Origin of the sequence: Streptomyces sp. NPDC051822 (assembly GCF_044452745.1) — a bacterium.
Classification (GTDB): Bacteria; Actinomycetota; Actinomycetes; order Streptomycetales; family Streptomycetaceae; genus Streptomyces.
Window position 1 is genome coordinate 565127 of the sequence record NZ_JBITBZ010000003.1, and the last position, 57242, is coordinate 622368.

At 72.5% G+C, this 57242-nt stretch carries 48 protein-coding genes and 2 pseudogenes (2 of these 50 running past the window's edge); 27 read left to right on the forward strand and 23 right to left on the reverse strand.

What is annotated here, in order from left to right; translation table 11 throughout:
- From ACIA8N_RS13045 to ACIA8N_RS13075, 7 genes and pseudogenes are all read left to right on the forward strand, one after another.
- On the forward strand, positions 1–23 hold the 3' portion of the coding sequence (locus ACIA8N_RS13045) for an IS5 family transposase (protein WP_365780298.1). It extends 367 nt beyond the left edge of the window; 23 of the gene's 390 nt are visible here — the last part of the coding sequence; its start codon lies beyond the left edge, outside the window; it ends in the stop codon at positions 21–23.
- Positions 20–370: pseudogene (locus ACIA8N_RS13050) on the forward strand (transposase); the annotation flags it as partial. The gene ACIA8N_RS13045 and the pseudogene ACIA8N_RS13050, both read left to right, overlap by 4 nt.
- 52 nt (positions 371–422) lie before the next feature.
- A complete protein-coding gene (locus tag ACIA8N_RS13055) occupies positions 423–545 on the forward strand; it encodes a hypothetical protein (RefSeq protein ID WP_365780375.1) in 123 nt (40 codons plus the stop codon).
- 106 nt (positions 546–651) lie between these two features.
- On the forward strand, positions 652–1083 hold the full coding sequence (locus ACIA8N_RS13060) for a hypothetical protein (RefSeq protein ID WP_365780373.1): 432 nt from the start codon (positions 652–654) through the stop codon (positions 1081–1083).
- A gap of 366 nt (positions 1084–1449) precedes the next feature.
- Entirely contained in the window at positions 1450–2529 is a 1080-nt protein-coding gene (locus ACIA8N_RS13065; protein ID WP_365780299.1) for a LacI family DNA-binding transcriptional regulator, read from the forward strand.
- Positions 2510–3151, forward strand: a complete 642-nt coding sequence (locus ACIA8N_RS13070) for a SigE family RNA polymerase sigma factor (RefSeq protein WP_365780300.1) — start codon at positions 2510–2512, stop codon at positions 3149–3151. Before ACIA8N_RS13065 ends, ACIA8N_RS13070 begins: the two co-directional genes overlap by 20 nt.
- Positions 3152–3206: 55 nt before the next feature.
- The gene (locus ACIA8N_RS13075) at positions 3207–3884 is read left to right on the forward strand and encodes a hypothetical protein (protein WP_365780301.1); all 678 of its coding nucleotides are present in this window, start codon (positions 3207–3209) and stop codon (positions 3882–3884) included.
- A gap of 28 nt (positions 3885–3912) precedes the next feature.
- Here the strand turns inward: ACIA8N_RS13075 and ACIA8N_RS13080 are convergent, their stop codons facing one another.
- Both ACIA8N_RS13080 and ACIA8N_RS13085 read right to left on the reverse strand, forming a co-directional pair.
- Entirely contained in the window at positions 3913–4998 is a 1086-nt protein-coding gene (locus ACIA8N_RS13080; RefSeq protein ID WP_365780302.1) for a right-handed parallel beta-helix repeat-containing protein, read from the reverse strand.
- 46 nt (positions 4999–5044) lie between these two features.
- A complete protein-coding gene (locus ACIA8N_RS13085) occupies positions 5045–6415 on the reverse strand; it encodes a polysaccharide lyase family 1 protein (RefSeq protein ID WP_365780303.1) in 1371 nt (456 codons plus the stop codon).
- 245 nt (positions 6416–6660) lie between these two features.
- On the opposite strand from ACIA8N_RS13085, the gene ACIA8N_RS13090 reads away from it, so the two are divergent.
- Positions 6661–8340 (forward strand): rhamnogalacturonan lyase B N-terminal domain-containing protein, encoded by a 1680-nt coding sequence (locus tag ACIA8N_RS13090; RefSeq protein ID WP_365780304.1) that lies wholly within the window; start codon positions 6661–6663, stop codon positions 8338–8340.
- Positions 8341–8432: 92 nt separating this feature from the next.
- Entirely contained in the window at positions 8433–9938 is a 1506-nt protein-coding gene (locus tag ACIA8N_RS13095) for a carboxylesterase family protein (RefSeq protein WP_365780305.1), read from the forward strand.
- 47 nt (positions 9939–9985) lie between these two features.
- Here ACIA8N_RS13095 and ACIA8N_RS13100 read toward each other — a convergent pair whose 3' ends face one another.
- The 12 genes from ACIA8N_RS13100 to ACIA8N_RS13155 all read right to left on the reverse strand — a co-directional run bounded on the left by ACIA8N_RS13100 (position 9986) and on the right by ACIA8N_RS13155 (position 23548).
- Positions 9986–11110 carry a pectinesterase family protein gene (locus ACIA8N_RS13100; RefSeq protein WP_365780306.1) on the reverse strand — a complete coding sequence of 375 codons (1125 nt, stop codon included), beginning with the start codon at positions 11108–11110 and terminating at the stop codon, positions 9986–9988.
- An 88-nt stretch (positions 11111–11198) separates the two neighbouring features.
- Positions 11199–12497, reverse strand: coding sequence for a polysaccharide lyase family 1 protein (locus tag ACIA8N_RS13105; RefSeq protein ID WP_365780307.1), 1299 nt, complete (start codon positions 12495–12497; stop codon positions 11199–11201).
- Positions 12494–13297 carry a rhamnogalacturonan acetylesterase gene (locus tag ACIA8N_RS13110; RefSeq protein WP_399416271.1) on the reverse strand — a complete coding sequence of 268 codons (804 nt, stop codon included), beginning with the start codon at positions 13295–13297 and terminating at the stop codon, positions 12494–12496. The genes ACIA8N_RS13105 and ACIA8N_RS13110 overlap by 4 nt, the downstream gene beginning before the upstream one ends.
- Positions 13294–14634, reverse strand: a complete 1341-nt coding sequence (locus tag ACIA8N_RS13115; protein ID WP_365780309.1) for a sugar ABC transporter substrate-binding protein — start codon at positions 14632–14634, stop codon at positions 13294–13296. Before ACIA8N_RS13115 ends, ACIA8N_RS13110 begins: the two co-directional genes overlap by 4 nt.
- A 60-nt stretch (positions 14635–14694) precedes the next feature.
- Entirely contained in the window at positions 14695–16257 is a 1563-nt protein-coding gene (locus tag ACIA8N_RS13120) for a family 43 glycosylhydrolase (protein WP_365780310.1), read from the reverse strand.
- Positions 16254–17099, reverse strand: a complete 846-nt coding sequence (locus tag ACIA8N_RS13125; RefSeq protein ID WP_365780311.1) for a PmoA family protein — start codon at positions 17097–17099, stop codon at positions 16254–16256. The genes ACIA8N_RS13120 and ACIA8N_RS13125 overlap by 4 nt, the downstream gene beginning before the upstream one ends.
- The gene (locus tag ACIA8N_RS13130) at positions 17096–18259 is read right to left on the reverse strand and encodes a Gfo/Idh/MocA family oxidoreductase (protein WP_365780312.1); all 1164 of its coding nucleotides are present in this window, start codon (positions 18257–18259) and stop codon (positions 17096–17098) included. The genes ACIA8N_RS13125 and ACIA8N_RS13130 overlap by 4 nt, the downstream gene beginning before the upstream one ends.
- A 26-nt stretch (positions 18260–18285) precedes the next feature.
- Entirely contained in the window at positions 18286–19203 is a 918-nt protein-coding gene (locus tag ACIA8N_RS13135) for a carbohydrate ABC transporter permease (RefSeq protein ID WP_365780313.1), read from the reverse strand.
- On the reverse strand, positions 19200–20138 hold the full coding sequence (locus tag ACIA8N_RS13140) for a sugar ABC transporter permease (protein WP_365780314.1): 939 nt from the start codon (positions 20136–20138) through the stop codon (positions 19200–19202). The genes ACIA8N_RS13135 and ACIA8N_RS13140 overlap by 4 nt, the downstream gene beginning before the upstream one ends.
- 121 nt (positions 20139–20259) lie before the next feature.
- Positions 20260–21996, reverse strand: a complete 1737-nt coding sequence (araD, locus tag ACIA8N_RS13145; protein ID WP_365780315.1) for an L-arabinonate dehydratase — start codon at positions 21994–21996, stop codon at positions 20260–20262.
- The gene (locus tag ACIA8N_RS13150) at positions 21993–22895 is read right to left on the reverse strand and encodes a dihydrodipicolinate synthase family protein (protein ID WP_365780316.1); all 903 of its coding nucleotides are present in this window, start codon (positions 22893–22895) and stop codon (positions 21993–21995) included. The genes araD and ACIA8N_RS13150 overlap by 4 nt, the downstream gene beginning before the upstream one ends.
- A gap of 2 nt (positions 22896–22897) precedes the next feature.
- Positions 22898–23548: a GntR family transcriptional regulator gene (locus tag ACIA8N_RS13155; RefSeq protein ID WP_365780317.1), complete on the reverse strand. Its 651-nt coding sequence runs from the start codon at positions 23546–23548 to the stop codon at positions 22898–22900.
- Between the two features lie 153 nt (positions 23549–23701).
- Here ACIA8N_RS13155 and ACIA8N_RS13160 point away from each other — a divergent pair, with 153 nt between their 5' ends.
- A complete protein-coding gene (locus ACIA8N_RS13160; protein WP_365780318.1) occupies positions 23702–24160 on the forward strand; it encodes a pyridoxamine 5'-phosphate oxidase family protein in 459 nt (152 codons plus the stop codon).
- An 88-nt stretch (positions 24161–24248) separates the two neighbouring features.
- Here the strand turns inward: ACIA8N_RS13160 and ACIA8N_RS13165 are convergent, their stop codons facing one another.
- Complete coding sequence (locus tag ACIA8N_RS13165; RefSeq protein ID WP_365780319.1) at positions 24249–27221, reverse strand: glycoside hydrolase family 3 C-terminal domain-containing protein; 2973 nt, start codon at positions 27219–27221, stop codon at positions 24249–24251.
- Between the two features lie 354 nt (positions 27222–27575).
- Between ACIA8N_RS13165 and ACIA8N_RS13170 the strand changes: the two genes are divergently transcribed.
- The 4 genes from ACIA8N_RS13170 to ACIA8N_RS13185 all read left to right on the forward strand — a co-directional run bounded on the left by ACIA8N_RS13170 (position 27576) and on the right by ACIA8N_RS13185 (position 33626).
- On the forward strand, positions 27576–29318 hold the full coding sequence (locus tag ACIA8N_RS13170) for an extracellular solute-binding protein (RefSeq protein ID WP_365780320.1): 1743 nt from the start codon (positions 27576–27578) through the stop codon (positions 29316–29318).
- Between the two features lie 2 nt (positions 29319–29320).
- Entirely contained in the window at positions 29321–30355 is a 1035-nt protein-coding gene (locus tag ACIA8N_RS13175) for an ABC transporter permease subunit (protein ID WP_365780321.1), read from the forward strand.
- Positions 30352–31287: a carbohydrate ABC transporter permease gene (locus ACIA8N_RS13180; protein WP_365780322.1), complete on the forward strand. Its 936-nt coding sequence runs from the start codon at positions 30352–30354 to the stop codon at positions 31285–31287. The genes ACIA8N_RS13175 and ACIA8N_RS13180 overlap by 4 nt, the downstream gene beginning before the upstream one ends.
- A gap of 137 nt (positions 31288–31424) precedes the next feature.
- Positions 31425–33626, forward strand: a complete 2202-nt coding sequence (locus ACIA8N_RS13185; protein WP_365780323.1) for a glycosyl hydrolase family 95 catalytic domain-containing protein — start codon at positions 31425–31427, stop codon at positions 33624–33626.
- A gap of 82 nt (positions 33627–33708) precedes the next feature.
- Here the strand turns inward: ACIA8N_RS13185 and ACIA8N_RS13190 are convergent, their stop codons facing one another.
- From ACIA8N_RS13190 to ACIA8N_RS13205, 4 genes and pseudogenes are all read right to left on the reverse strand, one after another.
- Positions 33709–34743 (reverse strand): LacI family DNA-binding transcriptional regulator, encoded by a 1035-nt coding sequence (locus tag ACIA8N_RS13190; RefSeq protein WP_365780324.1) that lies wholly within the window; start codon positions 34741–34743, stop codon positions 33709–33711.
- A gap of 147 nt (positions 34744–34890) precedes the next feature.
- Positions 34891–35567, reverse strand: a pseudogene (locus ACIA8N_RS13195) (hypothetical protein); the annotation flags it as partial.
- Positions 35568–35626: 59 nt separating this feature from the next.
- On the reverse strand, positions 35627–36658 hold the full coding sequence (locus ACIA8N_RS13200; protein WP_365780325.1) for an alcohol dehydrogenase catalytic domain-containing protein: 1032 nt from the start codon (positions 36656–36658) through the stop codon (positions 35627–35629).
- Entirely contained in the window at positions 36655–37809 is a 1155-nt protein-coding gene (locus ACIA8N_RS13205; RefSeq protein ID WP_365780326.1) for a mandelate racemase/muconate lactonizing enzyme family protein, read from the reverse strand. The genes ACIA8N_RS13200 and ACIA8N_RS13205 overlap by 4 nt, the downstream gene beginning before the upstream one ends.
- 247 nt (positions 37810–38056) lie before the next feature.
- Here ACIA8N_RS13205 and ACIA8N_RS13210 point away from each other — a divergent pair, with 247 nt between their 5' ends.
- Entirely contained in the window at positions 38057–38827 is a 771-nt protein-coding gene (locus ACIA8N_RS13210) for an IclR family transcriptional regulator (protein WP_365780327.1), read from the forward strand.
- A 36-nt stretch (positions 38828–38863) separates the two neighbouring features.
- On the opposite strand, the gene ACIA8N_RS13215 is transcribed toward ACIA8N_RS13210, so the two are convergent.
- Positions 38864–40141 carry an ROK family protein gene (locus ACIA8N_RS13215; RefSeq protein WP_365780328.1) on the reverse strand — a complete coding sequence of 426 codons (1278 nt, stop codon included), beginning with the start codon at positions 40139–40141 and terminating at the stop codon, positions 38864–38866.
- 148 nt (positions 40142–40289) lie between these two features.
- Between ACIA8N_RS13215 and ACIA8N_RS13220 the strand changes: the two genes are divergently transcribed.
- The 5 genes from ACIA8N_RS13220 to dgoD all read left to right on the forward strand — a co-directional run bounded on the left by ACIA8N_RS13220 (position 40290) and on the right by dgoD (position 44878).
- A complete protein-coding gene (locus ACIA8N_RS13220) occupies positions 40290–41195 on the forward strand; it encodes an SMP-30/gluconolactonase/LRE family protein (RefSeq protein ID WP_365780329.1) in 906 nt (301 codons plus the stop codon).
- A gap of 71 nt (positions 41196–41266) precedes the next feature.
- The gene (locus tag ACIA8N_RS13225; RefSeq protein WP_365780330.1) at positions 41267–41968 is read left to right on the forward strand and encodes a bifunctional 4-hydroxy-2-oxoglutarate aldolase/2-dehydro-3-deoxy-phosphogluconate aldolase; all 702 of its coding nucleotides are present in this window, start codon (positions 41267–41269) and stop codon (positions 41966–41968) included.
- Entirely contained in the window at positions 41965–42933 is a 969-nt protein-coding gene (locus tag ACIA8N_RS13230) for a sugar kinase (RefSeq protein ID WP_365780331.1), read from the forward strand. Before ACIA8N_RS13225 ends, ACIA8N_RS13230 begins: the two co-directional genes overlap by 4 nt.
- Before the next feature lie 50 nt (positions 42934–42983).
- Positions 42984–43736 carry an SDR family oxidoreductase gene (locus ACIA8N_RS13235; RefSeq protein ID WP_365780332.1) on the forward strand — a complete coding sequence of 251 codons (753 nt, stop codon included), beginning with the start codon at positions 42984–42986 and terminating at the stop codon, positions 43734–43736.
- Complete coding sequence (dgoD, locus tag ACIA8N_RS13240) at positions 43733–44878, forward strand: galactonate dehydratase (protein ID WP_365780333.1); 1146 nt, start codon at positions 43733–43735, stop codon at positions 44876–44878. Before ACIA8N_RS13235 ends, dgoD begins: the two co-directional genes overlap by 4 nt.
- Before the next feature lie 59 nt (positions 44879–44937).
- Here the strand turns inward: dgoD and ACIA8N_RS13245 are convergent, their stop codons facing one another.
- Together ACIA8N_RS13245 and ACIA8N_RS13250 are read right to left on the reverse strand one after the other, a co-directional pair.
- Positions 44938–46545, reverse strand: a complete 1608-nt coding sequence (locus ACIA8N_RS13245) for a glycosyl hydrolase 53 family protein (RefSeq protein WP_365780334.1) — start codon at positions 46543–46545, stop codon at positions 44938–44940.
- 122 nt (positions 46546–46667) lie between these two features.
- On the reverse strand, positions 46668–48689 hold the full coding sequence (locus ACIA8N_RS13250) for a beta-galactosidase (RefSeq protein ID WP_365780335.1): 2022 nt from the start codon (positions 48687–48689) through the stop codon (positions 46668–46670).
- A gap of 206 nt (positions 48690–48895) precedes the next feature.
- On the opposite strand from ACIA8N_RS13250, the gene ACIA8N_RS13255 reads away from it, so the two are divergent.
- From ACIA8N_RS13255 to ACIA8N_RS13280, 6 genes are all read left to right on the forward strand, one after another.
- Positions 48896–50209 carry an extracellular solute-binding protein gene (locus ACIA8N_RS13255; RefSeq protein WP_365780336.1) on the forward strand — a complete coding sequence of 438 codons (1314 nt, stop codon included), beginning with the start codon at positions 48896–48898 and terminating at the stop codon, positions 50207–50209.
- Positions 50206–51138: a sugar ABC transporter permease gene (locus tag ACIA8N_RS13260; protein ID WP_365780337.1), complete on the forward strand. Its 933-nt coding sequence runs from the start codon at positions 50206–50208 to the stop codon at positions 51136–51138. Before ACIA8N_RS13255 ends, ACIA8N_RS13260 begins: the two co-directional genes overlap by 4 nt.
- A complete protein-coding gene (locus ACIA8N_RS13265) occupies positions 51135–52049 on the forward strand; it encodes a carbohydrate ABC transporter permease (protein ID WP_365780338.1) in 915 nt (304 codons plus the stop codon). Before ACIA8N_RS13260 ends, ACIA8N_RS13265 begins: the two co-directional genes overlap by 4 nt.
- A gap of 29 nt (positions 52050–52078) precedes the next feature.
- Positions 52079–53104 carry a LacI family DNA-binding transcriptional regulator gene (locus ACIA8N_RS13270; protein ID WP_365780339.1) on the forward strand — a complete coding sequence of 342 codons (1026 nt, stop codon included), beginning with the start codon at positions 52079–52081 and terminating at the stop codon, positions 53102–53104.
- A 207-nt stretch (positions 53105–53311) separates the two neighbouring features.
- Positions 53312–53641 carry an L-rhamnose mutarotase gene (locus tag ACIA8N_RS13275; RefSeq protein ID WP_365780340.1) on the forward strand — a complete coding sequence of 110 codons (330 nt, stop codon included), beginning with the start codon at positions 53312–53314 and terminating at the stop codon, positions 53639–53641.
- A gap of 98 nt (positions 53642–53739) precedes the next feature.
- Positions 53740–54813: a LacI family DNA-binding transcriptional regulator gene (locus tag ACIA8N_RS13280; protein WP_365780341.1), complete on the forward strand. Its 1074-nt coding sequence runs from the start codon at positions 53740–53742 to the stop codon at positions 54811–54813.
- Between the two features lie 12 nt (positions 54814–54825).
- Here the strand turns inward: ACIA8N_RS13280 and xylA are convergent, their stop codons facing one another.
- Positions 54826–55995 (reverse strand): xylose isomerase, encoded by a 1170-nt coding sequence (xylA, locus tag ACIA8N_RS13285; RefSeq protein WP_365780342.1) that lies wholly within the window; start codon positions 55993–55995, stop codon positions 54826–54828.
- Between the two features lie 163 nt (positions 55996–56158).
- On the opposite strand from xylA, the gene xylB reads away from it, so the two are divergent.
- Positions 56159–57242, forward strand: the 5' portion of a protein-coding gene (gene xylB / locus ACIA8N_RS13290; RefSeq protein WP_365780343.1) for a xylulokinase. Its footprint extends 410 nt past the window's final position; only the first 1084 of its 1494 coding nucleotides appear in the window; its start codon is at positions 56159–56161; its stop codon lies beyond the right edge, outside the window.

The window sequence follows — 57242 nt, forward strand, 5'->3', positions numbered from 1 at the left end:
AACATCAGGACGAAACCGCGTGACAGAGCCTGCACGCCCGCCTCGTGGAGATGGTGAGGGAGGTGAGGGCCTGGGCCGCTCGCGCGGCGGGTTGACCACGAAGCTTCACCTGAGCGCGGACGGCCGTTGCCGCCCGCTCTCTTTGATCGTCACCCCAGGCCAGCGGGCGGACAGCACCCAGTTCAAGCCGGTGCTGGAGAAGATCCGCGTCCCGAAGTCCGGCCCGGGCAGGCCACGCAAGACGCCGGACAGTGTCGCGGCCGACAAGGCATACAGCAACGGGCCTTGCCGCGACTATCTGCGGTGCCGGGGCATCCGGCACACGATCCCGGAGAAGACCGACAGCCAGGCGCCTTCGCAAAGGCTCACGCGGCGGACGACCACCCGGCTTCGACGAGGACCGGTACAAGAAACGCAACACCGTGGAACGGGCCATTATCCTCCTCAAGCAGCATCGAGCCGTCGCCACCCGCTACGGCAAACGCCGCTACGTCTACCTCGGCACCGCAACCGCGGCAGCCCTCACCATCTGGCTCCGAACGTGACCGCCCGGCAGGCCTGGGCGGCGAACTCCGCGTACGGAGGGAGCCTCAACGGCTCCAGGTCCCGAACCGATTGCCCTCGGTACCCGGCATGATGTGACATGTGGCCATGAGCAGAATGGCGCAGGTCATCGTTTTGGCGCGGTACGAGGACGAGGTGATGGAGCCGCTGACGCGACCGGACGAGGCCCGCACCTGGCACGGCTGCTTCGTGCAGATCCCCTGGTTCGTAGGGGGCTGGCACATCGAGTTCGAGCGGTGGGACCGGCGCCGCGGCGTGCTCAATGACCTGGAGTCCCTGCCGTGGAACGAGCCGGCCTGCGTGCAGGTCATGCTGCACGACGAGGACGACGACCTGTTCGGTCTGTGGATGTTCCGCGGTGGAGTCCTCGTCGAGGTGGGCATCCCCGGGACCCAGCGGGTGCACATCGCTGCCCCGCCGGGGGAGGTGGACCCCGGCTTCCTGGTCCGCACCGGTCTGGGCAGGGGAGAGGACCGGCACTCGCCACAGCACGTACAAGACCCGCGGTCGTGCTGGTAACCAGCCCAACCGGGGTCGCACAGGTACTGAAGTCGCCGTTGCCGGTCCTGGCCGGAGCTGGACCGGTTTCATCTGTCTCCGAACATGATCGGCCGGACAAGTCCTAGCGGGACTCGATGCGGGCCCCGTTCTCCCGCGGTCGCGGGTACGGGGCCCCGCGTCGGCCGCCAAGGGCGGTGAAAGCGCTTGCCGGCCGAGGTCCGTCCCCTCACGCGCGGGCCCCGCGCAACCCCGCCCGACCACCGGACCCTTGGAGTCTTCGTGGCCCGCCTGGACAGCTCGCCGAGCGGCCGCCTACTGTCGGGGTCCGAATCATCGACGGGCGGCGTACGCCCGGAACACCGGGAACTGCCGAGGAGCGCACACGTGGTCACCCTCGCCGATGTCGCCCGTCACGCCGGGGTGTCGGCCAGCACCGTCAGCTACGTGCTCAGCGGCAAACGCTCCATATCCGCCCCCACCCGCGAGCGGATCCAGCACAGCATCGACGCCCTCGGCTACCGGCCGCACGCCGGCGCCCGCGCGCTCGCCAGCAGCCGCACCGACGTCCTCGCCCTGATGATGCCGCTCCGCACCGGCCTCTACGTGCCGGTCCTGATGGAGATCGCCATGGCCGTCACCACCACGGCCCGCTCCCACGGCTACGACGTCCTCCTGCTCACCGGCGAGGAGGGCCCCGAGGCCGTCCGCCGCGTCGAGGGCAGCGCCATCGCCGACGCCATGATCGTCATGGACGTCGGGCTCGACGACCCGCGGCTCCCGTACCTCCGCGCGGCCGAGCGGCCCGCCGTCCTCATCGGACTCCCCACCGAGAGCGCCGATGCCGCCGACACCGCGGGACTCGACTGCGTCGACCTCGACTTCGAGGCCGCGGGAGCCCGCTGCGTCGAACACCTCGCGGGCCTCGGCCACACCGGCATCGCCGTACTCGGCGAGCCCCCCGCCGTGTACGAACGCGGAACGGGATTCGCCGCCCGCACCCTCACCGGGTTCCGCGCCGCCGCGAGCGACCACGGCGTCGGCCTGCTCCACCGGCCCGTCGACGGCACCTACGCGGCCGTCGCCGCCGCCGTCACCCGCGTCTTCGAGGAACGCCCCGGCACCACCGGGATCGTCGTCCAGAACGAAGCCGCCGTGGAACCCCTCCTCGCGCTGCTGCGCCACCAGGGCCGCGCCGTCCCCGAGGACGTCTCCGTCGTCGCCATCTGCCCCGACCAGGTCGCGATGCACGCCTCCGTGCCGCTCACCGCCGTCTCCGTACCCGCCCAGGAGATGGGCCGGCTCGCCGTCGAGCGGATCGTCCGACGACTGGAGGGCGAGAGGCCCGGGGGCACGGAGCTGATCGCTCCCCGGCTGACCCCGCGCGCCAGCACCGGCCCCGCCCCCGCCCCTTTGCCGGCCCTCTCCGCACCCACCGAGGACCGTCGTGGTCACGGCGGACACTGAGTCCGGCGACAGCGCGACGGAGTTCCGGGCCTTCTTCGAGCGCCACTACGCCGAACTCGCCCGTCTCGCCCACCTGCTGACCGGCGAGACCGACGCCGCCGACGACCTCGCCGCCGACGCCATGCTCGCCCTCTGGCACCGCTGGGACCGGGTCCGCGCCGCCGACCACCCCGCCGCCTACGCCCGGGGCGTCGTCGCCAACCTCGTCCGCACCCGGATCCGGGGCACCGTCCGTGAACGGCGCCGCATCGCCGCCTTCTGGGACCGGCGCCCCGACCACACCGAGGACCCGGACGTCCCGGCGGTCGTCGACGTCCGCGCGGCCCTGCGCTCCCTGCCCTTCCGCAAGCGCGCCTGCGTCGTCCTGCGGCACGCCTTCGACCTCTCCGAACGCGACACCGCCCTCGCCCTCGGCATTTCGGTCGGTACCGTCAAGAGCCAGACCGCCAAGGGCATGGCGGAACTCCAGCGGTTGCTAGGGCCTGTCGTTTGGATCATGCCGGATGAGGGAGCGGGGCCTGGTGCCGTGGATCGCAAGGCGGAGGAGGGCGCCATGGCGGAGCCATGGCAACCGACGACAACGCGGCGAGGCGCGGTGCCAGGCCCCGGGAGCCCGGCATGATCCACACGACAGGCCCTAGACCTCGGGCCGCCACCGAACTCGCCGGGAGGCGCTGATGGACGAGGCACGGCTCCGCCGCGAGCTGCGGGACGCGGCGCTCGCGCACCGGCCCGACCACGCCCGCATCCTCGCCCGGGTGGAACGCGGCATCGCCACGCCCGCCCCGGCGGCCCGGCCGGTCAGGCCGCCGAGCCGGTGGGCGGGCCGCCGCTTCGCGGTCGTGGCCGTGGCCGCGGCCGTCGCCGGGGTGCTCGGCCTCGGCGGTCTCGCGGCGACGACGCTCGCCGACCGGCCCGCCGGGCCCGCGCTGCCCGCCACCACGCTGCCCGCGCCCGGCCCGACGGCGCGGGCGACCGGCACGATCGACCCCGGCAGCAACCGCTGGTGGGCCCAGAGCGACCTCGCCCTGACGACGGACACGCCCGTCACGGGCCTCACCGTCGAACTGAGGATCGCCCGCACCCCCGGCGTCGTCAGCACAGGCCACTGGCGCACCCGCCCCGACGAGGACTTCACCACGAAGGTGACCGAGGAGGCCGGGGCCCTGGTCTACCGCTGGACCCTGAAACCGGGCCGCACGGTCCCGCCTGGCCCCCACGTCTTCGCGGGCCAGTACAACCACGCCGAAGGGGTACGGGACGCCTCGGCCGACACGTACACCGTGGTCCTGACGGGCGGCGACGGCGGCCGCACCACCCTGCGGGGCGGCTTCGTGACGTCCGCCGAAAGCTGACCGGCCGGGCACGCAGGCGCCGTCCGGTTCAGCCGGCGGCCGGGGTGCCGGTCTCCGCGGGGGCGCCGATCTTCTTCTGCGGGCCGGAGAAGCGGCTCACCCGGGCGGGGACCGCGGCGGCCGGGTCGAGCCGGTAGGAGTAGAAGGCGCGCGGTTCGAAGGCGGCGCCCCACGTGTCGTGCCTGCCGCCGGTGTTCCTCAGGATCGAGCCCCGCTGGACCAGTTCGGCGGTGGCGTCGGCCTGGAACGGGTGCTGGACCCCGTCGTAGTAGCTGTTCTCGATGACCATCTTCGTCCGGCCGCGCGACCAGTTCCCGTACGTCCACACCGGGTCGGCCGGATCGTTCTGCGCCGTCAGGTGGTTGTTGAAGAGGTGCGCGTAGGCGGCGTTGTCCACCGAGGGGTTGCGCTGCTTGGTTCGGGCGAAGAGGTTGTGGTCGATCGTGATCTGGGTGCGGACGTTCGACGTCCAGCCGATCCCGAAGGTCTTGTTGTTGTCCTCGAACCGGTTGTACGAGACGGTGATGTACTCGCTGTCCTTGCGGATGTCGAGCTGGCCGTCGCAGATGCGCGAGAAGCGGTTGTGGTCGATCCAGACGTGGTGGACGGTGTCCATCTGGATCCCGTCGTGGTCGGTCGCCTTGCAGTCCCAGTCGCCGTCGACCGCCGTGTCGCGGATGGTGAGGTTGCGGATGACGACGTTGTGGGTTCCGGGGGCGAGGTGCAGCCCTCCGTGGACGAGTTCGGCCGAGTCGCCCAGGCCGATGACGGTCTTGTCCGAAGCGACGGTGATCTCGGTGCCGAAGGGGTCAAGCGTGAGCGATCCCGCCACCTGGATGACGTAGGGCTCCTCGGCCCCCGCGTACCGGGCGAGCGAGGCCGGGTCCGTGACGGTGACGACCCGGCCGCCCGCGCCCCCGGTGGTGCCACCGGCGAGGGAGGCGAAGCCGTGCGCGGTGTCGGACCACCGCTCGGCGCCGCTCGGTACGGGGTCGGCGGCGCTCGCCGGATGGAACGGCGCCAGGGCGAGCAGCAGCGCCCCGGCCATGAGGACGCGGACGCGTCCGCGCCGAGGAGTGGAAGGGCGCGGGAGTGACGAGGTCGGACGGGGCACGGGATCGCTCCTCGGCGACGCGGGAGTGGGCGGGTCGGGGCGGGGGTCAGCGGACGCGGCCGGCGCCCGCGTGGCGGGCGACCTCGCGGTCGGCCCGTGGCGCGTCGTCGACGGGCCCGTGCAGCGTGGGCGTCCAGCCGGTGTCGGCCGTCAGATCGCGCTCGCTGCCCGAGTTGTAGGAGTTGTGGATGGCGAGGAGGTCGACCGGGAAGCCGTTGAAGACGTTCCCGCGCTGGGTGAGGGCGCTGCCGTTCCAGCTCTTCACCAGGTCGGCGACCTCGACGTGGTTCGGCGTCGTGAAGGCGTTGTTCTCGGCGACGACGGCCGACTCGGTGGAGATCCCCAGCGAGTAGCGGTAGTCGTGGGCGTCCTCGGGGACCACGTACCGGTTGTTGTAGACGTGGACCTGTCCGAAGCGGACCCGCGGCGCCCGCTGCACGATGCCCCGGAACTCGTTGTGGTGCAGGGTGACCCGCAGCTTCCCCCGGTCGGTCAGCACGCCGTCGCCGTTGCCGATCAGCATCGCCTTGTCGTGGTCGGCGAAGCGGCTCCAGCTGACCGTGACGAGGTCGGAGCCGTTCGTGATGTCCAGGAGTCCGTCGTGGCGCAGGAGGTTGCGGCCGAAGTGGGTGGGTTCCGCCGCGTCCGGGCGGCCCTTGTCGCTCAGGGTGACGTGGTCGACCCAGACGTGGGTGGCGTCGCGCAGCCAGATGGCGTCGTAGTCGGACTTCCAGTCTCCGAGACCACCGGAGTTGGGCTGCCAGGTGGGGAAGCAGTCGTAGGTGTCGCGCACTTCGAGGTTGCGGATGATGACGTTGTCCGCGCTCCGGACCTGGAGGCTGGCGCCGCGCAGCAGTGCGTCGGAGCCCACGCCGACGATCGTGGTGTTGGGGCCGACGGGCAGGACGACGCGCTCGGCCTGCCGTGCGGCCGAGGCCTTACGGGCCTCCTCCTGCGGACCGGCGGGCTTCGCCGCGCCCCAGGTGCGGGGGTCGTAGGCGCGGACGTAGGCGTCGAGGTCGTATCCGCCGGTGGTGTAGTCCGCGCAGGAGAGCCTGCGGCCCTCGTCGTCGGTGTTGGCGTCGACGGTGCCGACGACCTTGATGACCTTCGGGGTGGCGCTGCCCACGTCGAGGGCGCGGACGAGTTCGGCGCGGCTGCGGACGGTGAGGACATGGGCGGGGTCGGCGGCGGCTCCGCCGGTGGTGCCGCCCGCGGCGGCGGCCCAGCCGTCCCCGGCGGCGAGCACCTCACGCCCGAGGTCGCGCCCGAGGTCCTGGCCGGCGGCCAGGCCGGCGTCGGGGCGGTCCTCGCGCGGGTGGGCCGAGGCGGGGACGGCGAGGCAGGTCACCAGGCAGGCGACGGAGGTGAGCTGGGCGACGCGCCGGACCCCGGGCGTGCGGAGGGGGACTCTCATGGGGCTCTCTCCTCTGTGATCCGTCCCGGCGAACCAGGGCGGGGCGCAAGGGCGGGGAACGCGGATGGTAAGCGCTTTCTGCTTGGAACGGGGACGACGCTAGGAGTCGACCGCCCTTTAGTCAACGACGTTCACAAATCCAGGACGTCGATCGTGTGAAACGTTTCGAAACGCTCCGGCAACCCTTCTCCAGGCGGCGGCGACCTACGGGCAGCCGCACCGCCCACCGAAGGAGCCGCACGCCGATGAGCTCGTACGACACCTCCGCGCAGTCCCTCCGCCGCCGTACCCTCCTCGGGGCCGCCGTCGCCGGCACGGCCGTCGCCGCCACCGGGGGGCCCGCCCCGGGCACCGCCGCGGCCGCCGGCTTCGGCTGGAGCGACGACGGCGGCCAGTACGTCGTCGACACCGGCGCCGGACTGGTCTTCAAGGTCTCCAAGTCGACCGGCGACCTCACCTCCCTCGTCTACAAGGGCAGGGAGTACGAGGGGTACGGCGGCAAGCACTCGCACGTCGAGTCGGGCCTCGGCGCCTCCACCGTCACCCTCGCGCAGGCCGGCTCCACCGTCCTCGTCACCGTCGTCCACGGCACGCTCCGCCACTACCTGGCGGCCCGTGCCGGCCTGAACAACGTCTACCTGTGGACCGACAAGGCCGACACGTCCTTCACGGCCACCCGCTTCATCGCCCGCCTCAGGCCCGGAATCTTCCCGAACGAGGGACCCGACTCGTGGGTCGAGGGCGCCGACACCGTCATCGAGGCCGGCGACGTCTGGCAGCGCGCCGACGGGCAGACCCGCTCCAAGCACTACTCCGGCGTCCGCGTCATGGACTACGACCACATCGGGTACACCACGGGATCGGCCGGCCTCTGGATGGTCCGCTCCAACCACGAGAAGGCCTCGGGCGGCCCCTTCTACCGGTCCCTGCTCCGCCACTCCAACGAACTCGGCGTCGGTCTGTACGAGATCCTCCACTACAACCAGTCGCAGACGGAGCCGATGCGCTTCGGCCTCCAGGGGCCGTACCTGCTCGCCTTCACCGACGGCGGCGCCCCCGACCCCGCCCTCTTCGCCGCGAACCACGACACGCGCTGGGTCGACGGCCTCGGCATACCCGGCTGGGTCGGCGCCGCGGGCCGTGGCCGGGTCGCGGGCGTCGGGCTCCAGGGCATGGCCGCGGGACACGAGTACACCGTGGGCTTCGCCAACGCCGACGCCCAGTACTGGACGCGAGCCACCGCGGGCACCGGCGCCTTCTCCTGCCGGGGCATGCTCCCCGGCACGTACACCCTCACCGTGTACAAGGGCGAACTCGCCGTCCACACGGGCACGGTGAGCGTGACGGCCGGCGCCGCGACCGCCCTCCACACGATCACCCTCACCAACGACCCGAGCACCGCCCCCGCGCTCTGGCGGATCGGCGACTGGAACGGCACCCCGGCCGGGTTCAAGAACGCCGCCCTCATGACGTACGCCCACCCGGCCGACGTCCGCGCCGCCTCCTGGACCGGGAACGTCGTCCTCGGCGGCGGCGACGTCACCGCCTCCTTCCCCTGCTACCTCTGGAAGGGCGTCAACGACGGCATCCTGGTGTACTTCCGGCTCACCGCCGCGCAGGCCGCCGCCGCCCACACCCTGCGGATCGGGGTCACCACCGCCTTCCTCAACGGCCGCCCGCAGGTCACCGTCAACGACTGGGTCTCCGCGATCCCCTCACCCCCGGCCCAGCCCTCGACCCGTTCCCTCACCAACGGCTCCTACCGGGGCAACAACCACACGTTCACGTACGTCGTCCCGGCGAGCGCCTGGAAGGCGGACCCGAGCCAGTACAACGTCCTCAGGCTGAACGTCGTCAGCGGCTCCACCGGCACCGGCTTCCTCAGCCCGGCAACCTCGATCGACTGCGTCGACCTGCTGCCCTGACACGTCTGCCCCGGCACTGACACCGGTGGTGCGTGAATCGTCATGATCTTGGTGTTGGTGCCGGTCAGGGGCGCGGTGGCAGGCTGAAACCCATGGACACCTTCAAGACGACACACGGTGCGGTACGGGGCTTCCGGGCGTCCGCCGACGTCGTCGCCGTGCTCGGAATCCCCTACGCCGCACCGCCGTTCGGCGCCCTCCGGTTCCGGGAGCCCGCCCCGGCGGCCGACTGGGCCGGAGTGCGCGACTGCACGGCCCACGGCCCGATCGCCCCGCAGTCGGCGGAGCTGCCCGGCGCGCCCACGTGGTCCCCGGGCGACGAGGACATCCTCACCGTCAACCTGTGGACCCCCGCCCCGGACGGCGGCGGCTCGCTGCCCGTCCTGGTCTGGCTCCACGGCGGTGCCTACACCTTCGGGTCCTCGGCCCAGCCCGACTTCGACGGCCTCGCCCTCGCCCGAGCCGGTCTGGTCGTCGTCACCCTCAACTACCGGCTCGGCTTCGAAGGCTTCGGCCACGTCCCCCCTGCGGAGGGAGTCGCCCACCCGGACAACCGCGGCCTCCTCGACCAGGTCGCGGCCCTCCGCTGGGTCCGGGACAACATCGCCGCGTTCGGCGGCGACGCCGGCAACGTCACGATCGCCGGCCAGTCCTCCGGAGCCGCTTCCGCCGCCTGCCTGATGGTGATGGAACGCGCCCGCGGTCTGTTCCACCGCGTCATCGCCCACAGCCCCGCCAGCCCCTGCTACCCGCTCGACGTCGCCGCCGCGACCACCCGCGAGGTCGCCGCCGCGGCGGGCTGCCCCGCCACCCCCGAAGGCCTGGCGTCCGCCGGCCCGCAGGACCTGCTCATCGCCTCCGACCGGGTCGTCGACGCCTACCGGAACGACCCCCACTCCGGGTCCCGCCACTACGACCCGTCGCTCTACGCCCCCGTACTCGACGGCGACGTGCTGCCCACCGACCCCCTCACGGGCATGGCCGCGGGGCTGACCAGGGAGGTGGACCTGCTCGTCTGCCACACCACGGAGGAGTACTGGCTGCTCGACGCCGTCGGCAGCTGCGCGAAGATCACCACCGACGAACGCCTTGACCGCTTCGCCGTCGACTTCGGGCTCCCCGACGGCCTGGTGGCGGGCTATCGCACCGCGATGCCCGCCGCCTCCGTGCCCGACACCTACCTCACCGTCTTCGGCGACCTGCTCTTCGTGGAGTACGCCCACCGGCTCGTCGAGCAGCACGCCCGCGCCGGCGGCCGGGCCTTCCTGTCACGGTTCGACCGCCGGCGCACCGGACCGCACGGGGACGTGCGGGCCTGGCACTGCGCCGACATCCCCTTCGCCTTCGGCAACGTCGGGGACGACGCCCTGTCCTTCCTCGTCGGAGGGGCCCCGAGCGCCGCCGACCACGGCCTCTCGCGCCGCATGGTGCGCGCGTGGGCCGACTTCGCCGCCACCGGGAACCCGGGCTGGCGGCAGGCCGACGACTCGGCCTCCCCGGCCCATACCTGGACCGCGGACGGCGATCCCGCCGGCGAGCCGGCCCCCGCCGTCCGCGCGCTCTGGGCGGCGGCGGAATTCCCCGTCCTCCGCCCGTGAAAGGCCTCGGCCCGTGAGAGGCCTCCGCCCGTGAACGGGCCGCCCCGTCAGACGAGAAGCCGCCGCGGGTCCCAGTCGCCGAGGTACGCCGACCGGGTCGCGGACGCGGCCTCGACGGCCCCGAGCTGGGGACGGTTCTCCGGGACGGTGATCTCCGCGCCCTGGCCGGCGTTGCGGTACTCGGCGAAGCGCTGGGCCTGCCAGGGGTGCGCCTCGCGCATGTTCGCGTACGGGGCGACGGCGTCGACGCCCGCGCCGAGGACGCTGTCCCGCACGACGAGGGACGGCCAGGCGGTGAGGTCGGAACTCGGCACCCACGGCCTGGCCAGCTTGTAGTAGCCGTCCGGGGCCTCGCTGGTGACCCGGCAGCGGGAGGCGAGGAACCCGTACGGGTTGGCGCCCGCCGTCGACGGGGCGAAGACGAAGCCGTACGGGGCGCCCGCCAGGTCCGTGCGGACCAGCGTACGGAAGTGGCAGTGCTCGAAGACGGCGGTGGCCCGGCCGAAGACGAAGTCGACGTCGCCCTCGACGTAGCAGTGCGAGAAGTACTGGCGGGCGAAGGCCGACAGGGCCATGGAGTCGGCGTACAGGGTGTCCTGGTGGCCGAGGAAGCGGCAGTGGAAGAACGCCGAACGGTCGCCCTGCACCTTGATCGCCACCGCCTGGGTGCCCGGGTTGCCGGGCAGGTCGGTGCGGAGGAAGTCGTTGGCGAAGGTGACCCCGTGGGCCGTGAAGCCGTCCGCCTGGACGGTGGTGGTCGCCGAACCCGAGGTGCCGTACGTGCCGCCTTCGGGGCGCGGCGTGCCGGCCGCGTTGTCGTACACGACGACGACGTCCTTCGGGTCGCCGGTCGCTCCGATCCACGTCATGCCCGTACGGGCCGTGCTCACCGCGACCGTCTCCCGGTACGTGCCGGCGGCGAGGACCAGGGTCCAGCCGGAACCGCTCGCGGCGGTGACGGCCGCCTGCACGGTGCTGTGGTCGCCGAGGCCGCCGGGGTGCACGTACAGGGTCCGGGCGTCCCGTCGGGCGGCCGGTGAACCGTACCGGCCGAAGGGGGAGTTCGCCGCGGACGCCGACGCGGTGGGCAGGGCGAGGGCGAGGGCCGCGCCGGTGCCGGCGGCGAGCAGGGCACGGCGGCCGAGGACGGCCCGGGGGTCGTGCGAGGGCATACGGGTGCTCCTTCGCTGGTTCGATGAAGGGGGAGAGGGGGAGTCCGGGAGCGGACCCGGACTCCCCACGGGGTACGGCAGGAACGGTTCAGCGCAGACGGCCGGCGCCCGCGCGGTGGCCGACGACCCCGGGCACGGCCCTCGGGTGGTCGACCCGGGTGCGCAGGACGGGGGTCCAGCCCGCGTCGGCCCGCAGCAGCTCCTCGGGGTACTGCTCGTTGTGGACGGCGAGCAGGTCCACCGGCGCGCCGTTCACGTAGTTGCCCGCGGTGGTGACGGGGGCGTCCTTCCACTTCTTCAGGATCTTCCCGGCCGGGACGCTCGCGGCGAGCGTGAACGCGTTCTTCTCCGCGACCAGCTGGGACTCCTGCCCGATGCCCAGGCTGTACGAGTAGGAGCCGTCCGGGATCACGAAGTGGTTGTTGTACGCGTCGACCTGACCGAAGCGGACCCTGGGCGCCCGCTCGATCACGTTCTTGAAGAGGTTGTGGTGCAGGGTGACCCGCAGCTTGCCCCGGTCCGTGGCGCCGGCGCTGTCGCTGTTGCCGATCATCAGGGTCTTGTCGTGGTCGGTGAACACGTTCCAGGAGACGGTCACCAGGTCCGCGCCCCGCACGACGTCCAGCTCGCCGTCGTGCTGCTGGTACACCTCGCCGTAGTAGGAGGGCAGCGAACTGTCCGGGTGGGCCCCGTCGGTGAAGGTGTTGTGGTCGATCCACACATGGGTGGAGCCGTACACGACGAGGCTGTCGTACTCCGAGTTCCACGCCCCGGTGGCGCCGTCCGTCGGGTCCCACTGCGGGAAGCAGTCGAGCGGGCTCTCCAGGGTGAGGTTGCGGACCACGACGTTGTCGACGCCCTGCACCTGGAGGCTGCCGCCGGTGATCCCGGCGTTCCCGCCGACCCCGACGATCGTGGTGTTCGCGGGCACCTTGACCTTGATCGCCAGGCCCTGGGCGGTCGCGGACGCCGCCCGCAGCTCCTCCTGGGGGCCGCTGACCTCGTTCTCGTACCCCCAGACGGCCGGGTCGTAGTCGGCGAGGTAGCGGGCGAAGTCGTAGCCGGGGGCCTCGAAGGCGGCGCAGCCGGCGGCGGTGGCGTCGAGCGTGCCCACCACCTTCACGATCCGCGGCTCGGTGCCCGGTACGGCGAGCGCGGCCCGGAACTCCTCCCAGTTGCTGACGGTGAAGACCCGGGAGGCGTCGGCGGCGGCCCCGCCGGTCGTGCCGGTCCCGGCGGAGGCCCAGCCGTCACCGGCGGGCAGGGTCGCGCGGGCCGGGTCTGCGCCGGGCCGGTGGCCGGTGTGCGCACCGGCCGCGGGGGCGGTGACGGTCAGGACCAGGGCGGTCGCGGCCACCAGGCCCAGCTGCTTGCTGCGTCTGTTCACGTACGGGTCTCCTCGGATGCGGGCCAGGTGATCCGGTCGGCGGGGACGTCGTCCTCCACGCGCCGGGTCTCGCGGGGGGTGAGGACGTGGGTGCGGAGCAGCTCCGCGGTGACGAGCCGGGCCACGGCGATCGCGCCGGGCGGGTTGAAGTGCGTGTTGTCCTGCTCGGTCGCGGTCCAGTTGAAGTACGTCTTGGTGGTCTCGGGGCCGAGCCCCTGCCACAGGGCGAGCGAAAGGGACTCGATGTCGAGGAGCGGTACGTCGGAGGCGCGCGCCACCTCGCGCATCGCCGCCGGGTAGGCGCCGTGGGTGCGCAGCGCGGTGCCGTCCGCGGCGAACTTCCGCCGCTCGACGGAGGTGGCGAGCACCGGGAGCGCGCCGCGGGAGCGCGCGCCCTCGACGAAGACCCGCAGGTTGTCCTGGTAGGTCGACCACGGCTCGGTGTAGCGGGTGGGGTCGGCGGTCTTCTGGTCGTTGTGGCCGAACTGGACCAGGAGCAGGTCGCCGGGGCGGATCGCCGCCAGGATCGCGTCGAGCCGTCCCTCGTCGAGGAAGCTCTTGGTGCTGCGCCCGTTGACCGCGTGGTTGGAGACCCGGACGTCCCGGTGCAGGAAGAACGGGAGGGCCATGCCCCAACCGGTCTCGGGCGCGGCGTCGGCGTACTTCTGGGCGGCCGTGGAGTCGCCCGCGATGAAGAGGGTGCGCATGGAGGGTCCTTGGGAACGGGCCGGGGATGCCCCGGCCAGGGCGAGCGCGAGGCCCGCCCCGGCCGTGACCACCGCGCGGCGGCCTACGCTCACGGGTTCTGCTGCTGCCACTCGGCCTGCGCCTTGTTCAGCTGCTCGGCCAGGCCGTCGAGGAACTCCTTGGCCGTGGACTTGCCGAGCAGGACCTTCTGGAAGCCGGGCTCGTTGTCGGCCTTGGAGATGGTGTTCCAGTCCGGCAGGTAGTACGGCAGCTCCACGATCTTGGCCTCGCCGCTGAACAGGACGTCGGCGCCCAGCTTCGTCGGCTCCGCCTCCTGGAGCCAGGGGTCCTTGGCGGCCTCGGTGTTGGCGGGGATGGCGCCGGCCGACTCGTTCCACTTGGAGTTGGAGGCGTGCGAGGCCGCGAACTCGATGAACTTCCAGGCGGCGGCCTTGTTCTTGCTCGTGGAGAACAGGCCGAGACCGTCGACCGGGTTGGAGACCTGCACCCGGGTGCCGTCGTCGAGCGTCGGGTTGGGGATCCCACGGAACTTCTCCGTGCCGAGGGCCTTCACGTGGTCCTGGTAGGAGCCCAGGTTGTGGTTCAGCATGCCGATCTCGCCGCTGTCCCACTGCGCGACCATCTTGGTGAAGTCGTTGTTGACGTCGGCGGCCGGGGTGGTCTTCTTGTACAGGGCCGCGTACTTCTCCAGGGCCGCCACGTTCTTCGGGTCGTTGACGGTGGTCTTGTCGCCGTCCCAGAAGCTGGTGATGCCGCTCTGGCCGTAGATGGCGTCCAGGGCCTGCGCGATCGAGCCGGCGCCGCCGCGGATCGTGTAGCCGAACTTGTTCTTGTCGACGTCGGTCAGCTTCTCGGCCGCCGCGTAGAACTTCGACCACGTGGTGGGCTCCGGCAGCCCGGCCGCCTTGAACAGGTCGGTGCGGTAGTAGAGCACGCCGTTGCTGGCGGAGGTGGGGACGGTGAACAGCTTGTCCTGGCCGCCCGCCGCCGTGACGCTCCTGAGCATGGCGTTGTTCAGCTTGCCCTTGAGCGAGCTGCCCTCGACGCGGGCGTCGAGCGGCTCCAGGGCGTTCTGCGCGGCGATCCCGGCGAGCATCGCGGCGCCGACGCCGCCCACGTCCGGCAGGCCGTCGCCCTGGATCGCGGTGTCGTACTTCGACTGGACCTCCTTGGAGGCGATCCCGACGTACTCGACGTCGATGTCGGGGTTCGCCTTCTCGAAGTCCGCGATGATCTCCTTCCAGACGTCGGTGCGGACACCGCCGTTGTTGTCCCAGAAGGTGATCTTTCCCTTGCCCGACCCTTCGTTGCCCTTCTCGCCGCCCGAGCCGCTGCCGTCGTCACCGCAGGCGGTGGCGGTCAGGGCGAGGACGCCGGACAGGGCGAGGGCGAGGGCGGCTCTGCGCCGTCCGCCGGGGAAGATGGTCATCGTCGGCTCTCTTCTCTCGGGGTGTTGCGGGGGACTTGCGGGATGGGGATGTGGGGGAGTTCAGGGGGTGACGCGGAAGGCGGAGAACACGGCCGTCCCGGCGTGTCCCGCGCTCTGCGGCGCGCCGGCGAACAGGCCGAGCAGCGCGCCGACCCAGCGCCAGGGGGTGGCGGCGAACTCCGGTCCGACACGGACCTGACCTTCGGGGGTGTCGTCGCCGTCGGAGGAGTCGGTGGTGTACGAGAAGCGGCAGCGCGCGTCCGCCGTGACCTCGATCCGCAGCAGGACCCGGTCGCCGGACACCGGCCGCGGGTGCGCCGCGTCCCGTTCGACGTCGGCGTTGGCCGGGGCGAAGCGGTGCACGAGCCGGGCCGTGCCGTCCGGGGCCCGTTCCAGGCCGATCCAGGCGTACGCGTCGCCGAGGACGACGAGCCCCGCGCGGGACCCGGGCGCCGTGGAGTCGAGCCGCAGTCCGACCTCGACCACGAGGTCCCCGGCGGGCAGCCGCTGGGTGAGGACGTGCGGCACGCTCCGCAGGTCGTCGAGGCGGTCCGTGGGCACACAGCCGAGCCTCAGGCCGTCACCGGTGTGCTGACTGGCCCAGCCCTCGGCCGGGTTGGCGGTCCACTGCCACTGGCGGCCGAACCGCCCGCCGGGAAACGTGTCGTCCACGGCGGGCCGCGCGGGCGGCTGCTCCGGCAGGTCGGGCTTGCGGTGGACGCGGACCGGTGCCCCGTCGTCGCCGAGCACGGGCCAGCCGTCACCGCCCCAGCGCATCGGCTGGAGATGGACGAGCCGGCCGTGCGCGCCCGACTGCTGGAAGTGCAGGAACCAGTCCTCGCCGTGCTGGGTGCGCACCCAGCCGCCCTGGTGCGGACCGTTGACGTCGGTGTCGCCCTGCGCCAGGACGATCCGCTCCTCGTACGGGCCGAGGAACGACCGCGACCGGAGCGCGCCCTGCCAGCCGGTGGCCACGCCCCCGGCCGGAGCCAGGATCCAGAACCAGCCGTCGTGCCGGTAGAGCTTGGGGCCTTCCAGGGTGAACCAGCCGGGTATCCGGTCGGCGTCGACGAGGACCCGGCCCTCGTCGAGGACCTTCGAGCCGTCCGGGCTCATCCGGTGCCCGATCAGCCGGTTGTTGATCCCCGCGCGGGACTTGGCCAGGGCGTGCACGAGGTACGCCTCGCCCGACTCCTCGTCCCACAGGGGGCAGGCGTCGATCAGACCGCGGCCCGCCTTCACCAGGTGCGGCGCCGTCCAGGGGCCGCGCACCGAAGCCGCGTTGACCTGGTAGATCCCGTGGTCGGGGTCGCCCCAGAAGATCCAGAACCGTCCGTCGTGGTGCCGGAACGAGGGTGCCCACACGCCCCGGTCGTGCCGGGGCTCCGTGAACGCGGCGGCCGGTTCCAGCCGCCTCAGGGCATGGCCGACGAGCGTCCAGTTGACCAGGTCCCGGGAGTGCAGCAGCGGGAGCCCGGGGGCGCGGCCGAAGCTGGACGCGGTCAGGTAGTAGTCCTCGCCCACCCGCAGGACGTCCGGGTCGGACCAGTCGGCCGCCAGGACCGGGTTGCGGTACGTGCCGTCGCCCAGGTCGCCGGTGACGGTCGAGGTCGCGGGGGTCACGATGCCACCGCCTTGCGGACCAGGGCCGCCGCGCCGTCCCGGTCGAGGCGGCCGTCGGCGACGACGGTCACCACCCGCCGTACGCACGTCTCCCCGTCCGCGACCGCGAGGCGTTCGCCGTACGCGAGGGAGGAACCGACGCCCGGGTACTCGGCGGCGCGCACGAACCACGGGTCCTCCCGGGTCCGCGCGGTCGCCCCGGCGAAGACCAGGGTCCAGCCCTCGCCCGCGAGCGCCACCCAGTCGGAGCGGACCCCGTGCACCGCCTCCTCGCCGTCGGCGTCCGCCCCGAACACGACCGGCGGCGTGGCCTCCAGCGGCGCGCGCCAGAAGAAGCCGCCGTACGCGGCGCCCGGCCGGCCGTTGGTCGCGGGGCTGCCGATCGACAGGTCCCGGCCCGCCACGTTGGTGAGGGAGAACGTCAGGTCGAGCGCCCAGGCGGAGTCGGTGAGCGCGACGGCCGCCACCGTCCGGTGTTCCCTCAGCAGCCGCGCGCCCCCGGCCGTCCAGGTCAGCTCCTCGACGAAGCCGTCCGGGTCGCAGAGCTTGAACCCGTCGTGCCGCTGCACGCCGTGGTTGTCGAGCTCGACCGAGCCGCGGCCGCGTACGAAGGTGCGCCCGCCCCAGAAGTTGCGTCCGTCGACATCGGGCACCGCGACGCCCGCGCCCAGGTGGTGCTTGTGGTCCTCGGGCACCGTCTCGGTCACCGGCAGGCCGCCGAGGGTGGTGACGGGGTGGAGGTACGGCCGGGGCGAGTGGTCGAGGGCGAGGTCGGGCCGGGTGGTGTAGTGGGCGACGGTGCGGCCCGCGCAGCGCAGGACCGTCGGGGTCTCGGGGTTCATCGGACCTCCGCCCGGACCGGCGGCGCCCAGGCGGCGCCGAGTTCGGAGAACAGCCTCAGTCCGTCGGCACTGGCGTCGACCAGGTCGTCGACGCCGTCGACGACCCGGCGCGGCGCGCTCTCGCCGGGCTCGGTGTGCCAGTGCGCGGCGGGGATCTCCAGCGGGTCGGCCGCCGTCCGTACGGCCTCGACAACCCGCATGAACGCGCCGGTCTCCGCCGGCGGCACCCACAGCGGCTCGCCGTCGGTGACATGGGCGACGAGGTTCTCCAGGAGGTCGGTGCGGCCGTACTCGGTCTCCACCGGGCCGTGTCCGGCCCGCTGCACGAGGACCCGGTCCTGCCGGTACCAGAAGGTGATCCGGCCCTGGCTGCCGTGGACGATGACGTACGGCTCCGAGGTCTTCTCGGCGCACAGCGTCGCCGCGACCGTGACCCGGGTGCCGGCGGAGGTCACGACCCGTACCGCCGAGGTGTCGTCGGACTCGATGGCGTGGGCGTGCAGCAGCTCGGTCTCGATGTGCTCGACGTCCTCGGCCCGGGTGGAGCCGGACAGCGCCAGCGCCGTGGCGACGGCGTGCGCCAGGGGGTTGGTGAGCGCCCCGTCGACGACGTCGACCCCGCCGAGCCGCCGGTGCCCGGCCCAGGGCGCGCGCCGGAAGTACGCCTCGTCGCGGACCCAGGCCCCGGCCCCGCCGACGCCGAGGAGTTCGCCGATGGCGCCCTCCTCGACCATCCTGCGGATCGCGGGCACCGCGTGCGAGCCGAGCGACTGGAAGCCGATCTGGCAGGCCACCCCGGCGGCCTCGACCCCGTCCGCCATCCGGCGGAACTCCGCGAGCGACGGGGCGGGCGGCTTCTCCAGGAGGATGTGCGCCCCGTGCCGGGCGGCGGCGAGCGTCATGTCGGTGTGGGTCTGGATGGGGGTGCTGAGCACCACGATCCGGGCGCCGGTCGAGGCGAGCAGCGCCTCGAAGTCGGCGGACTGTTCCGGGTCCCCGATGCCTTCGAGCTCGTCCGCGTCGAGCGGCCGCAGCTCGCAGACCCCGGCGAGCCGGACGAGCCCCTGCTCCTCGAGCCGGCGGATGTTGAGGAGGTGGCTGCGGCCGTGGCCGCGGGCGCCCGCGAGGACCACGGGCAGCGGGGTGCGTGCGGTGTTCATGGCTTCCTTGCTCGTACGGTCGTCGCTCATCCCTTCACCGCCCCCGCGCTGAAGCCGGTGACGAGCCACTTCTGGATGAAGCCGAAGACGATGACGACGGGGACGGCGGCGATGACGCCGCCCGCGGCGAGCGCTCCGAGGTCGACGCTGTCGGCGCCCATCAGGGTGTTGAGGCCGACCGGGATCGTCTGCTTGTCCTGGCTGCTGAGGAACATCAGGGCGAAGAGGAAGTGGTTCCAGGCGTGGACGAAGGCGAAGGAGCCGACGGCGACCAGACCGGGCCTGAGCAGCGGGAGGACGACGATCCGGAAGGCGCTGAAGCGGTTGCAGCCGTCGACCCAGGCGGCCTCCTCCAGGGAGTACGGCACGTTCCTGATGAAGCCGCTGATGAGGATCATCGACAGAGGGAGCTGGAAGACGGTCTCGGCGATGATGACGCTGCCGAGCGAGTTGATCATCTTCAGTTCGGCGAAGATCTGGAACAGCGGGACGAGGAGCAGGGCGCCCGGGACGAACTGGGAGCAGAGCAGGGCCAGCATGAAGCCCTTCTTGATCCGGAAGTCGAACCGGGCGAGGGCGTAGCCGCCGGCGAGGGCGACGACGGTGGTCATCACCAGGACCGCGACGCCGATGAGCAGGCTGTTCTGGAAGAAGACGCCGAAGGAGCGCTCGTTCCACACCTTCTCGAAGTGGGCGGTCGTCATCGGCCAGGGCAGCAGCGAGGTGGAGCCTGCGGGCCGTACGGCGAAGAGGATGATCCAGTAGAAGGGGACCAGGGTGAAGACCAGGTAGATCCCGAGGGGCAGGTAGATCTGCCAGCGGGGCACCTCGTCCCAGGCCCGGTGCTTGCCGCGGGGGACGGTGGGCGGGGTCCGGTCGGGCGGCGGTGCCGCCTGCGTGTCGGCGGCGGCCGGGACCGGGCTCAGGGTGGACTCGGCTGTCACTTGCCGTCGCCTCCGAACTTGCTCAGGCGCAGATAGACCATCGAGCAGAAGAGAAGAATCACGAACGCCACCGTGGTGAGGGCGGAGGCGTATCCGAAGTTGTGGGCGTCGACGCTGGTGTGGGCGATGTACAGCGGCAGCGTGGTCGTCTCGCCCGCGGGTCCGCCGCCGGTCAGCGTGTACAGCAGGTCGACGTTGTTGAACTCCCACACGGCGCGCAGCAGCGTGGAGAGGACGATCGCGTCCCGGATGTGGGGCAGCGTGATGTGGATGAACTGGCGGACCCGGCCCGCCCCGTCGACCTCGGCCGCCTCGTACAGGTCCTTCGGCACGGACTGCAGGTCGGCCAGGATGAGGATGGCGAAGAAGGGCACCCCGCGCCAGAGGTCGGCGATGATCGCCGCGGGGAACACGGTCGCGGTGTCGGAGAGCCACGACGTGCCGTACGTGCCCATCCCCATGTCCGCCAGGTACCGGCTGATGCCGGTCTGGGAGTTGTAGAGCAGCACCCAGATCGCGGAGGTGAGCACGCCGGAGACGGCCCAGGGGGAGAAGACCAGGGCGCGGCCCAGGGCGCGGCCCACGAAGGTCTGGTTCACGATGAGGGCGAGCGCGAGACCGAAGAGCAGCTGGAGCGTCACCTCGACGACGACCCACTTGAGGCTGAAGCTCAGCGTCCCCCAGAAGTGCGGGTCGTCCGTGAAGATCCGGGTGAAGTTCTCCAGGCCGGCGAAGCCGTTCCGCCAGGGCTTCGTGGGGTTGTAGTGCTGGAGGCTGTAGTAGAAGACGCTGAGCACCGGGTAGGCGATGAAGCCCAGCATCAGCAGTCCGGCGGGGGCGATCAGCAGGTACGGCAGTCGGCGGGGGGTCGCTCCCGTGCGGCGGCGCCCGCGTGCCGTGACGGCTTGGGGCGGTTTGGTCACAGCTGAGGCCATGACGGCGGCTCCGTTCTCGGTGAAGCGCTTCGCGAACGTCGTTCGATATTTCGGACAAGGTGGGGCGGGTGGTGCTGATGGGGCTTGCGGGCCGTCACTGCCCGGAGTTCGGCGGCGGGTCTCAGCCCGCGTACGGATCGGGGGTGGCGCCCGGCCGCGCCAGGAACTCGAAGTCGCAGCCGGTGTCGGCCTGGGAGATCTGCTCCATGTAGAGCGCGCCGTAGCCGCGTTCGTACCGGGCCGGCGGGGGTGTCCACGAGGCCCGCCGGATGTCCAGCTCCTCGTCCGTGACGTGCAGGTGGAGGGAGCGCGCGGCGACGTCGAGGGTGATCGTATCGCCCGTACGGACGAGGGCAAGGGGTCCGCCGACATGGGACTCGGGCGCCACGTGCAGCACGCACGCCCCGTAACTCGTCCCGCTCATCCGGGCGTCCGAGATCCGCACCATGTCCCGGACACCCTGTTCCAGCAGGTACCGGGGGATGGGCAGCATCCCGTACTCCGGCATCCCGGGACCACCCTTGGGGCCCGCACCGCGCAGCACGAGCACGTGCTCGGGCGTGATGCCGAGCGCCGGGTCGTCGATGGTCCGCTGCATCGACCGGTAGTCGTCGAAGACGATCGCGGGACCGGTGTGCTTGAGCAGCCCCGGCTCGGCCGCGATGTGCTTGATGACCGCCCCGTCGGGACAGAGGTTGCCGCGCAGCACCGCCACGCCGCCCTCGGCGGCAAGCGGTCGCGACCGCTCCCGGATGACGTCCTCGTCGTGCACGAGCGCCCCGTCGAGCTGCTCCCGCAGCGTGGCGTGCGAGACCGTGGGCCGGTCCAGGTGCAGCACGTCGGTGAGCCGCGACAGGAAGCCCGTCATCCCGCCCGCGAAGTGGAAGTCCTCCATCAGGTACTTCCCGCCCGGCCGCAGGTTCGCGAGGACCGGCACGGTCCGCGCGATCCGGTCGAAGTCGTCGAGCGTCAGCCGCACCCCCGAACGCCCCGCCATGGCGATGAGATGGATGACCGCGTTGGTCGAGCCGCCGAGCGCCAGCACCGCGGCGACCGCGTCCTCGTACGCCTCCCGGGTGAGCAGCCGCGAGAGCCGAAGGTCCTGCCGTACGAGCTCCACGATCCGCAGCCCCGAGGCGGCGGCCATCCGGTCGTGACCCGAGTCCACCGCCGGCACCGAGGAGGCGCCCGGCACGGTCACGCCCAGGGTCTCCGCGGCGGCGGTCAGCGTGGACGCCGTGCCCATCGTCATGCAGTGGCCGGGGGAGCGCGCGAGACCGCTCTCCAGCTCCGCCATCTCGCAGTCGCCGATCAGACCGGCCCGCTTCTCGTCCCAGTACTTCCACATGTCCGTACCGGAGCCCAGGGTCTCGCCCCGCCAGTGACCCGGCAGCATCGGACCGGCCGGGACGAAGACGGTCGGCAGGTCGACCGAGGCCGCGCCCATGAGGAGCGCCGGGGTCGTCTTGTCGCAGCCGCCCATGAGGACGGCCCCGTCCACGGGATACGAGCGCAGCAGCTCCTCCGTCTCCAGGGCGAGGAGGTTGCGGTAGAGCATCGGGGTCGGCTTCTGGAAGGTCTCCGACAGGGTGGAGACCGGGAATTCGAGCGGGAAACCACCGGCCTGCCACACCCCCCGCTTCACGGCCTGCGCGCGGTCGCGCAGATGGACGTGGCAGGGGTTGATGTCGGACCAGGTGTTGAGGATCGCGATGACCGGCTTGCCCATGTGCTCCTCGGGCAGGTAGCCGAGCTGCCGGGTACGGGCGCGGTGGCTGAACGAACGCAGCCCGTCCGTGCCGTACCACTGGTGGCTGCGGAGCTCCGCGGGGCCGCGCGGGGTGCCGGTGTCGCTCATGCCGGCCAGCCGGCGGCTATCGCGGCGACCTCGGCCCGGTCGCTGTCGGGGAGTTCACGGCTCGGCGGCCGGATGTCACGGCGGCACAGACCGAGCGAGGCGAGGGCCTCCTTGACCACCGTCACGTTGTCGGCGCTCGAGTTGGCCGCCCGCAGCTCCTCGAAGCGGCGGATCCGCTCCCACACCTTCATCGCGGCCCGGTAGTCGCCGGCCCGCAGCGCGCCCAGCATCTCCAGGGAGAGCGCGGGGGAGACGTTGACGAGTCCGGAGGTGAAGCCGGTGGCGCCGCTCGCGAAGTACGAGGGTGCGTACGGCTCGGCCAGGCCCGCCACCCACACGAACCGGTCGAGGCCCGCGTCCCGGGCGAAGCCGGCGAACCGCGCCGCGTCCGGCACCGCGTACTTCACGCCGATGACGTTGGGGCAGTCGTCGGCCAGCTCGGCGAGCCGGGCACCGCTCAGCAGCGGGTTGCGGATGTAGGGGACCACGCCGAGCTCCGGCACGGCCTCGGCGATGGCCCGGTGGTAGTCGACCCAGCCGCTCTCGGAGACGTACGGGTGGACGGGCTGGTGGACCATCAGCATCTGGGCGCCGATGGAACGGGCGTGCCGGGCGGCCTCGACCGCCGTCGGTACGTCGTGGCCGACGCCGACCAGGATCGCGGCGCGGTCGCCGGCCTCCTCGACGGTCACCTCGGTGACGAGGCGGCGCTCCTCGGGGGTGAGGGCGTAGAACTCTCCGGTGTTGCCGTTCGGGGTGAGGGTGCGGACCCCGCCGTCGAGCAGCCGGCGCAGCAGCGCGCGGTGCGTGGCGGTGTCCACGGAGCCGTCCTCGGCGAACGGGGTGACCGGGATGGCCACGACGTCGGCGAGGGCGGCCCTCAGGGTCTCGAATTCCATGCTCACTCGCTGTCCAGGGGGGAGTGGGGGAAGGCGCGCTCGACGAACGAGGCGATGTGGTCGTGCACGGCCCGGCCGGCTCCTTCGACGTCGCGCTCGGCGGCGAGCCGCAGGATCTCCTCGTGCTCCGCTGCCTCGCGCTCCCAGGAGGGAACGGCGGCCCAGGCGACCGTGGAGACCAGTGCGGCCTGGTCGCGGACCTCGTCGAGCATCCGGCCGAGCAGCGGGTTGCCGCAGGGCAGGTAGAGCGCGCGGTGGAAGTCACGGTTGGCCAGGGACCGTTCGGCCGGGTCCTCGGCGCCGGCCGCCCGGCGCAGCGCCTCGTGCGCCGCGTCGAGCGGGGCACCGGAGCCGACGGCGCGTCGCACCGCCTCGGGCTCCAGGAGCAGCCGCACGTCGTAGACGGCGCGGGCCATGTCCGCGTCGACCATCCGGACCGTGACGCCCTTGTACTGGCTCATCACCACGAGACCGCTGCCCGCGAGGGTCTTGAGCGCCTCGCGGACGGGGGTCTTCGACACCCCGAACCGCGCGGCGAGTTCGGTCTCCACGAGCGCCTGCCCGGGTCTGAGTCCCCCGGTGAGGATGTCGTGCTTGATCGCTTCCAGGACGTACTGGGTCCTGGAGGGGATGGGGCTGGGGGCGAAGGCCATGGCGCACTCTCAGATCTCATGTATCGCGTCTCATATATGACGTACGAAGTGCAACGGGCATGAAGCTATGGGGACGTTCGTGTTTCGTCAATGCTTCGAGCAAGCGTTTTCTACGGCGGTGGGAACGGGCTGTACGGCCGTAGGGTCTGAGCCATGACGCACACTCGAGCGATCCGCAGCCCGGAACAGCGCAAGAAGGACGTACTGGCACGTCTGGCCGAAGAAGTGGACATCTGGGTGGCCTCGGCGGGCGACGGCGGGACGCCGTACCTCGTACCGCTGGCCTTCTCCTGGGACGGCGCGGACATCTGGCTCTGCACCCGGCTGACGAACCCCACCGGGCGCAACCTCAGCACCGGAGGACGGGCGCGGCTCGCGTTCGGACACACCCGTGACGTGGTCCTGATCGACGGCGAGGTGACGACCCTCTCCCACGAGGACGTCCCGGCCCCGGCGGTCGAGGAGTTCGCCGGGAAGTCGAAGTGGGACCCCCGGAAGTCGGGCCCCTCGTACGTCTGGTTCCGGGTCCGCCCCACCTCGGTGGAGGCCTGGCACGAGGAGCCCGAGCTCGTCGGACGGCGTCTCATGCGCGACGGGGTGTGGGTGGTCTGAGGTCCGGGGCGGCACCCGCCCCGAGGCACGCCGGGAGCCCGGCCCCGAACGATCGGGGCCGGGCTCCCTGCGCTGTCGCGGCCGGCCCTCAGCCGGTGAAGCCGAGGCGCGCGAGGCGCAGGGGGCCGCGGAGGGCGACGTGGAGGTCCACGACGCCCTGGAGGAGAAGCGGGACCTCGAGGGTGGTGTAGTCGTACGGTCCGCCGGTCGGCGGGACCTCGACGCGGGCAAGCGGTGTACCGTCGGCGAGGGACAGGTCCACCGTGCCCTCGCCCGCGACCGTCACCGTCGCCCCCGATCCGCCGTCGGCGAGGTCGCAGGAACGGAAGACGAGCGTGCCGCCCTCCGCTGGGTCCGCCGGTGTCACCGCGTCGCCCGAGACCTTGGTGCGGTCCACGATCACGGTGCCGGACTGCTCGTCGTAGTCGGCCGCGGAAAGCCCCGCGACGAGGACCGGGCGCGGCCCCGGCGCCACCCCCGCCGTCTCGATGCGGACCGTACGCCGGATGTCGGCGCTGGACGCGCCCGCCTGGAACTCGTACGCGCCCGGCTCGACCGTCCACCGGCCGCCGGCGACGTCCCAGAACCCGAGTGCCGCCACCGCGACCTCGAACGAGAGCGTGGCCGACGCCCCCGGCGCGAGCCGTACCCGCTCGTGGGCGACCAGCTCGCGGTGCGGGCGCGGCACGGAGGGCGCCACGGCCCGCGCGTACACCTGGGCCACCTCGTCCGAGGCGACGGCGCCGGTGTTGGTCACGGTGCAGGACAGCCGTACGGTCTCCCCGTCGACCGCCGCCGTCAGCTCCTCGTAGTCGAACGTCGTGTACGACAGGCCGTGGCCGAAGGGGAAGAGCGGCGTCCCGTCGAAGTACAGATAGGTCTGGCGTCCGCCGATCACGTCGTAGTCGAGGAGGTCCGGCAGGTCCGCGTCCGCCGCGTACCAGGTCTGCGGGAGCCGCCCGGCGGGGGAGACGTCACCGGCCAGGACCCGGGCGAGCGCCGTGCCCGCCGCCTGCCCGCCGTGCGCGGTCCACAGCAGGGCGGGGAGCGCCGCGGCGGCCTCGGGGACCGCGTACGGATAGGACGAGACGAGGACGAGGACGGTACGGGGGTTCGCCGCGTGCGCGGCCCGCCACAGCCGGTCCTGGTGGCCGGGCAGCGCGAGCGTCGTACGGTCCTCGGTCTCCCGCCCGTTGATGTGCGGGTCGTTCCCGGCGACGACCACCACCACGTCCGCCGCCCCGGCTGTCCGGGCGACCGCCTCCTCGCCGCGCTCGACGATCTCGACCGAGAAGACCTCGGCGGATCCGCGATCGGCGGCAACCTTCACGCCGTCGGCGGCGACAGAGACGTAGCCACCCGACCCCAGGTGCAGAAGGAGGTGCCCGTCACCGTGAGACCCGCGAGACCTGTCAGACCCGGGAGACCCCTGAGCCCCGTGGGGCTTACGGCCGCCGCCGGGCCCGACGTTCCCGTCGGCTCCGAGGTCGCCGTCGCGCCCGTCGCTTCCCACGGCTTCGAGCCGGAAGGTCTCCTGGACCACCCAGCCGCCGGGCTCCTCCGCCGAGGCGCGGACGAACCCGTCCTCGGCGACCGACAGGTACCGGCCGTCGGGGGCACGCAGGGTCAGCACCCCGTCGCCCCAGTCGACCAGGGCGAGTTCCGAGCCCTCGGCGTCGGCCGTGAGCGGCGGCAGGTCGGTGCGCCCCGCGAGCAGCGCCGGGTCGAGCGCGGCCTCGGCCGCCCGCGCAGTGTCCGCCGGCCCGCCGTCCGGCACCCGCAGCAGGTCGCCGGAGGCGGTGCGCAACCGGATCCGGTCCACCCCCTCGGCGAAGGTCACCCGGTTTGCGCCGAACCGTTCCCGCAGTCCGTCGAGCGGCGAGGACCGGTGCAACAGCGCTCCGCTGTACCAGTCCAGCTTGCAGGCGTCGCCGAGCAGTCCGACCACCGCGATCCGCTCCGGCGCGCCGAGCGGCAGCAGCGGGCCCTCCCCGGCCGGCGGCTCGTTGGTCAGCAGGACGACCGCCGCCTCCGCCGCCTCACGGGCCAGCTCCCGGTGCTCGGCGGTGTCGAACCGGGTCTCGTCCGCGTGAGGACCGCCCTCCGGATCGAACTCGCCGAGCAGGCACCGCACGGTCAACTGCCGCCGCGCCGCCCGGTCCACGTCCTCGGGGCCGATCAGACCGCGGCTCAGCGCCCCGCGCAGCCGCCCCAGGACGACCGAGGCGTCCGTGCCGTGGTCCGTGAAGGAGTCGACACCGGCGCGCAGCGCCGCCGCCACGGCCTCCTCGTGGGTGTCGAAGTACCCCTGCGGCTCCACCAGGTTGGACGGCGCGCCCGCGTCCGAGCAGACGAGCAGCTCCTGGTCCGTCCAGGCCCGCAGCGTGCCCTCCAGATAGGGGGAGAGGTGGTTCGGGCGGCCGTTGACCAGGTTGTAGGCGGGCATCACCCCGGCCACCGCGCCCGCCTCGACGGGGCCGCGGAAGGCCCGCAGGTCGTACTCGTGCAGCACCCGGGGCCGTACGGACGCCGAGGAGGTGTCGCGCGCGGTCTCGTTGTTGTGCGCGAGCCAGTGCTTCAGCACGGGTGCGGTGCGCCAGTACACGGGATGGTCGCCGCGCAGCCCCCGCGTGAACGCGGTGGCGATGGCGGCGGTCAGCGCGGGGTCCTCCGCGTACCCCTCCTCGCCGCGCCCCCACAGCGGGTTGCGCAGCAGGTTGACCGTCGGCGCCCATACGTTGAGGCCGGCCCGGTCGTCCTTGGCGCGCAGGGCCCGGACCTCCCGGGACACCGCCTCGCCCACCCGGCGCACCAGTTCCGGGTGCCAGGTCGCGCCAAGCCCCACGGACTGCGGGAACACGGTCGCGGGACCCATCCAGGCGACGCCGTGCAGGGCCTCCTGGCCGGTGCGGAAGGCGGCCAGGCCGAGCCGGTCGACTGCGGGCGTGAACTGGTGCAGCAGGGCCAGGCGTTCGTCGGCGGTGAGCCGGTCGAGCAGATCGTCGACACGCCGGGCGACGGGGAGGGCCGGGTCACGGAAGGGCGGCGGTTGCGGGGTCACGTGCGGGTCCCTTGGCAGTGGGGAACGGAGATCTTCACGGCATACGTCTCGAAGCGCTTCGATGCTCAGGTCGCAAGCAGCGGGTGTCAAGGCGTGAGTGCCGATCGACCCCCTCGCTGTCGGCCCATTCCAAGACTCTTCGCGGAGAGATCTCCATCGGGTAACCGTCGAGTTTCTCGTGAACGACCCTTGCCGCGCCTGTGACGTTCACTTAACCTCACAGCAATGTCGAAGCGCTTCGACTTCCGTCGACGGCGCCCGGGGCACCGCCCCGCCCGCACCACCTCCACCACCGCAGCCGGCCGGCCCCACGGTCGCCGTATGTCCTGGCGTGTGCCATGAAGGGTTGACGCAATGACGCCGAACGCCGTCTCCACGGACTCCCGGAGAACCGCCCCCATCGGGAGCGGTTCCGGCCCCGGCGGGAGCGACTCCGGGCAGAGCCGCAGGGGCTTCCTCGCCTCCACCACCGCCGTCGCCCTCGCGGTCGCCGGCGGCGCGCCGCTCCTCGCGGCCTGCGGCGGCGGAGCGGACTCCGGGAAGAAGGACGGCACCACCACCGGCAAGGACGCGGCGAAGCTGCTCCCCGCCTTCGTCGCGAGCACCGTCGTCACCCCCGACATCGCACCGAGGAACGGCTCGGCTGCCGGCTTCACCCGCGCCATCCCGAGCGCCGAACTCAAGGCCTCCGTCGCCGAGAAGCGCGGCAAGGGCGGCGCGCTCACCATCATGGCCCCCTTCTGGGGACCCCCGCCCGCCCCCGACAACCCCTACTACAAGGCCATGAACGAGGCCATCGGCGTCCGCGCCACCTGGCAGAACCAGGACGGCAACGTCTACGACCAGAAGCTCGGCGCCGTCCTCGCCTCCAGCGAGATACCGGACGTGGTGGTCGTCCCCGGCTGGAACCTCGGCGGCAAGATCCCGAGCGCCGTCAACGCCAAGTTCGAGGACCTCGGCCCGTACCTCTCCGGCGACAAGGTCAAGGCCTACCCCAACCTCGCGGCGATCCCCACCGACGCCTGGCAGCGCTCGATATTCGGCGGCAAGCTGCGCGGCCTGCCCATGCCCGCCTCGTACGTCACGAACATCGCGCCCTTCTACCGCAAGGACCTCTTCGACGCGAAGGGCTGGCAACTCCCCAAGAGCGCCGAGGAGTTCCTCGCCCTCGCGAAGGAGATCACCAGCGCCAGGACGAAGGTCTGGGCCTGCGGCGACATGACGTGGACCGCCTACAACATGTTCGGCGTCTACCCCGGCAGCGACAAGGCGCTCGGCTGGCACCTGGTCGACGGCAAGCTGGTCAACCGCATCGAGACCCCCGAGTACCTCGAAGCCCTGGAGTGGACCCGCAAGCTCTACGACGCCGGAGTCGTCCACCCCGACGAGAAGACCCAGAACCAGGGCGACACCAGCCTCCGCTTCACCGCGGGGCAGTGCCTCATCTACAACAACGACCTCTCCCACTGGTACGCCAAGACGTCCGAACAGGCCGCGCAGAACCCGAAGTTCGCCATGGCCGCGATGGACATCCCCGGCCACGCCGGAGGCGCGCCGAAGCTGTGGGCCACCAACCCCGCGAACATCTGGGCCTTCGTGAAGAAGGGCAGCTCCAAGGCCGTCATCGAGGACGCCCTCGCCGTCGCGGACTTCACCGCCGCCCCCTACGGCACCAAGGAGCGGATGCTCACCGACTACGGCGTCGAAGGCGTCCACCACACCGTCAAGGACGGCCTGCCCGTCAAGACCGACCAGGGCAACCAGGAGGTCAGCAGCTCCTGGCTGTTCGTCGCCAGCCCCGCCCCCTACGTGGCCCACCCCGACACCCCCGAGGTCACCCGGGCCATGGTCGAGTGGCAGCAGCGCATGGGCGCCCTCACCTCCAAGACCTCCTTCTACGGGATGACCATCACCGAGCCCTCCCGGTGGACCGGCCTCATGAACGACTTCGAGCAGCTGGAGAAGGACATCGTCCGCGGCCGCAAGAAGGTCTCCGACATGCAGCAGGCCGTCTCCGAGTGGAAGACCAAGGGCGGGGACCAGCTGCGCGACTGGTACAGGAAGCTCCTCGACACCACCGGCTCCGCGGCGGGCTGACCGTGAGCACGCTCGACACGGAGAAGGCGGACCCGGCCGCGCGGGCAGACGCCGGCCGGCCCCCGCGCGGCGACCGCCGCCGGGACCGGCACCGGAGCCGTACGGACGGGCGCGTCCCGCTCGGCCGGCGGCTCCGGCGCGACCGGATGCTCCTCCTCATGACCGCCCCGGTACTCGCCCTGGTCGTCGTCTTCAACTACGTCCCCATCCTCGGGAACGTGGTCGCCTTCCAGGACTACGACCCGTACGTCTCGACCAACGGCATCACCGCCATCTTCCAGAGCCCCTGGGTCGGACTCGCCCAGTTCGAACGGGTCTTCTCCGACCCGGGGTTCTGGCACGCCGTCGAGAACACCCTCGTCCTCTTCCTCCTCCAGCTCGTCCTCTTCTTCCCGGTGCCCATCGCGCTCGCCCTGCTCGTCAACAGCGTGCTGCGGCCCCGGGTCAGGGCGTTCGTCCAGGCCGTCCTCTACCTGCCGCACTTCTTCTCCTGGGTGCTCGTCATCACCGTCTTCCAGCAGATCCTCGGCGGCGCCGGCATCATCGCGCAGACCCTCCGGCAGCACGGCCACGAGGGCTTCGACCTCATGACCGACCCGGAGATCTTCAAGTTCCTCGTCACCGCCGAGGGCATCTGGAAGGACGCCGGCTGGGGCGTCATCGTCTTCCTCGCCGCGCTCGCCGCCGTCAACCAGGACCTGTACGAGGCCGCCGCCATGGACGGGGCGAACCGCTGGCGCCGCATGTGGCACGTCACCCTGCCCGCGCTGCGGCCCGTCATCGCGCTGCTGCTCGTCCTCCGGGTCGGCGACGCCCTCACCGTCGGCTTCGAACAACTGCTGCTCCAGCGCGACGCCGTCGGACCCGGCGCGGCCGAGGTCCTCGACACCTTCGTGTGGTGGACCGGCCTGCGCAGCCAGGACTTCAGCTACGCGGCCGCGGCCGGACTGGTCAAGGGAGTCGTCGGCCTGGTGCTCGTCCTCTCCGCGAACAAGATCGCCCATCTCATGGGCGAGCAGGGGGTGTACCGGAAGTGACCCGCGCGACGGAAACGACCCCGCGCCCCACCTCGTGGTGGGCGGCGCCCGCCCGGCCCGTGTGGGAGGAACCGCCCGGCAGGACCGGCCTCGCCGCCAAGGGCCTCGTCCTCGTCCTCGCCTGCCTCGCGGTCCTCGTCCCCCTGTGGATCGTGGTGGTCACCAGCCTCTCGTCCAAGAAGACGATCACGGAGACCGGTGGTCTCGTCGTCGTCCCGAGGGACATCACCTTCATCGCCTACCAGGAGCTCCTCAGCGGCGGCCAGGTCACCCGCGCGGCCGTCGTCAGCGTCCTCGTCACCGTGACCGGCACGCTCTTCTCCATGGCCGTGTCGATCCTCGGCGCGTACGGTCTCTCCCGGCCCGGCTCGGTCGGCCACCGGTTCATCCTGCTCACCCTGATGGCCACCATGTTCTTCGGCGCCGGCCTGATCCCCACGTACCTCCTGGTGCAGACCCTCGGCCTCACCGACAGCTATCTCGCGCTGATCCTCCCGAGCGCCGTCAGCGTCTTCAACATCCTCGTCCTGCGCGGCTTCTTCATGAACGTCTCGCAGGAACTCGTCGACAGCGCGCGCATCGACGGCGCCGGGGACCTGCGGATCCTCTGGCAGATCGTGATGCCGCTCTCCCGCGCGGTGATCGCCGTCATCACCCTCTTCTACGCGGTCGGCTACTGGAGCGCCTGGTTCAACGCCTCCATCTACCTCAGCGACCAGAACATGATGCCGCTGCAGAACGTCCTCATCCAGCTCGCCCAGAAACAGGAGATCCCCGTCGGCCTCGGCCAGGCCGTCCGGGCGGGGAACCTCTCCGGGCTCGCCGTCCAGATGGCCGTCATGGTCCTCGCCCTGCTGCCCGTCGCCGTCCTCTCGCCCTTCGTCCAGAAACACTTCAAGAAGGGCATGCTCACCGGCGCCGTCAAGGGCTGAACCCGCCCCGTGTCACCGAACCCCCTACCGGAGAGTCCGATGCCGAGCCTCGACGACCTGACCCGGCCGCCCGGCCGCCCGGCCGACACCACGAACCGATCGCAGGGACGCGCCGCCCTGACGCCGGAGGAGCGCGCGTGATCCACGGCACGTGGGAACCCGCGCCCGCCGCCCGCTGGGAGGACGCCTTCCTCGCCGGGAACGGCCGGCACGGCGCCCTGGTCCCCGGCGACCCCGGGGACGACCGGGTCATCGTCACCCACCACACCCTCGTACGGCCGAACAACCCGCCCGCCGACACCGCTCCGCCCCGCCTCGCCGCCGCGCTCCCCGCCCTCCAGGACGCCCTGCTGGCCGGAGACACGACGGCGGCGGAGCGGTTCACGGACGGCCGGCCGCTGCGCTGGGTCCAGCCCTTCCACCCCGGGTTCGCGACCCGGATCAGGCGCGAACCCGGCGCCCCGGACCACCCCGTGCGCCGGTCCGTGGACTTCACCACCGGGGTGGTCACCGGGCAGTGCGGGGAGCGGCGCAGCGAGGTCTTCGTCTCCCGCGCCGACGACGTCGTCGTCCAGTACGTCACCCGACCGGGACCCGTCGTCGAGATCGACCTCGACCACCGGCTGCCCGGCGTCCCCACCGGACTCGGCGCCGGGCACGGCGTCGCCACCGTCCGGCGGGAGACCGTCCTCACCCTGCGGGCCCGCTACCCGGACAGCCCGCTCGGCTACACCGGCCTCACCCTCCTGCTCACCGACGCGGGACACATCACGGTCACCGCCTCCGGCATCCGCGTCGAGGGCGCGGGCCGACTGCTGCTCCTCACCCGGGTGCGCCGCCACGAGGGAGGCATCGACACGAACGGAGAGGCGCAGGCCCTGCGGACGTTGACCGAGGACGCGCCTCCCGGGGATCTCGACGCCCTCCACGCCCGGCTGCTCTCCCGCCACACGGCCCTGCACGCCGCCGCCTACCGGCGCGTCACCCTCGACCTCGGCGCGGACGACGCCGAACGGGCGCTCCCCGGCTCGACGCTCCTGCGCCGCCCCGGAAGCCCCGCGCTCCTGGAACGCCTCTTCGCCGCGGGCCGCTACCACCTGCTCTCCTCCTCCGGCGCCCTGCCGCCCCGGCTCACCGGGCTCTGGACGGGGGACTGGGACACGGCCTGGTCGGGGGCGTTCACCACCAACGCCAACCTCAACCTCCAGACCGCGTCCGCCGTCGCCGCCGACCTGCCCGAGGTGACGGAAGCTCATGCGGCCCTGGTGCAAGGTCAGTTGGACGACTGGCAGGACAACGCCCGGGTGATCTTCGGCGCCCGCGGCATCGTCGCCCCCTCCCACACGGACGGCGCCACGGGGCACACGTACCACTTCAGCCGCGAGTACCCCCTCCACCTGTGGACGGCGGGCGCCGACTGGCTCCTCAAACCCCTCCTCGACGACGAGGAGGCGAACGGACGGCGGGACCCGAGGACCACGGCGGCCCTCGCCGAACTCGCCCTCTTCTACGAGGACTTCCTCAGCCGCACCGGTCCCGACGGGCGGATCGCCGTCGTCCCCTCCTACTCGCCGGAGAACCGGCCGCGCGGCGGGAGCTGGGGCGCGGTGAACGCCACGATGGACATCGCCGCCGCCCGGCACGCCCTGCGCGCCGCCGCGGACCGGGCGCCGGCGCAGGACGCCGACCGGCTGAGGGCGCTCGCCGACCGGCTCCCCGAGTACCGGATCAACGACGAGGGCGCCGTGGCCGAATGGGCCTGGCCCGGCCTCGGCGACCGGTACGACCACCGGCACCTCAGCCACCTCTACCCCGTCTGGCCGCTGGACGAGATCAACCCGTACGACACCCCCGCCCTCGCCGACGCCGCCCGGCGCGCCCTCGAACTCCGGGGCAGCGAGAACGACTCGGCCCACGGCCACCTCCACCACGGGATGATCGCCGCCCGTCTGCGGGACGCCCCGCGCACCGAGGACGCGCTCGCCCGCGTCCTCACAGGCGACTACTTCCACGACTCCCTCATGAGCGCGCACTACCCGGGACGGGACGTCTACAACGCCGACGCCGCCCACGCCCTGCCCGCGCTCCTCATCGAGGCCCTCGTGCAGTCCACGCCCGGACGCCTGGTCCTGCTGCCCGCACCGCCCGCCCGGTGCCCGCGCGGCCGCCTCACGGGCGTACGGACCCGGTTCGGCGCCCGGGTGGACCTGACCTGGTCACCGGGGGAGTACCACGCGGTCCTCCACCCCGACCGGGACGCGGAGATCGACCTCAGGACCCCCGCGGGGGCGGCCCGGCTGGTCCTGCGCGCGGGCGAGAAGCGGACCGTCGGCTCCTGAACCCGCGGCCCGCCGGGATTCCGCGCACCTGCGGACCGGGCGGCCCCTGGGCCCGGTCATGCGGACCTGGCGACCCGGACCGTCAGTCGCCGGGCCCGCGCCGTGTCGGCGGCGGGCCCGAGCTGTCCCGTACGGTCAGCTCGGGTACGAGGAGTTCGACCCCCACGGCGTCCGTCCCGTCCGGCCGGGCCAGGCGCGCGACCAGCCGCTCCACCGCCCTGCGGCCCAGTTCCTGCGCCGGGATCGCCACCGAGCTGACCGCCACCGAGGCCTGGGTCGCGATCTGGTCGGGACACACCGCGATCACCGACACGTCCTCCGGCACGGCCCTGCCGGTCCGCCGCAGCAGTGCCAGCAGCGGCTCGACCGCCGTCTCGTTCTGCACGACGAACGCGCTCACGTCCGGCCGCTCGTCGAAGATCCGGGCGAGCACGCCCGCCACGGCGTCGTGGCCGCCCTCGCACGGCCGGTGCAGCAGGCGGACGCCGAGTTCGGCGGCCCGGTCGCGGAGCCCGCGCAGGGTCCGCTCGGCGAAGCCGGTGTGCCGCGCGTAGACACCGGGCGCCTCGCCGATCACCGCGATCTCCCGGTGCCCGAGGCCCCCCAGGTGCTCCACGCACAGCGCCCCGGCCGCCGTGAAGTCCAGGTCGACGCAGTTCAGCCCCGTGGGATCGGAGGGCGTGCCGACCAGGACGGCGGGCGGGCCCGCCGCACGCAGCACGGGCAGCCGGTCGTCGTCCAGGTGGACGTCCATCAGGATCACCGCCTCGGCCAGCCCGCTGCCGGTGACCCGGCGCAGCGCCGAGGGGCCCTCCTCGCCGGTGAGGAGCAGGACGTCGTAGCCGTGGGCGCGGGCGGTGGTGGCGACGGCGACCGCGATCTCCAGCATCACCGGCACGTACATGTCGGTGCGCAGCGGCACCATGAGCGCGATGATCCGCGAACGGCTGCTGGCGAGCGCCCGGGCGCCGGCGTGCGGCTGGTAGCCGAGCTGCTCGATGCTGGCCCGCACCCGCTCCCGGGTGGCGTCGGAGATGGGCCGTCTGCCGCTGAGGACGTAGCTCACCGTGCTGGCCGACACTCCGGCGTGCCGGGCGACCTCGGCAAGCGTGACCATCCGCTCTCCCCGCGGCCGTGACTGAGACGCATCGCTGCGCCGACAGCTGTCGAACGCTGTCGAAACCCGTCGAAAGCCGTCGCGCGATCTCCTCGACGGTTCAGCGAGACCGTAACGCGGCCGTGTGGGCCTGTCCAGAGAGATGACTCAGGAAGATCGAAGCGCTTCGACGTCGGAGGCGAAGGCTTCGGAGGCGAAAGGGTGGAGTCCGCCCGGGTTCCTGGAGCCGATCGGCGACATCCCCCCGTCCGCCCCGTGCCGGGCGAGCAGGTCGAGGACCAGCCGGCCGCGCCGGACCCGTTCCCGGGCGGTGGCGAGGGCGTGCTCCCGCAGGTGCGCCCCGTAGGGGTAGATCCCGGCCGACCGGCTCAGGCCGAACTTGAGGTACAGCGGCGCGCCCCGCCGGATCAGCTGGGCCGTCTCGTACATCCGGACATAGCCGCCGAGGTCGTCGGGGGCCTCGACGTACAGGTCCATCGGGGCCCGGCTGACCCGACGTATCTCGGTGAGATGGGCGAGGGTCAGATCGGACGGCACGTTGAGGGAGTCCGCCCCCAGCCGCTCGTGGACGGCGTACGCGGCCGGGTTGACCGGCCCGATCAGGGCGGACACCTTGAACGTCGTGTCGGCGGGCAGGGTCCCGGCCTCGCGCAGCCGGTGCAGGGTCCAGAGCACGCCCTCGTCGGCGACGAGCAGACACCGGACACCGAGGGCGACCGCCCGCAGGGCGTCCTCGACGCAGCCGGCGAGCCCGTCCTGGCCCCGGGCCCGCAGGCCCGCGCCACCGGAGTCGGTACGGGGGTCGCGGCCCCGGTGTCCCAGGTGAGGGCTGAGGGCGGGGGGCTGGGGGCTGAGGTCCGGGGGCTCGGGGAGCGGGAGCGGCTCAGGGGCGGAGGAGGACCTTGCCGGTGCCCGGGTCGCCGCCGCCCACCAGGGCGAGCGCCTCCCCGAACCGTTCGAGGGGGAACTCGTGGGTGACGAGCGGAGCCGGGTCGAGCAGGCCGAGCGAGAAGGCGCGGACGGCGTCGGCCCAGGCGGCGGAGGAGGCCCCGAAGACGCTGCGGACCTCCAGCTGACTGACGGACAGGTGGACGGGGTCGATGCCGGTGGCCCCCTCCGTGAACATGCCGGTGAGGACGACCCGGCCGCCCCGGCGGGCGAGCAGGCAGGAGGAGGCGGCCGTGGGGGGCGCCCCCGCCGTCTCCACGACGAGGTCGAAGCGCCCGGCCTCGCCGTCCGCCTCGCGCGGGGTGAGGGCCCGGCTCGCCCCGAACCCCAGGGCCTTGTCCGCTTGCTGGGCGCGCGGGTCCACGACGGCGAGTTCGCCGGGGGAGGAGGCGGCGAGCCACTGGACGGCGAGCAGACCGAGCGTCCCGGCGCCCACCACGGCTATCCGCTCGCCGGGGCGCGGCCGTCCCGCCCGTACCGCCGCCGCGACGACCGCGGCCGGTTCGAGCAGGGCGGCGGCCCGGAGGTCGACCCCGTCCGGCAGCGGGTGCAGCAGCCCGGCCGGTACGAGCAGGTGGTCGGCGAACGCGCCGGGTTCGGTGAAGCCGGTCTCGGCGTACCCGGCCGTGCACAGACTGGTCTCGCCGTACCGGCAGCGCTCGCACCGGCCGCACGACCGGAAGCCCTCTGCGACGCACGGCCGGCCGAGGAGCGCGGGATCCACGCCGGCGCCGACCGCGTCCACGGTGCCGGACCACTCGTGGCCGGGAACCACCGGGTAGCGGACGTACCCGGGGGCGCGGTGCCCCTCGTACAGCTCGCGGTCGCTCATGCAGATCCCGGCCGCGGCGACCCGGACCCGGACCTCGCCCGGGCCCGGCACGGGGACCTCGCGCCCGATCAGCCGGTGGACACCCGGCCGTTCGACGAGGACGGCGCGGCTCACGGCCGTGGCGCCGGCGCTCACTTCGGCTGCCTCTTCTCCCAGCCCTCGGCCCACAGGTCGAACCGGGCCCGCTGCTGGGGGAACTCGGCCGCCGCGTCCACGTCCAGCTCGACGCCGAGGCCGGGGGCCTCGGACACGGTGAAGCAGCCGGTCTCCGGGTCGACCTCGGGAGCCCCGTGCACGACCTTCTTGATCTCCGCGTCCGCGAAGTCGTTGAAGTGCTCCAGGATCTTGAAGTTGGGCGTGCAGGCCGCGAGCTGGAGGGAGGCGGCGGTGAGCACCGAGCCGCCCACGTTGTGCGGGGCGACCATGACGTAGTGGGTCTCGGCGGTGGCGGCCAGCTTCCTGGTCTCCAGGATGCCGCCGATGTGCCCGACGTCGGGCTGGATGACGTCGGCCGCCTGCGACTCGAACAGCTCCCGGAACTCGATCCGGTCGTGGATCCGTTCACCGGTCGCGATCGGCATGTCCACCTTCCCTGCGACCTTCTCCAGGGCCTTGAGGTTCTCCGGCGGCACCGGCTCCTCCAGCCAGGCGGGCCGGAACGGGGCGAGTTCACGGGCCAGCCGGACCGCCGTCGAGGGGGAGAAGCGGCCGTGCATCTCCACCATCAGTTCCGTGTCGGGGCCGATGGCGTCGCGTACGGCCTCGATCAGGGAGACCGCGTACCGCGAGCCCTCGGCGTCCAGCTCGAAGTGGCCGGTGCCGAACGGGTCGATCTTCAGCGCACGGTAGCCGCGCGCCACGACCGCGCGGGCCGCCTCGTGGTACGCCTCGGGGGTGCGCTCGGTGGTGTACCAGCCGTTGGCGTACGCCTTGACCCGGTCGGTCACCTTCCCGCCGAGCAGCTGCCAGACGGGCACGCCGAGCGCCTTGCCCTTGATGTCCCAGCAGGCCATCTCGACGACGGCGATGCCGGACATGACGATCTCGCCGGCCCGCCCGTAGTCGCCGTACTTCATGCGCCGTACGAGGTCCTCGACCGCGAACGGGTCGGAACCGGCGATGTGGTTGGCCTCCGCCTCGCGGAGATAGCCCACGAGCGCGTCGGTGTGCCCGAGCATCCGGGTCTCGCCGACACCGGTCAGGCCCTCGTCGGTGTGGACCAGGACATAGGTGAGGTTGCGCCAGGGCGTGCCGACGACGTGAGTGGTGATTCCCGTGATGCGCACGGTGGTTGCTCCCGGGGACTCGGATGGGGTGTTCGATATGCCGAATGGCGTTCGGTGGATCGGCGAGACCGTAGGCAGTGGTCCGCCGGGGTGTCAATGGGAGCGCATCCACCCGGCCCGGCCCCGTCGCGGCCGTCGCTTCGCTCCTGTCGAAGCCGTTGCCCGCCCGGGGGTGCGCCGCTAGTCTCTGTTCGCGATTTCGATCGCGGTACGGGATTTCGAACAGGCGGAAGCGAGGTGGGGGCCGATGGGACGACTCGTTCCGGCGGTGACCAGGGCATTCGACATACTGGAGCTCTTCCTTGAGGGCGACGGGACGCTTTCCTCGCCGGAGATCACCCGCAGGCTCCGGCTGCCCCGGACGACCACGCACGAGCTGGTCAGCACACTGACCGCCCGCAACTACCTCGTACCGGCCCCGGACCAGCCCGGCCGCTACCGGCTCGGCGTCCGCGCCTACCAGCTCGGCAGCCGGTACGCCGAACAGCTCGACCTCGCGGCCGAGGGCCACCAGGTCGCCCGCGAACTGGTCGACACCTGCGGCGAGACGGTCCACGTGGCCGTCCTCGAGGGCGCGGACGTCATCTACATCGCCAAGGTCGACTCCACCCACGCCGTCCGGATGGTCTCCGCGACCGGGCGCCGGCTGCCCGCCCACTGCACCGCCGTCGGCAAGATGCTGCTCGCCACCCTCCCGGAGTACGAACTCGACGAACGGCTCGAAGGCCGCGAGCTCACCGCCATGACGCCCGGCAGCCTCTCCGACCCGGACGCCCTGCGCGCCGCGCTCACGGAGATCCGGATCCTCGGAGTCGCAGTGGAACAGCAGGAGTCCAACCCCGACGTCAGCTGTGTCGCCGCGCCCGTCCGCGACCGCTCCGGCCGGGTCGTCGCCGCCCTCTCCGTCTCGGTGCCGGCGCACCGCTGGACGGAGGACCGGGAGAACGAACTCACCGCCCTCGCCGTGAAGGGCGCGAACCAGCTGTCGGTACGTCTCGGCCACCGGTTCGTACGCTGAGCCGGGGCCGCCGGCGTGGGGCCCGGCCGCCAACGGTCAGGACCCCGCGTCGGCGGACCCGGCCCGTCCGCCGTCCCTCCGCTCGCGCGGCCTGCGCATCCGGCTGACCGGGCCGAAGACCTCCCGGTCGTCGAGGAAGCCCTCCAGGGCGAAGGCGGCCGCGCCCCGTGTGACCGCGTTGTGCGGCACGGCGCTGCGCCGCAGGCTCGCGGCCCGGTGTGGCAGCGGCAGCGCGTGCCGGGTCACCGCCTCGTACGTGGCGGTCAGGAGGCGCTCGCCGAGCAGGTCCACGACCTGGTTGCCGAGCACGAGGACCCGGGGGTTGAGCAGATTGACCAGGTTCGCCACCGCCGCGCCCAGATAGCGCCCGGTCCGGTCGACGACCTCGGCGGCCACCGGATCCCCGGCCGCCTCGGCGCGGGCGAGCGCGGCGACCGTGACCGCGTCGTCGGGGTCCGTCGCCCGCTCGTCGCCGGGCGCCAGTTCGCGCCAGGTCCTCGCGATGCCCCGGGTGCTGACGTACGCCTCCACACAGCCCCGGTTGCCGCACGTGCAGAGCCGTCCGTCGATCGCCAGACAGGTGTGGCCCCATTCGCCCGCGCTGTTGGTGAACCCCCGGTAGAGCTGCCCGTCGACGGCGATCCCGGCGCCGACGCCGGCCCGCAGGGTGAGGACCACCAGGTCGTCCACCTCCCGCCCGGCGCCGAACCACAGCTCGGCGACGGTGCTGGCCCGCAGCGGGTTGTCGAGCCAGAGGGGCAGCCCGAGGCGCTCGGCCAGCAGGGCGCGCAGCGGCACCTCGTGCCAGGACCAGTACGGGGAGAAGGAGGAGACCCCGCCCTCGCGCTCCACCATGCCCGGCACGCTGACGCCCGCCCCGAGCACGCGCGCGCGGGGCACGCCCGAGCCGCGCAGCAGTTCCTCGACGCAGCCGGCGAGCCGTTCGACCACGTCGGCGGGCCGGACGTCGCCCGGGGGCAGTGGCCGCTCGACGGAGTACCGGACGTCGAGGGCCAGGTCGAAGAGCTCGGCGTGGACCGAGGTCTCGGCGATGTCGACGCCGATCAGCGCGCCGCGGTCGGCGTTGACCGCCAGCCGCGCGCGGGGCCGGCCGCCGCTGGAGTCCTCGTGGCCCGCCTCGACGAGGACACCCGCCTCCAGCAGTTCCGCGGTCAGATTGGCGACGGTGGCGAAGGAGAGTCCGGTCGCCGCCGCGAGGTCCTGACGGCTCATCGCGCCGGATCCCGCGTAGAAACGGCGCAGGACCTCGAAGCGGTTGAGGCGGCGAATGTCCTGCGACGTCCGCTTGTTCATGACTGCTGTCCTCCGCGCTCGTACGGCCCCGTTCCCGGGATCTTATTCAAAGGGTTGGAAGAAGCGGGCGGCGGCATATTTACAACCGTTAGACGAACCCGTAGTTTTTCGTCAGCCACTCCACTCGCACGACAGAAGAGGCCGAGAGATGCAGCACCTCAGGGCCGAACCCTGCTCCCCCCTGCCCGGACGCCTGACCGAAGGACCCGTCTGGGACACCCGGCGCCAGGAGCTGCTCTGGGTGGACATCCCCGACGGTCTCGTCCACCGCGCCACGCTCGCCCACGAGCAGGCCCGCCCCGACCTGACGCTCCTCGCCACCCTCCGGTTCGACCGCCCCGTCGGCGCCGTACTGCCCTGCGCCTCCGGAGCCCTGCTCGCCGCGGCGGGCACCTCCTTCCTCCACCTGGAAGAGGGGCGCCCGGTCACGGAAGCCGTCGAGGTCGCCGCGCCCGCACTCCCCGACGACGCCCTGCCGCGCCGCATGAACGACGCCGCCGTCGACCCCGCGGGCCGGCTGCTCGCCGGGACCATGGCGTACGACGAGAGCCCCGGCGCGGGCGCGCTCTACCGCCTCGACGGCGCGGGCCTCGTCACGCTCCTCGACTCCGTCACCATCTCCAACGGCCTCGGCTGGAGCCCCGACGGCACCCGCCTCTACTACGCCGACAGCGCCACCGGCCGCGTCGACGTCTTCGCCTACGACCCGCCGACGGGCGCCCTGAGCGACCGCCGGCCCTTCGCCGTCCTCGACCGGGGCGTCCCCGACGGCCTCACCGTCGACAGCGCGGGGCGCGTCTGGGTCGCCGCGTGGGGAGGCGGCGAAGTCCTCGCCTTCACCGAGGAAGGCACCCTCCACGCGCGCGTGGAGGTGCCCGCCTCGCACGTGACGAGCTGCGCCTTCGCCGGACCGGACCTCGACGTCCTCGTCATCACCACGGCGACCGAGGGCCTCGACGAGGAGCGCCGCGCGGCCGAACCCGACGCGGGACGGCTCTTCGTCTGCCGCCCCGGTGCCACCGGCCTGCCCCAGCCCCCGTACGCCGACCACTGAGCCGTACCGCCGCACCCCTCCCGTACCAAGGCCGCACCCTCTCCGTACCAAGGAAGAAGCAGCAACACGCCATGACCGCCCCGCACCCGACAGCCGCCGCGTCCGACGGCCTCCGTGCCGCGCTCGCCGCCGCCCCCGTCATCGCGATCCTCCGTGCCACCTCCGCCACCCGGCTCGCCGAGGTCACCGACACCCTCCTCGCGTCCGGCGTCCGCGCCGCCGAGTTCACCCTCACCACCCCCGGGGTGCTCGACGCGCTCCGCGAGTACGCCGCCGACGCCCCGCCGGGACTCGCGCTCGGCGCGGGCACCGTGACCACGCCCGCCGAGGCGCAGGCGGCCGTCGAGGCGGGCGCCACGTACCTCATCACCCCGACCACCTCCGTCGAGGTCATCGCGGAGGCCGTCCGCCTGGGCGTCCCGGTGCTCCCCGGCGCGTACACCCCCACCGAGATCCTCACCGCCTGGCGGGCGGGCGCCACCATGGTGAAGCTGTTCCCCGCCGCCACCGGCGGACCGGAGTACCTCCGCGCCGTCCGCGCCCCGCTGCCCGACGTGCCGCTCGTGCCGACGGGCGGCATCGGCTCCGCGGACGCCCCCGCCTACCTCGCCGCCGGAGCCGCCGCGCTCGGCATCGGCAGCCCCCTCGTCGGCGACGCCTGTGAGGGCGGCTCCCTCGCGGCCCTCGCCGAGCGCGCGGCCGCCTTCCTCGACGGGATACGCCGATACGGAACACGCCAGGACGGCATACGCCGAGACGGAACGGGCCGATGAAGGGCGCCGGTCCGGCGGCCCTCGTCACCCTCGGCGAGGCCATGGCGGTGGCCGCCGCGACAGAGCCCGGTCCGCTCGCCACCGGCACCCCCCTCCGCCTCGGCTGGGCCGGTGCCGAGGCGACCGTCGCCATCGGCGTCAGCCGTCTCGGCCACACGGCCGCCTGGACCGGCCGCGTCGGCGACGACGCCGCGGGCGCCATGATCCTCGCGGGGCTCCGCGCCGAAGGCGTCGACGTGTCCGCCGCCCGTACCGACCCGGCCGCGCCCACCGGCCTGATGCTCCGTGAGCGCCGCACCGCCGACCGGCTCCGCGTCAGCTACTACCGCGCCGGGCTCGCGGGCTCCCGGCTCGCCCCCGAGGACCTCGACGAGGAGCGGATCACCGGCGCGCGTGTCCTCCACGTCACCGGCATCACACCGGCGTTGAGCGTCACCGCGCGCGCCGCCGTCGAACACGCCGTCGCGCTCGCCCGCGCCGCCGGAGTCACCGTCTCCTTCGACGTCAACCACCGCGAACGCCTCTGGAGCCGCGCCGAGGCCGCCGAGGTGCTCGCCCGCCTACTCCCGTACGCCGACATCGTCTTCGCGGGACCCGAGGAGGCCGCCCTCTTCGTGCCCGACGTGCCAGAGGACGAACCCGCCCGGACGGCCCGCGCCCTCACCCGGCTCGGCCCGGGGCAGGCCGTGCTGAAACTCGGCGCGCAGGGGGCTCTCGTAGCCACCGCCGACGGTGAACTCCACGTCCGGCCCGCCGTCCCCGTCACCGCCGTCGACCCCGTCGGCGCGGGCGACGCCTTCGTCTCCGGCTACCTCGCCGCCCTCCTCGACGGCTCGCCCGTGGAGGAGCGACTGCGCCTCGCCGCGCTCAGCGGGGCCTTCGCGGTCTCGGTCCCCGGCGACTGGGAAGGCCTCCCGCGCCGCGCCGAACTCGGCCTGCTCACGGCCCAGGACATCACCCGCTGACGCGCCGCCCCCTTTCGTACCCGCACCCGGAAACACCAGGAACCCCCACCATGAACCGTTTCTCCGGACAGACCGCCGTCGTCACCGGCGCGGCCTCCGGCATCGGCGCCGCAAGCGCCGCCCGGCTCGCCGCCGAGGGCGCCTCGGTCCTCGTCTCCGACATCGCGGACGAGGCCGGCGAGGCCGTCGCCGCCGCGATCCGCGCCGACGGCGGCCAAGCCGCCTACGTACGCTGCGACGTCTCCTCCGAGGACGACTGGACCGCCTTGCGCGCCGAGGCCCACGCCCGCTTCGGCCCCGTGAGCATCCTCCACAGCAACGCCTTCACGCACACCTCCGCCGCCGCCCACGAACTCCCCGTCGCCCTCTGGGACCGGGAGATGGCCGTCAACCTGCGCGCCCTCTACCTGGCCACGCGCACCTTCCTCGACGATCTGCGCGCCGGGCGCGGCAGCCTCGTCGCCACCTCCAGCGTGCACGCCGACTTCGGCCTGCCCGGCTACCCCGCCTACGCCGCCGCGAAGGGCGGCATGTGCGCCCTGATCCGCCAGTTCGCCGTCGAGTACGGGCCCGAGGTGCGCTTCAACTCCGTCCTGCCGGGGCCGATCCTCACCGACGTCTGGAACGACGTCGACGAGGAGGGACGCCGGCTCTCCGCCGACGCCACCGCGCTCGCCCGGCTCGGCCGCCCCGAGGAGGTCGCCTCCGCCGTCGCCTTCCTCGCCTCCGCCGACGCCGCCTACATCACCGGAACCAACCTGGTCGTCGACGGCGGCTGGACCGTGAAGAAGGACTCCAAGTGAAGATCACCTCCCTGCGTACCTACCTCGTCGCCCCGCGCTGGTGCTTCCTGCGCATCGACACCGACGAGGGCGTCACCGGCTGGGGCGAGCCCGTCGTCGAGGGCCGCGCACACACCGTCGCCGCCGCCGTCGAGGAACTCTCCGACTACCTGATCGGCCAGGACCCGATGAAGATCGAGGACCACTGGCAGGTTCTCACCAAGGGCGGCTTCTACCGGGGCGGCCCGGTCCTCTCCAGCGCCGTCGCCGGCATCGACCAGGCGCTGTGGGACATCACGGGCAAGGCCCTCGGCGTCCCCGTGTGGCAGCTCCTCGGCGGCAACGTCCGCGACCGCGCCCGCGTCTACAGCTGGATCGGCGGCGACCGCCCCGACGAGGTGGCCTCCGAGGCCCTGGCCCGCAAGAACGAGGGCTTCACCGCGGTCAAGATGAACGCCTCGGCGCAGCTGCGGCTCATCGACACCCCCGCCGCCACCCAGGCCATCGTGGACAGGGTCGCCTCGATCCGGGAGGCCGTCGGCGACGAGTTCGACATCGCCATCGACTTCCACGGTCGGCTCACCGCCCCGATGGCCCGCCGGGTCCTGCCGCTCCTGGAGCCGTACCTGCCCTTCTTCGTGGAGGAGCCGGTCGTCCCGGAGATGAGCGACCACATCGGCGACATCGTCCGCTCCACCTCGATCCCGATCGCGACCGGCGAACGCCTCTACTCCCGCTGGGACTTCAAGAAGGTGCTCGCCCAGGGCATCGCCGTCGCGCAGCCGGACCTCTCGCACGCCGGCGGAATCTCGGAGGTGCGCAGGATCGCCGCGATGGCGGAGGCGTACGACGTGTCCCTCGCCCCGCACTGCCCCCTTGGCCCGATCGCGCTCGCCTCCTGTCTCCAGGTCGGCTTCGCGGCACCGAACCTGCTGATCCAGGAGCAGAGCCTGGGCATCCACTACAACACCGGCTCCGACCTGCTCGACTATCTGGTCGACCCGTCGGTCTTCCGGTACGAGGACGGGCACGTGGGCCTGCCGACCGGACCCGGCCTCGGCATCGAGGTCGACGCGAAGGCCGTCGAGCGGGCGGCCGAGGTGGGGCACCGCTGGCGCAATCCGGCCTGGCGGAGGGACGACGGCTCGCTCGCGGAGTGGTAGCCGCGGCATGAGGAAGGGCGGGCCCGCGAACGGGTCCGCCCCTTCCTCGTGTGCGCGCGTCAGCGGTGGGCGAGCCAGTTCGCCGCCGGGAGCAGCCTGCTGTCGTAGTCGAACAGGGCCTGGTTCTCCCAGGCGTTGCCCGACGAGGGGTCCGTCGGGTCCCAGCCGTTGCCCGCGACGGCGGTCCAGGCCGGCTCCCAGTAGACGACGCCGAGACCGCGGCCGTTCGGCACGGCCTCGACGACGTTCATGATGTCCCGCAGCCAGGCCGACTGGCCCGCGCTGCTCGCCGGGTAGCCGGGGATCAGCTCGGACGACAGGTCGATGATGTTCTCGTGCGAGTCCTTGCTGTCGAGCCGGAACGGGTACGCGGTCTCGACGACCATGACCTTCTTGCCGTAACGGGCCGATATGTCGTCCAGGTTGGTCTGGAGCGCGGACAGCGCGCCGTGCCAGTAACCGTAGAAGGAGAGGGCGATGACGTCGTAACTCACGCCCTGCGCGGTCGCGTTGTCGAACCACGTCCGGTAGAGGGTGTTGTCGCCGCCGTGGGCGAGGTGGAGCGCGATCTGCGTGGTCGAGGAGACCGCCTTGGCCGCCGAGATGCCGGACTTGAGCAGCCCGCCGAGCTGGGACCAGTTGGACGTGGAGCCCTCGGGCCAGAGCATCCCGGTGTTGATCTCGTTGCCGATCTGCACCATGTCGGCCGTGGTGCCCTGCGCCTTCAGGGCGTTCAGGACGTCGTACGTGTGGTTGTAGACGTCGGTGGTCAGCTGGGAGTACGAGTGCCCCGCCCACGCGGCGGGCTTGCTCTGGGCGCCCGGGTCGGCCCAGACGTCCGAGTAGTGGAAGTCGACGAGCAGCTTCATGCCCTGGGCCTTGATGCGCTGGGCGGTGGCGAGGACGCGCGCCTTGTTGTTGTAGCCGTCGGCGGGGTTCACCCACACCTTGAGGCGGCCGTAGGTGGCGCCCGCGTTCTTCAGGATGGCGACCGGGTCGCCGGTGACGCCCGCGGCGGTGCGGTAGGTGCCGCCGAGGTCCTCGTTCTTCTTGAGGGCCGAGAGGTCGACGCCCTTGACGGCGAGCCCGGTCGCGCCGGAGGTGAAGGTGAGGTCGTCGACGTTCAGCCAGTTCCCGGCCTTGGCGTCGGAGTTGATGCTGACGGTGCACGCGCCGCCCGTGACGGTCACGGAGGTGACGAGCCGTATCCAGGCGCCGTTGGACGTCACCGGCAGGTCGGTGCGCTGTTCGGCGGAGCCACAGTTGCGCAGGGCCAGGTAGGCGGCGTTCTGCCCGCCACCGGAACGGACCCAGGCGCTGAGCGTGTAGGTGCCGTTGGTGAGCCCGGAGAGGTACTGGTACGTCTCCACCTTGTACGCGGACGCCGACCAGTGGCTGAGGCGGTAGCCGCCGCTGTGGCCCCCGGCCTCGGTGAACGAGGCGGCGTTCTGTCCCGCCGCGGAGTAGGTGGACCAGCCGGCCGGGGTGGCGGTCCCGGCGGCACCGCTCTCGAACCCGGCGTTGGTGAGCGTGCCGGCGGCCTCGGCCTGCTGCGCGGCGGGCAGCGGGGCGAGGAGCAGGGCGCCGAGCGCGGCGGCGACGGCGGCGGCGCGAAGCCGTACGCGGCTTCTGCGGGTGGGGTGCGTGGTGGGCGTGTGGGGGTGCATCGTCGAGTCCCTTCGACGGTGGCGGACAGGTGAGTGGTGCGTTTCCTTACGGTGGGTGGTACGGCTCACCCGGGGGCGGCGCAGCGGGTGCGGGCCGTCCCCGGGGAGTGCAGGGGGTGTCGTCAGGGGGTGAGGCGTACGACCCTGACGGCGCCGGCCGGGACGGTGAGCCTGCCGTCGGCGGGAGTGCCGCCGAGCAGCTCGGTGCCGGAGCCGTCGAGCGGCACCTCGGCGTCCTCGGCGGAGTGGTTGAGCGCGAAGAGGTAGTGGCCGTTCTCACCGGCGCGGCGCACGACCTCCACGTCGTGCGGCAGCGCGGAGCGGGCGGCGACCCCCGCGTCCTCGCAGGCGGCGGCGACGATCGCGTCGAGCGAGGCCGCGTCGAGCCGGGTGGAGACGTACCAGGCGGTGCCCCGGCCGAGGCGGTGCCGGGTGACGGCGGGCCCGCCGGCTGCGGGCCCGTCCGCGTACGTCCAGACCGTCTCGGCGCCGCGCGGCCGGACGAACTCCGTCCACACGTCACCGGTGAGGGAGGCGCCGCCGGGGCCGGCGATCGTGACGCGCTGGTCGTCGAGGAGCGGCGACCACTCGTCCACGGTGAGGCCGAGGACGTCGCGCAGGGCGCCGGGGTAGGCGCCGGGGTGGACGGCGTCGTGCTCGTCGACGATCCCGGAGAAGTACGAGACGACGAGCGTGCCGCCGTTCTCGACGTACTCGCGCAGGTTCTGCCCGGCGGCCTCGGTCATGAGGTAGAGCGCGGGGACGACGACCAGCGGGTAGGCCGACAGGTCGGCCTCCGGGTGGGCGAAGTCGACGGTGAGGTGCCGGTCGTAGAGCGTCTCGTAGAAGCTGTCGGCGCGCTCGCGCGCGTCATGGGCCTCGTTCGGGCGCCATTCCAGGCCCTGGGCCCACCAGGAGTGCCAGTCCCAGAGCATGGCGACGTCCGGGACGGTCCGGGTGCCGCGGAGCTCGGTCAGGGCCTCCAGGCCGGCGCCGAGGGCGACGACCTCGCGCCAGATCCTGGTGTCGGTGCCGCCGTGCGGGACCATCGCCGAGTGGAACTTCTCGGCCCCGCGCCGGGACTGGCGCCACTGGAAGAACATGGCGCCCTCGGAACCGCGGGCGACGTGTGCGAGGGAGTTGCGGGCCATCTCGCCGGGGCGCTTGGCGGGGTTGCGGGCCTGCCAGTTCACCCCTGACGTGGAGTGCTCCAGGAGCAGCCAGGGTGCGCCGCCGGCGACGGAGCGGGTGAGGTCGGCGGCCATCGCCAGGTTGACGTGGGTGCGGCGGCCGTCGGTGATCAGGTAGTGGTCGTTGGTGACGAGGTCGACCTCGCGGCCCCAGGCCCAGTAGTCGATGGAGTCGCACTGGCTGAGCGCCGTCATGAAGTTGGTGGTGACGGGGATGCCGGGGGCGAGACCGTGCAGGATGTCCCGTTCCGTCCGGAAGTTCTCCAGGATGGTGGCGTCGGCGAAGCGGCGGTAGTCGAGCTGCTGGGCCGGGTTGCCGACGGTCGGGGTGACCCGGGGCGGGTCGATCTCCTCGTACGAGGAGTAGCGCTGCCCCCAGAAGGCGGTCCCCCAGGCCTCGTTCACGGCCTCGACCGAGCCGTACGTCCGGTCCAGCCAGCGGCGGAAGTGGGCGGCGCAGCTGTCGCAGTAGCAGGCGCTTACGGGCACGCCGTACTCGTTGTGGACGTGCCAGAGCGCGAGCGCCGGGTGGGTGCCGTAGCGGCGGGCCAGCTCGGTGGTGATGCCTGCGGCCGCCGCGCGGTAGGCGGAGGAGCTGTGACAGATCGCCCCGCGTGAACCGTAGGAGTGGCGGACCCCCTCGGCGGTGACGGGCAGTGCCTCCGGGTGGGCGCGGTAGAACCAGGCGGGCGGCGCCACGGTCGGCGTGCCCAGGTCGACGCGGACGCCGTGCTCGTGGAGCAGGTCGAGGAGCCGGTCGAGCCAGCCGAAGTCGTACCGGCCGGGCTCCGGTTCGAGGAGGGCCCAGGAGAAGATCCCGACGCTCACCATGGTGATGCCCGCCTCCTGCATGAGCCGGACGTCCTCCTGCCAGACGCTTTCCGGCCACTGTTCGGGGTTGTAGTCCCCGCCGAACGCGAGCCGGTGCAGGCCCTTGGGAGTGGTCTGCGGCATGAGTGTCTCCTGAAACGTCGGGCGATGAAAGCTTTGTTCGGTTGGGAACGTGCACACACTCGATCTCGATGTGGCAACGCAACATAACCGCACAGGAACAACCATTGACAAGTGTCCGGAACGTTTCTCTACTGTGAACGCTCACAGATGCATGGCCGGCCTCTCCGTCCGAGGGAGAGGCCCCTTTCGGTCAGGGAGAAGTACCCATGCCCCACATCACGCGCCGCAGCCTCGCAGCCGCCACCGCCGTCCTCCTGGGCGCCACCGCGCTCACCGCCTGTGGCTCCTCCGACTCCGGCGACGAGGCCGGCGCCGCCTCCGGCCCGGTCTCGCTCACCTACTGGGCCTGGGCGCCCGGCATGGACAAGGTGGTGGCCCTCTGGAACGCCGAACACCCCGACATCAAGGTCACGGTGCAGAAGCAGGCCTCCGGAGACGACCTCGTCACCAAGATCATCACCGCCACGAAGGCCCACAAGGGCCCCGACCTGGTGCAGGCCGAGTACCAGGCGCTGCCGACCCTCGTCTCCAACGACGCCCTCGCGGACATCGCCCCCGAGGTCCAGGGCGTCAAGGACGAGTTCGCCCCGGGCATCTGGCAGCAGACCACCTTCGGCGGCGAGGCCGTCTACGCGCTGCCGCAGGACTCCGGCCCGCTGATGTTCTTCTACCGCGAGGACCTCTTCAAGCAGTACGGCCTGACCGTCCCCACCACGTGGGACGAGTTCGCCGAGACCGCCCGCACCCTCAAGAAGAAGGCGCCGAAGAAGGCCCTGACCACCTTCTCCGCCAACGACGCCGGCCTCTTCGCCGGCCTCTCCCAGCAGGCCGGCGCCAAGTGGTGGACCTTCGAGGGCGACACCTGGAAGGTCGGCATCGAGGACGCCGCCACCAAGAAGGTCACCGACTTCTGGGGCGGCCTCGTCGCCGAGGGCGCCGTCGACAACCAGCCGATGTACACGCCCGCCTGGAACAAGGCCCTCAACACCGGCGAACAGCTCGCCTGGGTCAGCGCCGTGTGGGCCCCCGGCACCCTGACCACCGCCGCCCCCGACACCAAGGGCAAGTGGGCCATGGCCCCGCTCCCGCAGTGGAACAAGGGCGAGACCGCCACCGGCAGCTGGGGCGGCTCCTCCACCGCCGTCACCACCGACTCCAAGCACAAGGCGGCCGCCGCGAAGTTCGCCACCTGGCTGAACACCGACCCCAAGGCCCTGGAGGCCCTGGTGAAGGAGAGCGGCATCTACCCGGCCGCCACCGCCGCCCAGACCAGCGGCGCCCTCGCGCAGGCCCCCGCGTTCTTCCCGAACCAGGCCGACTTCTACATCCGCGCCGCCGAGATAGCGAAGACCACCGCACCGGCCGCCTGGGGCCCCAACGTGAACGTCGCCTACACGTCCTTCAAGGACGAGTTCGGCAAGGCCGCCAAGGCCAAGTCCGGCTTCGACGCCGCCCTCGCCAAGGTCCAGACGGCCACGGTCGCCGACCTGTCGAAGCAGGGCTTCGAGGTCGCCCGGTGACACAGCCCCCCAAGGGCGCACGCAGGTCGTACGGGGTCAAGGCGGCCCCGTACGGCTTCCTTCTCCCCGCCGGCGTCCTCTTCGTCCTCTTCTTCGCCCTGCCCATCGGCTACGCCCTCTGGCTCAGCTTCCACAAGGTCCGGATCAAGGGACTCGGCCTCGGCAAGGGCGCCAAGACCGAGGTGTGGGCCGGCCTGGAGAACTACACCTCCGCCCTCACCGACTCCGAACTCCTCGGCAGCGCCCTGCGCGTCCTCGGCTACGGCGCGATCGTCGTCCCCGTGATGCTCGGCCTGGCCCTGTTCTTCGCGCTCCTGCTCGATTCCGAGCGCGTCAGGGCCCGCTCCTTCGCCCGGCTCGCGATCTTCCTGCCGTACGCCGTGCCCGGCGTCATCGCGGCCGTCCTCTGGGGCTTCCTCTACCTCCCGGACGTCAGCCCGTTCCTCTTCCTCCTGGACAAGGCCGGACTGCCGCAGCCCGACCTCATGGACGGCGGACCGCTCTACCTGGCGATGTCGAACATCGCCGTCTGGGGCGGCACCGGCTTCAACATGATCGTCATCTACACCGCCCTGCGCTCCCTGCCCGCCGAGGTGTACGAGGCCGCCAAGCTCGACGGCTGCTCCGAGCTCCAGATCGCGCTCCGCATCAAGATCCCGATGGTGGTCCCCTCGCTGGTGCTCACCTTCTTCTTCTCGATCATCGCGACCCTCCAGGTCTTCAACGAGCCCATGACGCTCAAGCCGCTCACCAACGGCATCCCGAGCACCTGGAGCCCCCTCATGAAGGTCTACAGCGACGCGTTCACCGGGGGGAACATCCACGCCGCGTCGGCCACCGCCGTCGTGCTCGCCCTCGCCACCTTCGCGCTCTCCTTCGCCCTCCTCAGGATCTCCAACCGCCGCACCACACAAGGAGCAACCCGATGACCGGGCTCGCCTCCCCGGCCGTCCGCAAGGGCGCCCCGGCCGCCGGCACCACCCCCGGCGTCCCGCAGGGCCCTCCCGCCCCGCGCCGCACCGCCCTGCTGCCCACGGCGGCCCTCGTCCTGGGCGCGCTGTACTGCCTGCTGCCGGTCGCCTGGGTCCTGGTCGCCGCCACCAAGCCGGCCTCCGACCTCTTCTCCACCTTCACCTTCCTCCCCGGCAACGGCCTCGGCGGCAACGTCTCCGACCTCACCGCCTACCGGGAGGGCATCTACTGGCGCTGGATGGGCAACTCGGTCCTCTACGCGGGACTCGGCGCCGTCCTGTCCACCGTCGTCTCCGCGTTCGCCGGATACGCCCTCGCCGTCTACCGGTTCCGGGGCCGCGAGGCCTTCTTCAACATCATGCTGACCGGAGTCCTCATGCCCCCGGTCATCCTCGCCATCCCGCAGTACCTGCTCATGGCCGAGGCCGACCTGACGGACACGTACGCCTCCGTGCTGCTGCCGCTGGTCCTCTCCCCGTACGGCGTCTACCTCGGCCGCATCTACGCCGAGGCCGCCATCCCGATGGAGCTCGTCGAGGCGGGCCGCGTGGACGGCGCGGGGGAGTGGCGGATCTTCCTGCGCATCGCCGTCCCGATGATGTCCCCGGGCCTGGTGACGATCTTCCTCTTCCAGTTCGTCGCCATCTGGAACAACTTCCTGCTGCCGTTCATCATGCTCGGCGACGACGAGAAGTTCCCCATGACCGTCGGGCTCTTCACCCTGCTCAAGCAGGGCGCGAGCCAGCCCTCCCTCTACAACCTCGTGATCACCGGCGCGCTGCTCGCCATCGTCCCGCTCATCGCTTTGTTCCTGGTCATCCAGCGCTTCTGGAGCCTCGACCTGCTCTCCGGCGCCGTAAAGTCCTGAACACAGGGGATCGAGGGGAATCACACAGCATGAGCACAGCAGCGAGCAGGCGCCGCCCGGCGACCATCCACGACGTGGCCCGCGAGGCCGGGGTCTCGCGCGGCACCGTCTCCCGGGTCCTCAACGGCGGCCACTACGTCAGCCCGACGGCGAAGGCGGCCGTCGACGCCGCGATCCGAAGAACGGGATACGTGGTCAACCGGCACGCCCGCTCGCTGATCACCGGCAAGTCCGACTCGGTCGCCTTCCTCCTGACCGAACCCCAGGAGCGGTTCTTCGAGGACCCCAACTTCAACGTGCTGCTCCGCGCCTGCACCCAGGCGCTCGCGGCCCAGGACATCCCGCTCCTCCTGATGATCGCCGGGACCGAGGACGAACGCCGCCGCAACCTCCGCTACATCGAGGCCGGTCACGTCGACGGCGTCCTCCTCGTCTCCAGCCACTCCGGCGACCCCGTGGTGGCCCGGCTGCACGAGGCCGGCGTCCCCGTCGTCGCCTGCGGCAAGCCGCTCGGCCAGACCGCCAAGATCGGCTACGTCGCCGCCGACGACCGCGACGGCGCCCGCGACATGGTCCGCCATCTGTACGCCTCCGGGCGGCGCAGGATCGCCACGGTCACCGGACCGCCCGACACCCCCGGCGGGGTGGAGCGCCTCGCCGGATACCGCGAGACGCTCGCCGAGTGCGGCCTGCCCGCCGACGAGTCGCTCATCGCCCCCGGCGACTACAGCAGGGCCAGCGGCGAGGACGCGGCCCGCGCCCTCCTGGAGCGCGCCCCGGACATCGACGCCGTGTTCGTCGCCTCCGACCTGATGGCGCAGGGCGTCCTCGACGCGTTCGCCCGCGCGGGCCGCAGGGTTCCCGAGGACATCGCCGTCGGCGGCTTCGACGACTCCCCGGCAGCCCTCTCCACCCGCCCCTCGCTGACCACCATCCGCCAGCCCTGGGACCGGATCAGCACCGAGATGGTGCGGACGCTGCTCGCCCGGATAGCGGGCGAGGAACCGGCGGCGGTCATCCTGCCGACGGAGCTGGTACGCCGCGAATCGGCGTGACCGAGAGAAGGTGGAGCGGCCGGCCCCCCGGGGTCCGGCCGCTCCTTCGTCGTTTCGGGAGGGCTTTCCGGGCCACGTCATGAATCGATTCAGAACCCGGCCTGGCAGGAGCCGTCTGGTGAGGTGGCGTCGATACTCTTGACGCAGACCCGCTCGCGTCCTAGCGTCCTGCCTCGACTAGGTGAAACATTTCATTCGAGGGGTGCAATGGCGAACACGCAGCGGGTCTGTTTCCTGCTGAAGGTCCGGGCCGAGCGCGTGGACGAGTACCGCGCGCGTCACGAGCACGTCTGGGCCGACATGCTCGCGGCCCTCTCCGCCGCCGGCTGGCACAACTACTCCCTGTTCCTCCGCGAGGACGGGCTCCTCGTCGGCTATCTGGAGACGCCGGACTTCGACCGGGCCCGCGCCGCGATGGAGGCCGCCGAGGTCAACGCCCGCTGGCAGGCCGAGATGGCGGAGTTCTTCGAGGAGCTCGACGGCCGGGCGCCCGACGCGGCCATGCGCCCGCTGACCGAGGTCTTCCACCTCGCGTGAGGCGAGGCGGGCGGACGCGTGGGCCCTAGGATGAAACGAGGGGCGGGACCACACCCGGATCGGGTGGCGGCAGGGGCAGGACGGACCAGGTGGGACGGATGACGGACACCGCGCGGACGGTCGGGAACGGCGGGATCGGCGGTGGCGGCGGGCCCGTCGGGAACGTCGGCATCAAGGACGTGGCACGCGAGGCGGGAGTCTCCGTCGGCACCGTCTCCAACGTGATCAACCAGCCCGACCGGGTCTCGCCCGCGACGCTCCAGCACGTACGGGGGGTCATCAACCGCCTGGGCTACGTGCGCAGCGAGTCCGCCCGCCAGCTGCGGGCCGGCCGCAGCCGGATCATGGCGCTGCTCGTCCTCGACATGGGCAACCCGTTCTTCGTCGACATCGCCCGGGGCGCCGAGCGCACCGCCAAGGCGGCCGGCCTGGGCGTCATGGTCTGCAACAGCGACCAGAACGCCCGGGACGAGGCCGACTACCTCGGTCTCTTCGCCGAGCAGCGCGTCCGGGGAGTCCTGCTCACCCCCGCCGATCCCAGCGGCGCCAACCTGCGGGAGTTCCGCCGGCACGGCATCCCGTCCGTGCTCGTCGACCGGGTGGCGGGCGACGACGCCGGCTGCTCGGTCTCCGTGGACGACGTCGTCGGCGGATCCCTGGCGATCCGGCACCTCACCGCGACGGGGCACCGGTCCTTCGCGTACGTCAGCGGGCCCTCGCACCTCCAGCAGGTCCGCGACCGGCGCGAGGGTGCCCTGCTCGCGCTCGCCGGGGCCGGGCTTCCGGTGTCGGCGCTCCGCGAACTCCCGGCGGAACGCCTCGACGTGGCCTGCGGGCGTGACGCCGGGTCCCGGCTGCTCGGCCTCCCCGACCGCCCGACCGCCGTCTTCTGCGCGAACGACCTGCTGGCCCTCGGCGTGCTCCAGGCGCTCTACGCGGCGGGAGTGCGGGTCCCGGAGGACATGGCCATCGTCGGCTACGACGACATCGAGTTCGCGGCGGCGGCGACCGTACCCCTGACCTCCGTACGGCAGCCGGCGCTGACGCTCGGGGCGAAGGCCGCCGAACTGCTCCTGGAGGAGACCGGCGAGCGGGCGGCCGACCACCGGCACGAGCACGTCGTGCTCCAGCCGGAACTGGTCGTCCGCCGCTCGACGCTCGCCGGGCACTGATCCCGCCGGACCTCAGCGCACGCCGAGCAGGTGCTCCAGGGCCAGCTGGTCCAGGTGCTCGAAGGCCATCGAGCGCGCGGCGGCCGCGTCCGGGTCGAAGGTCTCGTACGCCGTGGGGTCGGCGAGCAGACCCGCGAGGCCGTCCGCGGCCGTGGGGACGGCGAGTTCGGGCAGCCGGGAGGCGGCGAGGGCGGCCACGACGTCCGGATCGGCGCGGAAGGCGGCGGCGCGCTCCTTGAGGATCAGGTAGTTGCGCATGCAGTTCTTCGCGGACTCCCACACCCCGTCGAAGCCGTCCGTACGCACCGGCTTGAAGTCGAAGTGGCGCGGCCCCGCGTATCCGGCCGTCTCCAGGAGGTCCACCAGCCAGAACGCCTGGCGCAGATCCCCGGCCCCGAAGCGGAAGTCCTGGTCGTACTTGATGCCGGACTGGCCGTTCAGGTCGATGTGGAAGAGCTTGCCCGCCCACAGCGCCTGCGCGATGCCGTGCGGGAAGTTGAGGCCCGCCATCTGCTCGTGGCCCGTCTCCGGGTTCACGCCGACGAGCTCGGGGCGCTCCAGGCGCTCGATGAACGCCAGGGCGTGGCCGATGGTGGGCAGCAGGATGTCGCCGCGCGGCTCGTTCGGCTTGGGCTCGATCGCGAAGCGCAGGTCGTAGCCCTGCTCGGTGACGTACTGGCCGAGGAGGTCGAACGCCTCCTTCATCCGGTCGAGCGCCACCTGCACGTCCTTGGCGGCGCCGGACTCGGCGCCCTCCCGGCCGCCCCAGGCCACGTACACCGTGGCGCCGAGCTCGACGGCCAGGTCGATGTTGCGGAGCGTCTTGCGCAGGGCGAAGCGGCGGACGTCCCGGTCGTTGGCGGTGAAGGCGCCGTCCTTGAAGACGGGGTGGCTGAAGAGGTTCGTGGTGGCCATCGGCACCGCGAGTCCGGTGCGGTCGAGGGCCGCGCGGAAACGCTTCACGATCGCGTCGCGCTCGGACTCCGGGGCGCCGAAGGGGATGAGGTCGTCGTCGTGGAACGTCACGCCGTACGCGCCCAGCTCGGCCAGGCGCTCGACCGACTCGACGGGGTCGAGGGCGGGGCGGGTGGCCTCGCCGAAGGGGTCGCGGCCCTGCCACCCGACGGTCCACAGGCCGAAGGTGAAGCGGTCCTCGGGGGTAGGCGACAAGCGGTCCGTCATGGTGTCTCCCTGGTGCGGGCGGCCGTACGGGCAGCGGTACTGGCAGCCGGATTTGTTTTCTGAGATAACTAATACGGGACGGACGCCCCCGGACGCCAGTCCCGGTCGCGAATCGACCCCATCCGAACCAGCCGACGACCCCGCACAGGAATGAGGTGAGGGCGTGCCCACCAGCCGCTCGATCGTGATCGGCGTGGACAGCTCCACGCAGTCCACCAAGGCCGCCGCCGTCGACGCGGACACCGGCGAGATCCTCGGCATCGGCCGCGCCCCGCACACCGTCACCGGAGCCGGCGGCGCCCGTGAGTCCGACCCCGGGGAGTGGTGGGCCGCCCTCGTCACGGCGGTCCGCGCCGCCGTACGGGACGCCGGCGTCCCCGCCGCCTCCGTCACCGGCATCGCGGTCGCCGGACAGCAGCACGGCCTCGTCACCCTCGGCGCCGACGGCCGTCCCCTGCGCCCCGCGCTGCTCTGGAACGACACCCGCTCCGCGCCCCAGGCGGCCGCCCTCGCCGCCCGCCTCGGCGGCCCCGCCTCCTGGACGGCCCGCACCGGATCCGTCCCCGTCGCCTCCATGACCGCCGCCAAGTGGCAGTGGCTGCGGGAGAACGAACCGGAGCGGGCCGCGGCCGCCACGGGGGTCCGCCTCCCGCACGACTTCCTCACCGAGCGCCTGACCGGACGGGCCGTGACCGACCCCGGCGACGCCTCGGGAACCTGCTGGTACGGCACCGCCACCGGCGCCTACGACCCCGACGTCCTCGACCTCGTCGGCCTGGACAAGGCCCTGCTGCCCACGGTCGCCCCCAGCGGCGCCACCCGCGTCGGCACCCTCACGGAGGCCGCCGCCGAAGCTCTCGGGCTGCCCCGTACCGTCGCCGTCGCCGCCGGAACCGGCGACAACATGGCCGCCGCCGTCGGCCTCGGCCTCGGCGGCGCGGGACTCCTCGACCACCCGGTCGTCAGCCTCGGCACCTCCGGCACCGTCTTCGCCGCGACCCTCGCCCGCCCCGCCGACCCGGGACTCGCCGGCTTCGCCGCGACCGACGGCACCCACCTGCCGCTCGGCTGCACCCTCAACTGCACCCTCGCCGTCGACCGGTTCGCCACCCTCCTGGGCCTCGACCGGGAGGACGTCATGCCGGGCGGCGAGGTGGTCGTCCTGCCGTACCTCGACGGCGAACGCACCCCCGACCTCCCGCACGCCGCGGGGCTCGTCACCGGCCTCCGGCACGGCACCGACCCCC

What these genes read in the sequence shown, in the direction of transcription:
- ACIA8N_RS13060 (WP_365780373.1), top strand. Translation starts at nt 652, where the DNA reads ATGAGCAGAATGGCGCAGGTCATCGTTTTGGCGCGGTACGAGGACGAG.
- ACIA8N_RS13075 (WP_365780301.1), top strand. Translation starts at nt 3,207, where the DNA reads ATGGACGAGGCACGGCTCCGCCGCGAGCTGCGGGACGCGGCGCTCGCG.
- ACIA8N_RS13085 (WP_365780303.1), bottom strand. Translation starts at nt 6,415, where the DNA reads ATGAGAGTCCCCCTCCGCACGCCCGGGGTCCGGCGCGTCGCCCAGCTC.
- ACIA8N_RS13090 (WP_365780304.1), top strand. Translation starts at nt 6,661, where the DNA reads ATGAGCTCGTACGACACCTCCGCGCAGTCCCTCCGCCGCCGTACCCTC.
- ACIA8N_RS13095 (WP_365780305.1), top strand. Translation starts at nt 8,433, where the DNA reads ATGGACACCTTCAAGACGACACACGGTGCGGTACGGGGCTTCCGGGCG.
- ACIA8N_RS13100 (WP_365780306.1), bottom strand. Translation starts at nt 11,110, where the DNA reads ATGCCCTCGCACGACCCCCGGGCCGTCCTCGGCCGCCGTGCCCTGCTC.
- ACIA8N_RS13115 (WP_365780309.1), bottom strand. Translation starts at nt 14,634, where the DNA reads ATGACCATCTTCCCCGGCGGACGGCGCAGAGCCGCCCTCGCCCTCGCC.
- ACIA8N_RS13125 (WP_365780311.1), bottom strand. Translation starts at nt 17,099, where the DNA reads ATGAACCCCGAGACCCCGACGGTCCTGCGCTGCGCGGGCCGCACCGTC.
- ACIA8N_RS13130 (WP_365780312.1), bottom strand. Translation starts at nt 18,259, where the DNA reads ATGAACACCGCACGCACCCCGCTGCCCGTGGTCCTCGCGGGCGCCCGC.
- ACIA8N_RS13140 (WP_365780314.1), bottom strand. Translation starts at nt 20,138, where the DNA reads ATGGCCTCAGCTGTGACCAAACCGCCCCAAGCCGTCACGGCACGCGGG.
- araD (WP_365780315.1), bottom strand. Translation starts at nt 21,996, where the DNA reads ATGAGCGACACCGGCACCCCGCGCGGCCCCGCGGAGCTCCGCAGCCAC.
- ACIA8N_RS13150 (WP_365780316.1), bottom strand. Translation starts at nt 22,895, where the DNA reads ATGGAATTCGAGACCCTGAGGGCCGCCCTCGCCGACGTCGTGGCCATC.
- ACIA8N_RS13155 (WP_365780317.1), bottom strand. Translation starts at nt 23,548, where the DNA reads ATGGCCTTCGCCCCCAGCCCCATCCCCTCCAGGACCCAGTACGTCCTG.
- ACIA8N_RS13160 (WP_365780318.1), top strand. Translation starts at nt 23,702, where the DNA reads ATGACGCACACTCGAGCGATCCGCAGCCCGGAACAGCGCAAGAAGGAC.
- ACIA8N_RS13170 (WP_365780320.1), top strand. Translation starts at nt 27,576, where the DNA reads ATGACGCCGAACGCCGTCTCCACGGACTCCCGGAGAACCGCCCCCATC.
- ACIA8N_RS13190 (WP_365780324.1), bottom strand. Translation starts at nt 34,743, where the DNA reads ATGGTCACGCTTGCCGAGGTCGCCCGGCACGCCGGAGTGTCGGCCAGC.
- ACIA8N_RS13210 (WP_365780327.1), top strand. Translation starts at nt 38,057, where the DNA reads ATGGGACGACTCGTTCCGGCGGTGACCAGGGCATTCGACATACTGGAG.
- ACIA8N_RS13215 (WP_365780328.1), bottom strand. Translation starts at nt 40,141, where the DNA reads ATGAACAAGCGGACGTCGCAGGACATTCGCCGCCTCAACCGCTTCGAG.
- ACIA8N_RS13220 (WP_365780329.1), top strand. Translation starts at nt 40,290, where the DNA reads ATGCAGCACCTCAGGGCCGAACCCTGCTCCCCCCTGCCCGGACGCCTG.
- ACIA8N_RS13225 (WP_365780330.1), top strand. Translation starts at nt 41,267, where the DNA reads ATGACCGCCCCGCACCCGACAGCCGCCGCGTCCGACGGCCTCCGTGCC.
- ACIA8N_RS13230 (WP_365780331.1), top strand. Translation starts at nt 41,965, where the DNA reads ATGAAGGGCGCCGGTCCGGCGGCCCTCGTCACCCTCGGCGAGGCCATG.
- ACIA8N_RS13235 (WP_365780332.1), top strand. Translation starts at nt 42,984, where the DNA reads ATGAACCGTTTCTCCGGACAGACCGCCGTCGTCACCGGCGCGGCCTCC.
- ACIA8N_RS13245 (WP_365780334.1), bottom strand. Translation starts at nt 46,545, where the DNA reads ATGCACCCCCACACGCCCACCACGCACCCCACCCGCAGAAGCCGCGTA.
- ACIA8N_RS13250 (WP_365780335.1), bottom strand. Translation starts at nt 48,689, where the DNA reads ATGCCGCAGACCACTCCCAAGGGCCTGCACCGGCTCGCGTTCGGCGGG.
- ACIA8N_RS13255 (WP_365780336.1), top strand. Translation starts at nt 48,896, where the DNA reads ATGCCCCACATCACGCGCCGCAGCCTCGCAGCCGCCACCGCCGTCCTC.
- ACIA8N_RS13265 (WP_365780338.1), top strand. Translation starts at nt 51,135, where the DNA reads ATGACCGGGCTCGCCTCCCCGGCCGTCCGCAAGGGCGCCCCGGCCGCC.
- ACIA8N_RS13270 (WP_365780339.1), top strand. Translation starts at nt 52,079, where the DNA reads ATGAGCACAGCAGCGAGCAGGCGCCGCCCGGCGACCATCCACGACGTG.
- ACIA8N_RS13275 (WP_365780340.1), top strand. Translation starts at nt 53,312, where the DNA reads ATGGCGAACACGCAGCGGGTCTGTTTCCTGCTGAAGGTCCGGGCCGAG.
- ACIA8N_RS13280 (WP_365780341.1), top strand. Translation starts at nt 53,740, where the DNA reads ATGACGGACACCGCGCGGACGGTCGGGAACGGCGGGATCGGCGGTGGC.
- xylA (WP_365780342.1), bottom strand. Translation starts at nt 55,995, where the DNA reads ATGACGGACCGCTTGTCGCCTACCCCCGAGGACCGCTTCACCTTCGGC.